The organism is Henriciella litoralis (assembly GCF_002088935.1).
GTDB lineage: Bacteria > Pseudomonadota > Alphaproteobacteria > Caulobacterales > Hyphomonadaceae > Henriciella > Henriciella litoralis.
The window spans coordinates 2,572,649-2,628,563 of record NZ_NCSS01000006.1; the positions used below are offsets into that span (position 1 = coordinate 2,572,649).

The following is a 55,915-nucleotide window of genomic DNA, read 5'->3' on the forward strand; positions in this document are numbered from 1 at the left end:
ATAGGTGGCCTCGCCTGTCTTCAACGTCGCCTCCAGCGCTTCGGCATTCATCCAGGCCAGCATCAGAACCTCGCCACTGGTTTCGTCCTGCGCGATCGCGGCGATCAGCCCATCTGCATTGAATTTCGGGCGCAGCTGGTCGGTCTCATCCTGATCGTGCCCTCTCAGGGGCGTCGCATAAGAAGTCATATTCGGTGTCCTCGTCAGATGATGCCGCGGTCGCGCAAATCGGAAAGCTCGGCAGCAGATTTGCCCAGCGCCTGCAGGATGGCGCCGGTGTGTTCGCCCATGGACGGAGCAGGGCGCGTCGCCCGGCCGGGCGTTTCAGACAGTTTCGGGAAGACCCCCTGCATCGGGACCTCGCCCATCACCGGATGCACCATGCGGATGATCGCCTCGCGCGCCTTGATATGCGCGTCCTCAAGCATCTCCTTGGCCCGGTTCACAGGGCCGCACGGCACGCCGCTCGCCTCGCAGGCTGAGAGAACCTCCGCCATCGTCCGCTCTTGCGTCCAGGCAGCGATCTTCTCGTCCAGCTCCTGCTGATGCTCGCCGCGCGCATCATGGGTCGCGTAGCGCTCGTCAGAGGCCCAGTCGGCGCCGCACATCTCGGCCAGGCGCCGGAAAGGCCCGTCCTGATTGGCACCAATAATCACCATACCATCGCTGCACGGATAGACCCCAGACGGGGCGACTTTCGGCAGGATGGGGCCACTCCGCTCACGCGTGTGCCCGGCCAGCGCATATTCTGGGATGAGGCTTTCCACAAAGGCCATGACCGTTTCATAGATCGCCGCATCCACGATCTGACCCTTACCGCTTTTCTCACGCGAATAGAGCGCCATCATTGTGCCCAGCGCAGCAAACGTTCCAGTCATCGTATCGCCCAGAGACACCCCGGCACGAGAGGGCAGGCGGTCAGGCTCTCCGATCAGATAACGAAGCCCGCCCTTGGCTTCGCCGACACTGGCATAGCCTGCCTTGTGGCTTTCCGGGCCGGTCTGGCCATAGCCTGAGACGCGGGTGATGATCAGGCGCGGATTGATCTTGTGCAGGACCTCCGGCCCGATGCCCCATTTTTCCAGCGTGCCCGGCCTGAAATTCTCAACCAGCACATCGGCGGTATCAATGAGGCGCTTCAGGATGGTCTGGCCTTCCTCGACGCGCAAATTGAGCGTCAGTGAGGATTTGTTGCGGGCGATGATTGGCCAATAAAGACCAATGCCATCTTTCTTGGCGGCGCCCCAGCCCCGTGCCGGGTCCGGATTGCCTGGCGCTTCTACCTTGATGACCTCGGCACCAAAGTCGCCCAGAAGCTGCGCACAAAACGGACCGGCAATCAGCTGGCCGAGCTCGATAACGCGAAGGCCGGACAGCGGCGGGGGAACATAAGTCTCTGGCATACGCTCACTTACGAGGAACGCGGCAGGGGACGCAAGACATGTCAGACTGGATCACTACAAGCTGGACGAACCTTTCAATGGTGCTGCTCAGCGCCGTTTGTATCTATGCGTCCATCATAGCGCTGACGCGGATCTATGGCGTGCGCAGTTTTTCAAAGATGAGCGGGTTCGACTTTGCTGTAACGGTTGCAATCGGCTCGATCGTCGCCTCCGTTTTTATCGCCAAGGATCCGCCGCTGCTGCAGGGCCTCTTCGCCCTCATTGTTCTATACGGTTTGCAAATGGGGCTCGCTTCCCTTCGCCGGCATTTCAAGTCCGTGGAAAACCTCGTCGATAACAAGCCGCGCCTGATCATGTCGGGCGAAACGATCTTTGACGACCAGATGAGGCACGCCCGGATTACGCGCGATGACCTTTACGCAAAGCTGCGCGAAGCAAATGTCACCAGCTTCGATCAGGTCCACGCTGTGATTGCAGAGACGACGGGCGACATTTCGGTTCTGCACGGCGGGCCGTCCGACACGCTTGATCCGGATCTTTTGAAAAATGTGATCGCGGCAGACCGGTTTATCCCTCGCAAAGCGGGTTGACGCCGCTCGCCTGCTCTGGTCCCTGATCGCAGTTCTACACGTTCAGGATTGTACCGCATGACGAGACGCATCGACATTGTTGAAGTTGGCCCCCGCGACGGCCTTCAGAACGACCCGGCCAATCTGTCGACAGACCAGAAGCTTGAATTCATCTCGCGCCTTGAGGCGTGCGGCGTCAAAAGAATGGAGTCAGGCAGCTTTGTTTCACCCAAGGCTGTCCCGAAAATGGCAGATTCGGGTGAGGTCTTTCGCGGCCTCGATCGCAGTCTCAAAACCCGTCACATCGCCCTCGCGCTGAATGAAAAAGGCGTTCGCCGCTCAATCGATGCAGGCGCTGACGAGATCAATTTCGTGCTTGTGGCCGGCGAGGCTTTCGGCAAGCGTAATCAGGGCATGACCCCATCAGAAAGCGGTGACATGCTGATGCAATGCGCGCCGCTGATGCTCGAGGCGGGCATCCCGTTTACCGCAACGATTTCCGTTGCCTTCGGGGACCCGTTTGGCGGCGAGGTCGATCCAGCCGTCGTGGCCAATCTCGCCGCCAGGGCCCAGCGCGCAGGCGCCGGCGAAGTCGCGCTTGGTGACACAATCGGTGTCGCGACACCCTGGCAAGTGAAATCCCTGATCGAGCAGGTCCGCATGGAAGCGCCTGACGTTTTTCTGCGCATGCACTTCCATGACACGCGCGGCGCTGCGCTCGCCAATATTGCCGCTTCCATTGAAGAAGGTGTCGATGTGATCGATGCGAGCTGCGGCGGGATTGGCGGGTGCCCTTTCGCGCCAGCGGCGACCGGCAATGTCGCGACAGAAGACGTGGTCTACATGCTCGAACGGGCCGGTTTCGACACCGGGCTTGATTTGGGCAAGCTGATCGAGACCGCCAAATGGCTCGAAACAGTGCTCGGGCATCCGGTCAGCTCCAGCCTCAGCAAGGCAGGTGGTTTCCCGGCCTAAAGCGGCCCGCGCTACCGCGGCGTCAGACTTGCACCTCTGTCCATCATGACCGCATCCTTTCCGAAACCGCACATCAGCTGAAGGTATCAGGGAGCATGCCATGACCAAGAAATTCGCTGGAAAAATTGTCTGTATAACCGGCGCCGCCAAAGGCATCGGCCGTCAGGCCGCGATCAGCTTCGCCGCAGAAGGCGCGTCTATCGTTGCAACGGACATCGAGACGGATCTCGGCAACTCGCTGGTCGAGGAAATTACCGGGTCCGGCGGCAAGGCGCGCTTCATTGAGCATGACGTGACTTCCGAAGACGCCTGGAAAAGCGTTATGGCCTCAATCGAAGAAACCGAAGGCAGACTGGACGTCCTCATCAACAATGCAGGCATCGGCATGACAGGCCTCGCGCATGAAACCGAGCTATCGGTTTGGCGTAAGATGATGGCGATCAATGTCGACGGTGTCTTCCTCGGCGTGAAGCACGCCCTTCCCATGATGAAAGCAGCCGGCCAGGGCAATATTATCAATGTCTCCTCCATTGCCGGTATCCGCTCGACCGCAAACTTCTCCTGCTATTGCGCCACCAAGGCAGCCGTTCGCAGCTTTACCAAATCGGTCGCGCTGGAATGCGCAGAGGCCAAAGACGGCATTCGCGTCAACTCGATCCATCCGGGCATCATCTCGACAGCGATCTGGGACACGCTAATCGGCACAAGCGAGGCCAAGGACAGCAATATGCCGCGCGACGAGACGCTATCGGGTATGACAGCTGAGGCTGTGCCCATCGGGCGGACAGGCTCCATTCAGGAGATCGTCAACGGCATGCTGTTTCTCGCCTCTGACGAGAGCAGCTATATGACGGGCGCGGAGCTTGTGATCGACGGCGGCGCGACAGCGGGTTGATCTAGACCTCTGGTCGCCAATTGTCCGGCGCGAGTTCAAACCCGGCAAACTCAAACCCCGGCGCCACGAAGCAGCTGACCAGCGTCCATGCACCGAGGCTTTCGGCTGTCTGCCAGTGAGATTTCGGAACGACCAGATGTGGGCTTGGCCCGCGCGAAGGTCCGGCCCCAGCATTTGCGCCGCGGCGCCTTTGCCGTCCGGCGGCGACAAGGTCAGCGATAAAGGCCCGCCTGCATGCCACGCCCAGACCTCGTCAGCATCGACCCGGTGCCAGGCTGAAATCTCGTCGGCTTGCAGAAGATAGTAGATCGTCGTGCAGGCGGCGCGGCCGTCGCCCTCGCTTCGGTACATCTCTACGAAGTGCCCGCCTTCCGGATGCGGCTTCAGGCCGAGCAGGCGAATGATCTCATTCGCGCCCAGATCACCGGAAATCGCTGCCACAGCCTAGAAGCTGTCCTTGCGCGCGCGGATTTCGGCGAATGTCGCCACCGGGTCCCCGGCATGCCCCATGGCAGTCTGCAAAGCCTCATCATCGGCGCGCAGGAATGGATTGGCTTCCAGCTCACGCGCGATCGTCGTTGGAACGGTCCAGTCGCCGCGCTGGCGTTTCATGTCCACTTCCTTGGCATAGGCAGCAAGGGCTGCATTCTCAGGGTCGACCGTCAGCGCGAACCGGGCATTGGCCTGCGTATATTCATGCGCACAATAGATCACCGTCTCAGGCGGCAGACCCTTGAGGCGCGACAGAGACGACCACATCATGTCCGGGTCGCCCTCAAACACGCGCCCGCAACCAAGCGCAAAGAGTGCGTCGCCGACGAAGGCAGTGTCCGACTCCGGGATATGGTAGGCGATATGGCCCAGCGTATGTCCGGGCACATCAAGTATATGCACCGTCCGCTCGCCCAGCTTGATCGTGTCTCCACCAGACAGCGCTTCATCGATACCGGGAATTTTTTCCGCTTCGCCCGCCGGCCCGAAGACCTTGGCACCTGTCGCTTCCTTGATCCTGAGATTGCCTCCGGCATGGTCAGGATGCCAGTGCGTGTTCCAGATAGCATCTATCGTCCAGCCGAGACGTTCAGCTTCCGACAGATACTTGTCGCCATCCGGCGTATCGATTGCAATCGTGGCGCCGCTGTCCGGATCGTGGACGAGAAACCCGTAATTGTCATTCAGGCAGGGAAACTGGTGTATTTCGATCATGACCCCATCTAACACAGACAAAGTAGACTGAGACAAGAGTTTGAATGCGACTGACAGCCCGCGACCTTGAAGACTTCTATGCCAGCCGGCTCGGCGAGACGGCCTGCTACCTATTGTTGAAGCGCGTCAATGATCTCTGGGGCGATTGCGCAGGGCGCACAATTCTCGGCATGGGATATGCCCATCCGCTGCTCGCCGGGCTCTCGGCAAACGCCAAGGCATGCATGGCCGTCACGCCGCATCACGGCAAAGCCTCTTACTGGTCAGCCACCGATCGCGGCGTTTCGACCTGCCTCGCCGAGGAAGACAGGCTGCCCTTCGCCGATAACACTTTCGATCGGGTGATCCTTCTGCATGCCGTGGAAGAGGCCGACAGTCCGCGCCAGGTGTTGCGGGAGGCCTGGCGTGTCCTCGCGCCGGAAGGCCGCGCCCTGATCATGGTCGCAAATCGCAAGGGCCTCTGGTCGCTCGCTGAGAGCAATCCGTTTGGCCATGGCCGTCCGTGGACGCGCCGCCAGCTCATCGCCTGGCTGAACGACCATCTCTTTCAGGTCACCGCCAGCACGACCGCCGTTCATCCGCCGCCGATCAATTTCGGTCCGCTGATGCATATGGCGGATGGCTGGGAGCGGTTCGGCGAGGCGTTAACCCCCGGTCTCGGCGGTGTGGTGCTGGTCGAAGCGGTCAAACGTCTATATGCCCATCCACGGGGCGGCGCCGGTGCGCCGGTGACCGAAAAGGCGCCCGGGCGCAAAGGTGTGGCACAGTTGCCTAGAAATGAGGCAGACCCGGGATGTGCCGAAAATCTGTAATGATGCGTCATTGACCCACCGGGGCACGCACGCTTTGATCTACTTGTTGAACAATGGGAGGCTTTGGGGCCATGAAACTAATCACCGCCATCTTCAAGCCAAGCCGGCTGGATGCCGTCATCGATGCACTTAGCGAAGCCGGTGTTGCCGGCCTGACAGTGTCTGAAGTTCGCGGCTACGGTCGCCAGCAGGGAAAGACGGAAGTGTATCGCGGCGCCGAATACGAAGTCCGCCTCCTGCCGAAGGTAAAAGTCGAAGTTGCCTGCGCAGGCGCCGATATCGATCGCCTTGTCGAAGCGATTATCGCTGCTGCAAATACCGGCACGATCGGCGACGGCAAAATCTTCGTTTCCGGTCTCGATTCGGTCACCCGCATCCGCACCGGCGAAAAGAATGAGCAAGCACTGAGCGGCTAATACTGTCCAGTCTTGTGCTTGTGAGAAAGCCGACCGGGGTCAGGGCCTGGTCGGCTTTTTCATTTCCGGCGAAGGTGTAGAATCACTTCGTCTGCGCCCCAGTTGAGGCGTGACAATCCACTATTGCGAAACGCGCCCACTTTTCCATTTCCGGCAGCGGCCATCGCGACCACGCAGAGGCCGAGCGAATCGGCCAGCTCGATCATGTCGCGCGCCGTGGTCGGGTGCAGCGCTTCGCCTGCATGGCGCCAGCCCGGGCCGGGCATCCGTCCTGATTGCAGGAGTGAGAGGCGTCGCCGCCAAAGTCCGTAATTTCGAAACGAGACGATGACTTCCGGCGCGATACGTGAAAGCTCGCGCAGGACGGCATCCGGCCGTCGCATCTGCTGGATCGCATTCGAAAGAATCGCGACATCGAAGCCGTCATCGGGAAAGACTTCCAGATCGCTATCGGCGTCGCCCTGGATGACTGACAGGCCGCGCGCCAGCGCCAAACCGGCCTGCTTGCTCGACAGTTCCAGCCCTCGCGCTCGCACATTTTTGCGGGCTTGTAGTAGCGCGAGCAGGGCGCCATCGCCGCAGCCAACGTCCAGCACGCGTGCGCCTTCGCCGACACACTTCACGATGGCCTCATGGTCTGAACGCCTGGCCTCGGTCGTCATCAGATGCCCCGCCGTTCCGCACTTGCCGACAGGAAACCGGCGAGCGCATTTTCATAGAGGGGTTCTTCCAGCAGGAAGGCGTCGTGACCCTTGTCTGTCTCGATGTCGAGATAGCTGACTTCCGCGCCCGCTGCGGCCAGGGCGCGCGTAATCTCTCTGTTCGCTTCGGGCGGATAATGCCAGTCAGAAGAAAAAGAGAAGAGGCAGAACCGGACCGTCGTGTCCTTGAACACATCCGCCAGTCGGCCTTCCTGGCGTGAGGCGAGATCGAAATAGTCCATCGCCCGGGTGACGTAGAGATACGAATTGGCGTCAAACCGGTCGACGAAGGAATTGCCCTGATAGCGCAGATAGGATTCGACCTGGAAATCAGCGTCGAAGCTGAAGCTCGCCGTCTCGCGGTTCTGAAGTCCCCGGTCGAATTTCCGCTTCAGGGCGCTTTCAGACACATAGGTGATGTGCGCGGCCATCCGCGCAATCGCGAGACCGCGGCCGGGCCGCCGTCCTTCGGCAAGATAGTTGCCTTCGCACCAGTCCGGGTCCGCCATGATGGCCTGACGTCCGACTTCGTAGAAGGCGATGTTCTGTGCTGAATGGCTGGCGCAGGTCGCGATCGGAACGGATGTAAACACCTGCTCTGGTGCCTGAACCGCCCATTCCAGGGCCTGCATACCGCCCATTGAGCCGCCGATGATGGAGAACAGGCTCTCAACACCGAGGGCGGCGATGAAGGCCCGTTGAGCCCGCACCATGTCGCCAATCGTGATGACCGGAAACCGTGTGCCCCATGGCTTGCCGTCTGGCGCGGTCGAGGCCGGGCCAGTCGTGCCCATGCATCCGCCCAGCACGTTGGTCGCGATAATGTGAAAGCGGTTGGTGTCTATCGGTTTGCCGGGGCCGATCATTCTTGCCCACCAGGCCGGCCGGCCTGTGATCGTATTTTCCGAGCCGGCAAACTGGTCTCCGGTCAGCGCATGGCAAATCAGAATGACGTTAGACCGGTCGGCATTAATCTCGCCCCAGCTTTCATACGCAATCTGCACAGCGTCCAGCTGCTCGCCGCAATCAAGCGGTAGCGGCTCAGGCAGGGTCAGGGAGCGCACCTGCGAAAGGGGTTTGCGGTTCGTATCCGGCATCGCTGCTCAGGTGTCCGTCCGCGCCGTCGAAGTCAAGAAATTTGGCGCGCCAGCGCACGCACATATGGAACATGCAAGCCATGCGAGCATTCATTGAAGGCAAGAAGAATTCTACACGAAAGGGAAAAGAATGCCCTATATTCAAGGCGCAAACGACACCAACATCTTTGTCAAAGACTGGGGTGAAGGTCGCCCGCTTGTCCTGGTGCACGGCTGGCCGCTTAATGCTAACAGCTGGGAATACCAGGCGGTGAAGATTGCCGAAGCGGGCTACCGGGTCGTTGCCTATGACCGGCGCGGTTTTGGCCGCTCGGAACAGCCATGGGACGGCTATGATTACGACACCATGTCAGATGACCTCGCAGCCGTTATCAAACAGCTCGGTCTGAAAGATGCGACGATTGCCGGCTTCTCCATGGGCGGTGGCGAGATCGCCAAATACATGTCGCGCCATGACGGCAAACATGTGAAGCAGGCCGCCCTCATTTCTTCCATCGCACCCTACATGCTGCAGACCGGCGACAATCCCGATGGCGCGCCTGCAAGTGTGTTTGCGGGTATGAAGGAAGGTCTGCGCAAGGACCGTCAGGACTTTCTGAAAAACTTCTTCAATGATTTCTACGGGCAGGGCACCGAGGCTGGCGGCGTCTCAGATGCCGTCCTGCACTGGACCTGGGCCATGGCGATGCTGGCAAGCCCGAAGGCTACGCTCGACTGTGTTGATGCGTTCGGCAAGACCGATCTGCGTCCAGACATGGCGGCCTTTGATGTGCCCACGCTCGTCATTCACGGCACTGGCGACCAGACTGTGCCAATCGATCCGACGGCCCGTGCCGCTGCCAAGCTGATCAAGGACGCAACCCTCAAGGAATATGATGGCGCTCCGCATGGTTTGACGGCAACGCATGCCGATCAGCTGACCAATGATCTGTTGGCCTTCCTCAAAGGCTAGACAAATTCGGCCATTCACGGCCCGGCATTCACATCACTTCCCTTGATTTCTGCGTCATCCTTGGCCACGAGGATCATCGAAACAGGGAGCAAGTGAATGACCGGGCCAAAGCCGCTTTCCAACATTCTCGAAATCACGCCGTATAAGGGAGGGCAAAAGCTCGACCATGGCTGGAAACTATCGTCGAACGAAAACCCGCTCGGCAGCAGTCCCGCCGCGCAGGCAGCGCTGGCTGACATGGCCAAGCAGCTGGAAATTTATCCTGACGGGTCAGCGTTTGAGCTTCGCAAGGCCATCGGTCAGAAATACGGTATCGACCCGGACCGCCTCGTCTGCGGGGCTGGCTCCGATGAAATCTTCCAGCTGCTCGGCCGCGCCTATCTGCAGCCCGGTGACGAAATCCTCCAGTCCGCGCATGGCTTTCTGGTCTATCGCCTCGTGGCGCAGCAATCGGGCGCCAAGTGCATCAGCGCGCCGGAGAAGGATCTGTGCGCCGATGTCGACGCCATGCTTGAGCGCGTGACGGACAAGACCAAGATCGTCTTCCTCGCAAACCCGAACAATCCAACCGGCAGCTACATCCCCTATGATGAGGTCAAACGTCTTCATAAGGGCCTGCGCGAGGATATCCTGCTCGTGCTTGACGGTGCCTACGCCGAGTACGTTCAGGCTAATGATTATTCCGCCGGCATGGAATTGGCGGGCGAAGAGGCCAACGTGCTTGTCACGCGTACCTTCTCGAAAATCCATGGACTGGCCGGGCTGCGGCTTGGATGGGCTTATGGTCCCGAAAGCGTCATCGACGCCATTCACCGCGTGCGTGGACCGTTCAATGTGACGTCCGTCGCGCAGGTCGCTGGCATCGCAGCGCTCAGTGATGATGGGTTTGTGTCCCGCTCGGTTGAGCATAACAATTCAGAGCTCGATCGGATCAAACCGGCCCTCGAAGGCATGGGCTACAAGGTCTATCCGAGCGTCGGCAACTTCCTGCTCATCCAGTTTGAAGACCGTGACGGCAAACGCGCCGATGACGCAGATGCGTTCCTGCGCCAGCGCGGCATCGTCATTCGCGACATGAAAGCCTACGGCCTGCCAGACTGCATGCGCCTGTCAATTGGCACGAAAGAGGCCAATGACGACGTGCTGGACGCTTTCGACGCTTTCGCAAAGGCTGACTAATCATGACCGCGCCGATCTTCGACCAGATTGCGGTGATCGGCATAGGTCTGATCGGCTCATCAATCGCGCTTGCTGCGCGCGAGAGCGGTGCAGCGCGAAAGGTCAGCCTGTTTGATCGCGACGCTGACGTGCGCAAACGCGCTAAAAAGCTCAGGCTGGGCGAGGTGTGCGACACTGCCGAAGCCGCCTGTGACGGTGCCGATTGCGTGATCCTCTGCGTGCCTGTCGGCGCCATCGGAGAGACCACAAAGCAACTTGCGCCTGCGCTGAAAGCGGGGGCAATCCTTACAGATGTCGGCTCGGTGAAAGAAAGCGTGCTGGGTGAGATGCAGGCCCATTGCCCAGACAAGGTCTTCCTGATCCCCGGACACCCGATTGCCGGCACAGAGAAATCAGGCCCGGAAGCCGGTTTCCCGTCGCTGTTTCGTGAGGCCTGGCACATCCTGACGCCTCTGCCGCAGCGCGAGGAAGATTATAATTCTGCCGTCGATCGCCTGGCCGGCTTCTGGGAAATGCTCGGCGCAAAGGTAGAGATCATGGATGCGGGCCGTCATGACCGCGTCCTCGCCATCACCTCTCACCTGCCGCACCTGATCGCCTTCAATATCGTTTCGACGGCCTATGACATGGAAAGCGTCGGCGAGGGGGAAGTCGTAAAATACTCAGCCGGTGGCTTCCGGGACTTTACCCGTATCGCTGCCTCTGACCCGACCATGTGGCGCGATGTCTTTCTGAATAACCGGGCTGCAGTGCTCGAAACGCTGGGCCGTTTTACCGAAGACCTTGCTGCCCTTCAGCGGGCGATCCGCTGGGGCGATGGTGACATGTTGATGAAAGAGTTTGAGCGCGCCCGAGGTATCCGCAAGGCCATTCTCGACGCTGGTCAGGATACGTCCGAGACCAATTTTGGGCGCAATACAAAAGACAAGAACTAGGGTCTGCTGCGATTAAGGGGGTGGGCGAGACCGCGCCGGTCCCCGGCGACACGGCCTCTGACATGCGATGTGCATGCCCCTGCGCACAGTATTCTGCCAGTCTCATCCAAAGAGCAGATCAGCGCGGGTTTACCCTGCACGGCCACCTTTTCAGGTAGGAACAAGGCCGCGCAGACCTATATCTGCCATACGGTGTCTGAACCGCGGCGGAACTTTACCGTTGCCGTGCGTTCATCTTTAATGCGCTTGATAGCGGCCGGTCTTCGGGTAACGCAAAGGGTAGATGAATGGATAAACGACTGAAATTGCTCGTGGCAGGACTTGCTCTTGCTGGCATGACAGCTTGTGCGACGGCGAAACCTTACGGGCCGGCGACGTCCTCAACTGCGCAGGGCTACTTCGTCCAGCCGATCGAAACCAACCGCTATCGCGTCACCTATACCGCGCTTTCGCCCGATGAGGCCCGCCGATACGCGCTGCGCCGCGCGGCTGAAGTCACCCTGCAAAACGGTGGTGACTGGTTTCGCGTCGTCAATGGCTACACCGATGCCAGCGACGCCAATAACGGCCCGCGCTCGTCCGTTTCGATAGGCGGCGGCAGCTCGTCTGGCCGCTATGGATCAGGCGTCGGTGTGGGCGTGGGCATTGGCATTCCAATCGGCGGAAGCTCTGAGAAAACAACCGAGAGCCTTGAGATCATCGTCGGCAATGGTCCGAAGCCTGCTGATCCGAACACCTATTCGGCGCAGTCCGTGCTCGTGAATACGGCTGGGCCCGCCTGATCAGGGCTGGATCTCCTCGCCCTGCCAGTCAAAAATCCGCCCGGTCTTGTCCGGTGACAGCTCATCGATAACGTCGAGCAGCTTTTGCGCAGACCCCTCGGCCGTGAAAAGCTGGCGATCTGGGACATTCGTCTGAAACGGCTCTGACAGATTTGTATCCACCGTGCCGGGATGCAGGGAGACACAGATGCTCTCACCGGATTTGCGCCGCCATTCGATGGCGAAGTTCCGGATCAGCATGTTCAGCGCGGCCTTTGATGCGCGGTAAGCGTGCCATCCGCCGAGCCCATTGTCGCTGATAGAGCCGACCCGGGCCGACATCGCCGCAAATACAGCCCGCTCATCGCGCGCCATCAACGGCAGAAAGTGTTTTGCGACGAGGCCCGGTCCGAACGTGTTGATCCGAAAAACGCGCTCATAGGCATGCATGGACTGGTGCCGCCAGGACTTTTCCGGCTGCAGCGCCTCGCCGTCCGACAGAAGGCCGCTCGCAATAATCAGAAGCTGGATCTTGCCGTTCTCCGAGACACGTTCAGCTGCCTCCGCGATGCTGTTCTCATCTTCAATGTCGATATGGCTGGCAATGACGCCGTCCGGCCAGTCGCCGGTTTCGCGGCGCGACAGGGCATGAATGGTCTGAAACGCCCCTCGGCTGGCGAGCTCCAGTGTGAGGGCTCGGCCAATGCCGCCGGAGGCGCCAATAATCACCGCTTGCATCAAGACATCCCCTGTCAGTCGCCTCACGCGAACAGCTAGACCGATCAGGAGAAATAAAAATGGTGCCCCGGGCCGGACTTGAACCGGCACTCTGTTGCCAGAAACGGATTTTGAATCCGTCGCGTCTACCAATTCCACCACCGGGGCGCCCGAATGGAAAAAAGCTCCTGCCTGATGCGCAAGCGCTCGTCAATCATCTCGACCAGCGCAAAGAAGCGCTTTAGGTGCATGTCCATGACCGAAGAGCTTGCTCCGCATACTTTCCTGCAGTCCGTCGAGGCGATGGCCGATGAAGCGCCTGTTGAGGGCTTCTCGCTTCTTCAGATTATTGACCGGCTGAATGAGCGCGCGTTCGGCGCGGCGCTGTTTATTCTGGCGTTGCCTTGCTGCATTCCGTTTCTCTATGGCGTGCCTCAGATCGTGTCTCTGCCGATGATGGTTCTCTCCGGCCAGATGGTGGCGGGCCGCAAGGAACCGTGGCTGCCGGAAAAGTTCGCTCAGCGGATGATCGACAAGAAGGGTCTGACCCGAACCGCCAAAGGCGGACGCAAATGGTTTGGCTGGCTCGAAAAGATCGCCCGACCGCGCCTGACATTTTTAATGGGAAAGCGCGGGGAGCGTGTCATTGGACTGTTCCTCGTCTTTTTCTGCGCCTCAATCCTCGTGCCGCTGCCCTCGACCAATACGGTGCCCGGCATTGGTGTGGCCATTGTTGCCTTCGGGTTGATGGCGCGCGACGGCATTCTCGTCATCGTCGGATCCATCATTGGCACGGCATGGATCACGACTTTGCTCGCGCTGATATTCCTAGGCGTGCGCACACTCACGGGCGGCTGACGGCAGCGCCTGCGCGCGATGTCGCATTGCGTCTTGCCTTCGGCCTCTCCATTGTCCGCCAGTCCGTCACGGCATCAGGATGATACAGGCGATATGGCTGCACTCTCTCCAATGCTGAAAACATGGCGCTGGCCAGCCATTGCGCTGTTGCTGGCTGCGGCCATGCTCGCGACGGCTCACGCCTTCGAACGCTTTGCCTACCTGCTTCCCTGTCAGCTTTGCCTGCGACAGCGTGAGGTCTACTGGGCTGTTATCGCCATGGCGGCGACGGGGCTTGTCCTCTGGAATATCCGTCAGAACAGGCGGTTCATGGTCGCCTTCAACATTATGCTGGCACTGGTATTTCTGACCGGCGCGGTTGTGGCGGCCTATCATGCGGGCGTTGAGTGGAAATGGTGGCCTGCGCCAACCGGCTGTGTCGAAGGCGCTGTCGACGTGATGAGCCTCAGCCTCGATGGCATCGATGAGCGCACCGCGACCGCCTCTTGCCTTGACGCGCCCTGGCGGATGCTGGGCCTCTCCATGGCAGGCTGGAATGCGATCGTCTCGATTATTCTGAGCGCGATTAGCTTCGCCGCGGCCGCTGTGGCCCTGCCAAAAGTATCTGACTGACAGGCGACCTAGAACAGATAGGTCTGAACCGCCCAGGCGCCGATCAGGCTTGAAATTACGACCAGACTGACACCGAGACGGATTGGCTTGAACCATGCGGGCACCGCGGCCGATCGCCAGTCCCAGGCCAGCTGCAGCGCAAAGGCCAGCGCATAGCCGAGATACCAGTTCGGGCCGGGCTGCAGGATGATCGCCAGGGGCAGCATCGCCCACCCCGCCAATGCCGGCAGCACGGAGATGGCGAGCGGCAAGGGGCTGGACGGCGGCGCTGCAATCGCGGTCCCCCATCGGATGCCACCTAAAAAGCTCAGGATCACCGCTGCATAGGTCTGCAGCCACAAGCCCGCTGTCGAATTTGTCGGCGCTTCCAGTATTGCCATGGCGATGACAAGGCCGATGAAAGGCAGGGCGCCAGCGCCGCTAAGCAGTAAGGCGGTGCGGCGGAAGGAGGGGGATGCGTCAGTCATGACGCAAGATATGGCGCAACGCGCTCAACTGGCAACGGGAACGCTCGAATATGTGAACAGGGACTTACCGGAGCCGAGGCAATTGCAACCTCGTATTCATCCAGCCTAAATCGGAGCTGTTGTATAAGACGGCAATGTCACGACGTCTGATTGCCCTTCTTGTTTCAGCGCTTGCCATCGCATTTGCGTTCGGCGCGCTGACGGCAATCCGCTGGCCAAGCATCATGATGTTTCTTGGGCTTTTCCTTCAGGCGGATCCGGCTTCCGGTCTCGATAATATCAATTGGCGCCAGCTTGGATTTGCCTATGGCGCGCCGTGCTTTCTGGCTGCACTTTGTTTTTATGCCGCCTCGATCTGTGTCGCGCACAGGCGAAAGGGCGGGGTGCTCTGGTACATTATGGCCTGCTGCGCCGCCTGGCCAAGCATGTTCCTCGTTGAGCTTCAGCCCGGCTGGCTTAGCCATCCCAACAGTGGCGAGGGCATTCTGGCGGGGGCTGTGATCATCATCGCTCTGTTGGGGGCCGCAGTCTGGGCCCTTCGCGACCAACCGGCCGCGAGCGAAGAAGCCGAGCAGGACGAGAGCGGCGGCGTCCATCTCACCCGCGAACAATTTGAAGAGCTGATGGCGCGGAGGGACCAGACCCCCGAACTGGTAGAGCCTGCAGCGCCGGTTATCCGGCGCCGGCGTGGTCCTGTGCCTGCAGCCATTGCCCGCCAGCGCGCCCAGTTTGCCATGGAGGGCCGGCGCATGCTCGCCCGCCAGCGCCGCTAGCGCCGCTAGCGCCACAAGGCTGCAATGCGAAGCGCACTGCGCTTGCATTGGGGACCGATACACCGTTGGATGATAGCGGAAGACAGGGGCTGAAACGCTGAGGGAGCGCCTATGCTGATCCGAAGAATGGCCGGAGCTGTCGGCGTCGCGGTTGCGGGCTGGATGTTGTGGCAGACGATCACCCCGATCATGCGCCAGATCTCATTTGGCAGCGATCTGATGACAGAGCTGCTCAACCCGCCCGTGTCGCTTATCCGACTGATTTCCACATCTCTGATGATCCTTGGCGGGCTTCTCGCCATTGGGGCGTTGCGCGGCGGCGCCTGGCTGTTCGGCATTGGCGCGGTGTTGTTTGCGCTCGTCACCGCGCTCATGGCGACAACAGCCGACTATACGCTGTGGAGCGATGAGGCGATCCTTGCCCCCTTCCTTCTGGTGATCTTCGGGGTCTTCGTCTTCGTTCACCGCAAATGAGGCTGAGAGCTCATTGATTTCGACCGGTGAGTGCTTAGGTTCGCTGGCGAAACCAGTATCACTGAAATCAGGGGCAAACTGCCATGTCAGAGACTTACGACGTCGTTATCATCGGAGGCGGGCCGGGCGGCTACAATTGCGCAATCCGCGCGGGCCAGCTTGGCCTCAAGACGGCCATTATCGAAAAGCGCGGCGTGCTCGGCGGCACCTGTCTGAATGTTGGCTGTATCCCGTCCAAAGCTCTGCTGCATGCCTCTGAGCTGTTCGCGGCCGCGAAGAATGATTTTGCCAAGCTCGGCATCAAGGCCGGCAAGGTTGAGCTCGATCTGCCCGCCATGATGGGCCAGAAGGAAGAGGCCGTCGAAGGCCTGACGCAAGGCGTCGAATTCCTGATGAAGAAGAACAAGGTCGACTACATCAAGGGCTTCGGCAAGATCGCCGGGCCTGGCAAGGTTGAGGTCGACGGCGAAGACGGCAAGACGCAGACCCTCGACACCAAGAATATCGTCATCGCGACCGGCTCCCAGCCGACCAGCCTGCCAAACATCGAAATCGATGAAGAGCGCGTTGTTACCAATACCGGCGCCATCGCCCTTAAAGAGGTGCCGAAGAAACTGATCCTGATCGGCGCTGGCGTCATCGGACTGGAGCTTGGCTCTGTCTGGTCGCGGCTTGGGTCTGAAGTGACCGTGGTGGAATATCTCGACCGTATCCTGCCGGGCGCAGACGATGAGATCGCCAAGGAAGCTCAGCGTACCTTCAAGAAGCAGGGCCTCGACTTCCAGCTCGGCATGAAGGTCACTGGCGTTGAGAAGATGTCGGACAAGCTGAAACTCTTTATGGAGCCTGCCAAGGGCGGCGACGAGAAAGTGCTTGAAGCCGACGCGGTTATCGTCGCTGTCGGCCGTGTTCCGTACACGGAAGGTCTCGGCCTTGAAGCAATTGGCGGCAAGACCAATAAGCGCGGCGTCATTGAAACGACGGACCATTTCAAAGTGACTGACGGCGTCTGGGCCGTTGGCGACTGTATCGAAGGCCCGATGCTGGCCCACAAGGCCGAGGATGATGGCGCAGCCGTCGCAGAACTGATCGCCGGCAAGGCGGGCCATGTGGACTATAATCTTGTCCCGAGTGTCGTCTACACCAATCCGGAAATCGCCTGGGTCGGCAAGACAGAAGCCCAGCTGAAAGAAGCCGGCATCGAATACAAGAAGGGCAAGTTTCCCTTCATGGCCAACTCCCGCGCGCGCACCAATCACGAGACGGTTGGCTTCGTGAAGATCCTCGCGGACGCAAAGACAGACCGGATCCTCGGCGCGCACATGATGGGTGTTGGCGTCGGCGAAATGATCCACGAGATCTGTGTCGCTATGGAGTTTGGCGCGGCCTCTGAAGATGTCGCCCGCACCTGCCACGCCCACCCGACCATGTCCGAAGCGGTCCGTCAGGCCGCCATGGGCGTCGAAGGCTGGACGATGCAGATGTAGGCTGGTGCAAGCGTTGCAGGCATTGGTTCATCCTGAGCCTGTCGAAGCCTCATCCTGAGCCTGTCGAAGGACGAAGCAGTTCACATCATACGTCGCGGGGCCCACCCCGCGCACAAAAAAAAGAGCCGGGCAGTTTCCTGCCCGGCTTTTCAATGTCCTGAAAGACGAAGAGCCTATTCGGCTTTTTCTTCTTCGGTCGCTTCAGCTTCTGCCTCGGCAGGTGCTTCTTCTTCAGCCGGAGCGTTTTTCGCTTCTTCAGCGGCCTTTTTGGCTTCTTCTTCAGCTTCCTTGCGAGCAGCTTCTTTTTCAGCCTTCTCTTCGATGCGTTCTTTCGCCTTCGTGCCTGGCTCGCCCTTGTTCGGGTTGTTGCCGTGCTCCCACTCGACGATCGGCTTGCTTTCGCCTTCGACGGTGATGTTGCTCAGGAAGCGAGCGACGCGGTCAGTTGGCTTGGCGCCTTTCTTGACCCATTCGGCAGCTTTCTCGGCGTCGATTTTCACGCGCTCTTCGCTGTCTTTCGGCTGACGCGGGTCATAGGTGCCGATTTTCTCGATGTAACGGCCATCACGTGGCGCGCGGCTGTCAGCGACAACAACCCGGTAGAATGGACGTTTTTTGGACCCGCCGCGGGCGAGTCTGATTTTCAGGGCCATGGTGTATCTCCTTAAGTGTCTTATGGCGTCTTGAATGTATTGCTCGCGGCCCGTGTCTGGCTGACGCCAGAGGCCGCTGCGCCTTCGCCTTGCTCGTAAGGGGCAAGGTTAGAGGCGTATTTCCCTAGTCCGCCAGTCCCTGCGAAGGCAGGGACCCATGATGCAACCTCAGAGGCGGCACGACGGGGAAAGAGGTTTCCATGGACACCTGCCTGCGCAGGTGTCTGCGGATCAAAAGCGGGAAGGATCATCCCTGATCCTCCCGGATTTTCTCGTGGTGACGAATGACTTCGGCCACGATGAAATTGAGGAATTTTTCGGCAAAGGCCGGGTCGAGGCCGCTTTCGGTAGCGAGGCGTTGCAGCCGCTCGATCTGACGCGCTTCGCGGGCCTTGTCTGACGGCGGCAGATCATGCTGCGCCTTCAGAACGCCGACCTGCTGGGTCAGCTTGAAGCGCTCAGCCAGCGTGTGCAGCAGGATCGCATCCATATTGTCGATGCTGGCGCGCAGGCGTTCGAGTTCGGGGAGGGCGTTGGTCATACCGGACCTCCGATCTTCGAGTACCACATGCGCTTCGGCGTGGCCCAAATAAGGAGCGACCCTACCGCCACTGTAGCAAGCCAGCAGGCACTCAAGAGGAACCAGTGGCCCGCGTCGAAATAACTTGGCGGATTAAATACGGCATAGCCGATCATCGCCGTTATCGCTGCCACGAATATCGCTGACAGCGCCTTCAAGGGCATTAAACTCGCGCTCCAAGCACCACAGCCGGGGCATTTGCTCGCATCGTCGGAACGTGCGGTATGGCAGAGTTTGCAATGGTTTGAGACGGTCACTTCTTCTTGTCCCCACCAAGACCCGGCAGACCACCAGGAAGTCCGCCCGGCATGCCGCCGCCGAGGCCGCCCATGCCGCCGGGAAGGCCACCCTTGCCCATCTTGGCAAGATCAGCCGGAGACACGCCAGCGCCGCCGAGCGCGCCCATCATGCCTTTCATCCCGCCGCGCGAGACCTTCTTCATCATGTCGGCCATCTGGCGGTGCATCTTCAGCACCTTGTTGACGTCAGACACATCGACGCCGGCGCCAGCGGCGATCCGCTTGCGGCGCGAAGCGTTGAGCAGGGCTGGTTTGGCGCGCTCTTTCTTCGTCATGGACGAAATGATCGCTTCCTGGCGTTTCAGCACATTGTCATCGAGATTAGCCGACGCCATGGCTTGTTTCGCTTTCTTGGCGCCGGGCAGCATGCCCATAATGCCGCCAAGGCCGCCCATTTTCTGCATTTGTTTGAGCTGGTCGCGAAGATCGTCGAGGTCGAACTCGCCCTTGCGCATCTTCTTGGCCATGCGCTCGGCTTTTTCAGCGTCGAGCTGGTCGCCAGCTTTCTCCACCAGCGAGACAATGTCGCCCTGACCGAGGATACGGCCGGCAACGCGCTTGGCATCAAAGGCATCGAGCCCGTCGAGCTTTTCGCCCGTGCCGAGGAATTTGATCGGCAGGCCCGTGACCGCGCGCATCGAGAGCGCAGCGCCGCCGCGCCCATCGCCATCCATACGCGTCAGCACAAGGCCGGTCAGCGGCAGGCGCTCATGGAAGCGGCGGGCCGTCTCGACAGCATCCTGACCGGTCAGCGCGTCGGCAACGAGGAGGGTTTCCTTCGGCTCAGCGATCTTCGCGATCTCAGCCGCCTCGGCCATCATCTGCTCATCGATCGAGGTGCGGCCTGCGGTATCGAGGAAGACGACGTCATGGCCGCCGAGCTTGGCCGCCTGCAGCGCGCGGCGCGCGATCTCAGCCGGGGACTGGCCCTTCACGATTGGCAGTGAGGTGACGTTCGCGCCCAGCTGGTCTGCCAGAATGGCGAGCTGTTCCATCGCGGCTGGACGGCGAACGTCGAGTGAGGCGAGGAGGACCTTTTTCTTGTCGCGTTCAGACAGACGCTTGGCGATCTTCGCCGTCGTGGTCGTCTTACCAGAGCCCTGAAGGCCAGCCATCATGATGACGGATGGCGGATTGTCGACGCGAAGGCCGGTATCGGCGTTTTCGCCGCCGAGCATTTCTACGAGGCCATCATGGACGATCTTGACGACTTGCTGACCCGGCTTCACCGAGCGGATGACTTCCTCGCCAACCGCGCGTTCCTTGATCTTGGCGATCAGGTCTTTCACGACTGGCAGGGCGACGTCAGCCTCGAGCAGGGCGACGCGGATTTCGCGAAGGGCCGACGTAACGTCCTTCTCCGACAGGGCGCCGCGCCCGGTCAGTCCATCGAATATACCGCCAAGGCGGTCTGTTAGCGCGTCAAACATCGCGTTACTCCTTGCTGTCCTGCCAATATATGACAGGTAGGCGCTCGGTACGTATCGCGCAAAGCATGAGAGCCCCGCTGAGCGAAAATTCGCCGGGCGGGGGCTTCGCCGGGCTCTCGTCCCGGAAAAGTGCGCTTCATGTTTTGCGCGGATTTGAGGCGCGTAAAGCACGCCCAGCCATTTAAATCAAGGCTATTGGGCCGGATGATGCTCATCAATGCGGGCGCTAATGCCCACCATCGCCCTGCGGATCTCATCAGAGACAAGCGAGTAGACGGCAATGTCGGCCCAGGTCCCGTCTGAAAAGGGGGTGTGACTGCGCAGAGTGCCTTCAAAGACCGCCCCAATCTTTTCAATTGACCCAATTGCCCGCTTGTTCCGCGTTGCAATCCACCACTCGACGCGGCGCGCCCGCCACTGGAAGGCCCGTTTCAGCATCAGGAACTGGATGTGGTCGTTCACGGATGTGCCGCGCAGTTCCTTGCGCAGCCATGTATAGCCAATACGCGTGCGGCGGTTCAGCCGGTTGGGGGCCAGGAAGGCGGCGAGGCCCACCAGGCTTTCGGTTTCAATATTAATCGCCGCCAGCCCGAGACCGGTGCCGAGTTCTGCCATTTTGAGCGTGTGATCGAAGTAGGCATCGAAGTTCGTGCCGGTCGCGATGACCGGCATGGACGACCACATATGGTCCACGGCGTCAGTTTTGCTCAGGATGTGGCGATGAGCTTCGGACAGCGGTTCGAGCCGGATAAGACGGGTGGAGAGGCTGGGAGCGCCAAGTTCCATTGTTCTGTGTGACCCCTGTGATGCGTTCTCACAGACCTGGCCAGACAGGCAAAGATCCGAAAACCATCAGAGTTCAGATTACGCCACCAGAAGAAAAATCCAACTACATCACCAAATTTAAAAATTTGAATTCATCACCACACCGCCGCCGATCTTCGCTTTTCTTCGGAAAATACAGAAGATTATGACCAGCCAAGAAGCTGGCGCGAGCCCAAAAGAATCTGAGGCTACGGCCATTGGCTGGCCAAATTTCGATCAGGCGACCTGTTCAGCGGCGAGCACGCAAGCGACCGCGTTGACCACCGAGGCGATGCGGATGGCGGCCTGTATCTGCTCGGACGTGAACCCGGCCTTGCGCAGTTCGGCCTCATGGGCGTCGAGGCACATGCCGCAGCCATTTACAGCCGAGACGGCCATTGAGAAGAGTTCGAAATCGGGTTTCTCGATCCCCGGCGCGCCGATGACATTCATCCGCAGGCGCGCGGGCAGCGTCTTGTACGTCTCGTTCGAAAGCAGGTGGATCGAGCGGTAGTAGACATTATTCATGCCCATGATCGCAGCCGCAGCTTTCGCAGCCTTCGCCGCTTCGGGCGAGAGCCGGGCCTCGGCCTCTGCACGCATGGCGCTGATGATATCCGCAGTGCCAATCGCGTAGGCGCAGGCCAGCATGCAGCCATATTTCTGCTGATCGTTGAGGATCGTCTCATTTGAGAGCGAGCCGATATTCAGCTTCAGATCCTTGGCATAGTCGGGCAGGGCAGATTTCAATGTATCGATAGACATGGACATTCCTTTTCGGAGCATCAGAAAGCCCCACCCGATGCCGCTATGGGCTGCCGGGCAGGGATTTCCTTATCAGTCGCGGCCGGTGCTGTTCGCAACTGGCCGCGCGGGTGCTTACTCGGCTGCGATGTTCAGCACGTCGCCGCCGACGGCGCGGTTGCACGGGCAAAGCTCGTCGGTTTGCAGACCGTCAAGCACGCGCAGCGTGTCCTGAGGGTTACGGCCAACATTGAGATTGTTGACGTAGACGTGCTGGATCACATTGTGTGGATCAACGAGGAACGTCGCGCGATAGGCAACGCCTTCTTCCTGGTTGCGCACGCCGAGGCCGTCGACAAGCGAGCCATTGGTGTCAGCGAATTGCCAGATTGGCAGTTCAGCCAGATCCGGATGGTCGCGGCGCCAGGCCAGCTTTACGAACTCATTGTCCGTCGAGCCGCCGAGCACGACACAGTCGCGGTCCTCGAACTCTTCGCCAAGACGGCCAAATTCGGCGATCTCGGTTGGGCAGACAAAGGTGAAATCCTTCGGGTAGAAGAAGATGGCCTTCCATTTGCCGGCAAAGCTGTCGCGCGTCAGTTCTTCGAATGCGCTTTCGCCGTCCTGTTCGTGTTTCATGAATTTCGGCTTTACGCCGACGACTTTGAAGTCTGGGAGGTGGTCGCCAATTCCTAGCATCTGAGAGGGTCCTTTTTTCGGTTAGGAGCTATGCGTGTTTGCAAAGCTCAATGATGTTGTTCTGCTGGGTCGCATGCTTGGATGCACAAAACAAATTGATAATTAAAATCCCTTTGATAGACTCCCTCTATGCATCTACCGACCCTTAGACAATTGCAGTTCCTGTGTGCGCTCGCTGACGAAAGATCGTTTTCGCGCGCTGCCGATGTCTGCAATGTTACACAGCCCACACTGTCTTCCGCGATCAAGGAAATCGAAACGCTTCTGGGCGTGCAACTGGTCGAACGTGAGGCGCGCGGCGCGTCGCTGACAACAGCGGGACAGGAAGCGGTCAGCCGGGCGCGCAGCATCCTGTCGAGCGCGGCGGACCTTGTGTCTGCGGCCCACCAGGCCGGTGCGCCCCTGTCCGGTCCTTTTCATCTCGGGGCCATCCCGACGCTTGCGCCTTATCTCCTGCCGCGGACGGTCTCGAAGCTTCGCGAAGATCATCCGGACCTGAAACTCTATCTTCGTGAAGATCAGACCGATCGATTGCTCGACGGGTTGCGTAGCCGCACCATTGATGCCGCCCTCATCGCTCTGCCATGGGACACGCGCGGTATCGAAACCGAGATACTGGGCGATGACGAGTTCCTCTTCATCTGTCCGAAAGGCCATCCGCTTTCCAGCGCCAAGCATCTTGTACCTGATGACATCAGCGGGGAGGATGTTTTGCTGCTGGAGGATGGCCACTGTCTGCGCGATCACGCGGTGTCTGTCTGCTCGCTCAACGGGCCACGCAACGGCTCCGACATCGGCGCGACGTCTCTGGCAACCCTCGTCCAGATGGTGGCGGGCGGCCTTGGCGTCTCTCTATTGCCACGGATCGCGGCAGATGCAGGCGTCACGGCGGGCACGGATGTCATGCTCCGTGATTTCGACACACCGGTGATCGGTCGTCAGATCGGCATTGCGTGGCGGTCAGGTTCCCCGCGTGAGGCCGAGGCCAAGCTGATCGGGGCCTGCGTGCGCGAAACGCTGTCGGCGAGACCCTAGGGGTCGCCGGTGAGTGTCCGGTCAATCTCTGCGGTCGTATTGTCCTCGGCGAGATAGACTTCCTCGTCGAATTCACCTTCCCATTTGGCAACGACCGTGGACACGGCGAGATCACCAGTGATGTTTGTCACCGTGCGCATCATGTCGAGAAGGCGGTCAAAGGCGAAGAGCGGCGCCAGGATTACAAACATCTGGTCTGGCGTGGCGCCGACAACAGCGAGCGTCGTCGTTGCGAGAAACAGGCTGACGGATGGAATGCCGGCCGTGCCGATGGACACAAGCGTCGCCATCACGGCCACGGTGAAATACATGCCGATAGAGACATCGATACCAAGCGCCTGCGCGGCGAAAAGGGCAATCAGACCCTGATAGAGCGCGGTGCCGTCCATATTAATCGTCGACCCGAGCGGCAGAACCGACGACGCGACGGGTTTGCCGATGCCGAGATTCTTCTCAGCAACGCTCATCGTGACGGGCAGTGTGGCGCTCGAAGACGAGGTTGAAAACGCCACAAGCTGCGCGTCCGTGATCCCTCTGAAGAACGGTATCACAGGTAGGCGCGCGACGAACTTTATGAGGAAGCCGTGGGTCAAAAGCATGTGCAGGATACAGGCGAGGTAAAGCGCGACCGTCATCAGCATCAGCGATGAGACGACGCTGAACCCCTGATCTGCCATCACCCAGGCCATCAGCGCGGCAACGCCGAAGGGCGCCGTTTCCATAACGATCAGGGTGAGCTTCAGGATCGCTTCAGCGCCGGAATCGAAAACCGCTGCCACAGGCTTTCCAGCTTCGCCGGCCAGGAGAATACCAATCCCGAACATGATGGCGAAGAAGATGATCGGCAGAACATCGCCGTTCGCCATGGACGAAACGATATTGGTCGGCACGATTGAGAGAATGGTGCGCATGATGGACTCGTAGACGCCGACCTGTTCCAGCGCGCCGCCGCCTTCCAGCCGCGCCTGCGTCTGCGCAATCTGTTCAGGGGTCACTGAGGAGAGATCATAGCCTGCGCCAGGCTGAAAGATTGTCCCCATCAGCAGGCCGATTGTCACCGCGACGGCGGTCGTCACCATGTAGATGCCAATTGTGCGGCCACCGAGACTGCCAAGTTTCCTCGGGTCACCAAGCGCCAGCACACCAGAGACCAGCGTCAGGAAGATGAGCGGCACGACCAGCATGCGGATCAGGTTCAGGAAAAGATCGCCGAGCGGCTTGAAGATCGCTGCGATTTCCTTTGACCGGGCGATGCCTGCTTCTTCACCCATCGAAGACATCATGCCGTAGCGAACCGCCGCGCCGATGATGAGGCCGATCACCAGCCCGATCATCACACGCTTCCAAAGATCCATCCGAAACCAGGCTTTCATGCCAGCTACCCCTTTAAAGCCATTCGATGCCTGCAGCGTAGAGTGCGTTTCCCCGAAATCAAACCGGCATATGATAAAGCACCGCGCTTGGACGTTTCACCGCCGCACATTCCAGTCTACAACCTGTTCGCAATGACGTGGATAGATCGACTTTCAACTGGCTGGAAAGCCTGGGTCCTGTTGTTCGCGCTGACCATGTCGGCGGCGGCACCGGGTGTGTTCAACCTGCCGGCGCTGGACCGCGACGAGAGCCGCTTTGCGCAGGCCTCGAAACAATACCTCGAGACCGGCGACTATATCACCATCCGATACCAAGATGAGTATCGCAACAAGAAGCCGGCTGGCATCCACTGGCTGCAGGCAGGGGCAACGGCCGCGTTCGGTGAAGGCGAGCATCTCGATATCTGGACCTATCGCGTGCCGAGCTGGATCGGGGCGGGGCTGTCGGTGCTCGCCTGTTTCTGGCTGGGCATCGCTGCGATCGGGCGGCGGGCGGCCTTTGTCGGCTCGGCGCTGTTCGGCTCGAGCCTGTTGCTGACGTCTGAAGCGCATATTTCAAAGACAGATGGCGTGCTCGTCTTCCTCATCACGCTGGCGATGGGGTGTCTGGTCCGGCTTTACCTTCGCAAGGACAATGACAAGCGCCTCGCCATTGCCTTCTGGATCATTCATGGGGCAGGCTTCCTGATCAAGGGCCCGGTGATCTCGCTGGTCGCGGGCATGGCGATCCTTGTGCTGTGGCTGTGGGATAGGCGCGACGCCAAGTGGCTCAAAAGCCTCGGCTGGTGGCCGGGGCCGCTGATCACGGTGCTGATGGTGCTGCCATGGTTCATCATGATCCAGATCGCGACGCAGGGCACGTATGTTGAAGGCGCGGTCGGCAAGGATCTGAAAGACAAGCTGGTCTCTGCCTCCGAGGGGCATGGCGGTCTGCCGGGTTATCACCTGATGCACCTGCCAGCCTGGTTCTTCCCGGGCATCCTGTTGATGGTGCCGGCCGTTGTGCTGGTCTGGCGCTATCTGCGTCACAAGACTTTGGAGTCGCTTGGCGATGTTGATCGGGACGGGCTCAAATTTCTCGTCGCGTGGTCGCTGACGACGTGGATCTTCTTTGAGCTCTTGCTGACCAAGCTCAGCCATTACATCCTCCCGGCCTATCCGGCCTTCGGGTTGCTCTGCGGCTGGGCGGCGATCCGGATGATCGAGGGTGCGCGCGTGCCGGTCTCGCGTTACGTGTCGGCAGCGCTCTTCTTCATTGGCGGCGCGGCGCTGGTCGCGTTTACCTCACCCTGGGCGATCGAAGCGCTTCAGGTGGACAAGGCGGGCGACTTCAAGACGGTCGCGACGGACACTGTTCTGGCCCAATGGGCGGGGTCTACCGATTACCCAATGTTCCTCTGGTGGATCGGGCTCGGCGCCGTTCTGCTCGGCACGATCGCGATGGCTGTGCGCAAGGTTAGCCTTGCCATAGTGGGCGGCGTTCTGGCCGCCTTTGTGCTCGGCTGGCAGGCGCGGATATTTGTCCTGCCGACGCAGACCTGGGTGCAGGCGACGGAGACGGCAAAGCTCGCCCTCAAAGAGGTTTGCGGCATCCCGCATCAAGATTGCGGCGATGAAGCCGGGCCGGACCGGGTTCTCGCGCTCGGCTTTGCAGAGCCGTCCTATGTGCTGACGCTCGGGACGCAAAACCTGCATCCGCCTGAAACGCCGACCACCTTGCCAGAGGAGGCGAGCGCCTATCCGGTTGTTTATCTCGTCAACCTTGAGAACAAGCGCGCGCAGGTGGATTTCGCTGCCGTGGAAGCCTCTGCCCAAAGCCTTGGCCGGTGCGAGACGCGGTCTGAGCCCTATTACGCGCTCAACTATTCGAACAATGATCCGTCCGCCTTTATCGCGGTGCGCTATGAGGCTGATTGCGGCGCTGGCGCCAACTAGCCGCGGCCGGTCTCATAGCCGCGAATGCGTTCTTCGTCTGACAGGCTCGCCCACCAATCCTTATAGGTGGAGTTCTGCGGCGCCTTGGTCGTCTGATCCGGCGCGCCATCATCCCACCAGACGGGCCCGCGTTCGCCGAGCGCCTCTTTCGCAGCATTGACGGCGCGTTTGGCGGCTTTCAGCTGGCGCTCATTGTTCTGGACTTCCTTCATCTTGCGCCGCGCGGCCATCAGATTTTTGGTCAGCGCTTTGCGGCCCGCCTCGGTCAGACGCGGGTCAGAACAGCGCCAGAGTTTCCCGGCGGCGACGAAATAGCGCCCATCGGGCGTATGAGGATATTCCTTGAGAGACATGGGCTGCGAAGTGGCGCGCAAGCCGCGATCCGTCAAGCCGCGCCTGCATCGGAAGGGGTGTGGGATTGACGCAACACGTGTTGAAAACGTGCCACAGAGGGCGGAACGGGGCGGCGGGTTTTCGAGTTGGTCTGACATACGCGCTGGGATGAGCGCGAGGTAAAAGGTTGGGCGCTGCCGGATGAGGCGCCCAGCCTTTTTTCTTTTGAATTCAGCGCATGCCAAGTGCGCCCGCGCCAGGACCGTCGCGGACAATCATCGCATTTCGGGCTGGAATGGAGAGCGTTGAGAGGCAGGCAGAAAGCTCATCCGGCAAATCCTTTCGCCGCGCACCGGGCGGCCAGCCGGGCCTCAGTGGCGAGAGGCAGATCAGCCGCGAAGAGACACGCTTTGATGTGGAGAGCCGCCGGGCGCGCAGGCGCGCAAGTCGGCGGGCGAGGCGTTCGGGGTTTTCGACGGCAGCGGCAAGACCCGCGATGCGCAAGGCGATCGGGCTGCCGGCCTTGTCGCTTTGGCGCGTGGAGCCGGGATAAGGTTTCGACAGATCAAGAATACGCGGGCCGGGGCCGAAAGCTGGGCGTGCGCCATTTAGCGCGCCGTTCAGGCCGGGGCGGGCTTCGAAGAGGGTGAAGCTCGATTTTTTGATGGAGGTGGCCGTGTTTTCTGAAGCGGGCTTTTTGGCTGTCGCGGCGTCCGTCGCTGCGGCCTCCCCGGCAAGCTCAATCTCTGCCGCTGCGAGCGCGATGACGCGGCGCATCAGCGCCTCGGCCGGGCAAAGCAGGCGCAGGATCAGACAGCGCAACGATTTTGGCAGCGGTGCACCGTTCGGCAACAGCGCGCGAAGCTGCTGAACCAGCGCGGCCAGCAGCACAAGGGCGCGGGTTCGCATGTCGTTCAGGTGGGGCTCGGCGCTGTGTGTCATCCTGCGGGGGAGGATAGGTGTGGGGCTTCGGTGTGGGATGGATTTTTGTTTTGGGGGTGTTTGGGCACACGGGAGGTTGTTGATTTTTCGAACGTTCGCGCCCTCATCCCCGGCCCTTCTCCCGCAATCGGGAGAAGGGGGCGACAGTCGCAACGTCAAGGGATAAACCTTCCCCTCTCCCGGCTGCGGGAGAGGGGGTAGGGGTGAGGGCTGAAAGCTCCGCCTCAAGCACCCTCCTCAAATTTTCACGCTATGCCTTCAACCGCTCAATTTCCGCCCGCACGGCGGTGATCAGATGATCGGGGCTCATCGCGGTCTCAGCCGAAAGCCGAAGAATACGCCAGCCAGCTGCTTCCAGCCGGGCATCGCGTTCCATGTCATTAAGGCGAACATCCTCGCGCTCATGGATGCTGCCATCTATCTCGATGACGAGACGGATCTGTCGGATCGCGAAGTCGACGGTGAGGCCTTCTATGGCCACCTGCCTGCGGACGGCAAACCCTTCCTCGCGTAGCTGACGCAGCGTTTCCCAGGCCTTGCGCTCTGGGAGATTGGCTTGCCTACGCAGGCTCCGTGCGCGTTGTGTGGAGGGATGGTCGGTCATGTGAGCAACTATCGCTCTGGTTGGGGTGGGGCGCAACATTGCGTCTTTCGCCCCCTTCTCCCGATTGCGGGAGAAGGGTTGGGGATGAGGGCTGGAAGGTTTGTGCCGCACGAGAGTTCAGTGGGTTTCTGCGACCGCAGCGCCCTCACCCTGCCCCGTTTTCGGGGCGAAAGCTCCACTGGAGCTTTCGCTGATCCCTCGAACCCCGAATCCGGGAGAGGGGAAGGTTTAGCCCCAAGCCTTGCGCTTATCGCCCCCCTTCTCCCGATTGCGGGAGAAGGGCCGGGGATGAGGGCTGGAAGATTCATGCCACACGAGGGTTCAGTGGATATCTGCTACCTTAGCGCCCTCACCCCTACCCCCTCTCCCGCAGCCGGGAGAGGGGAAGGTCTTATATTTCGCGGGTGTGCACATGTTCCATCTGTTTCAGGCCCTCAAGGCTTCGTAGCCGGTCGCGAAGCGATCATTCGATCCAGTGGATCGAATGAAGGCGGAGAAGGCCACGGTAGTGGCTGCGGCAGAGCCGTGCCTGCGGCAGCCTTGACCGCCTGCAACAGATCGAAAAGGGCTGGCTATGGCCGAATGGCTCGGTGTGCCATTCGGCGTCTTTGCACTCAAATGGTGCCGGGGCCTTGCTGACACGCAACTTTGAATACCTTCCAGATTTCCAACGTCCGATCATTCCCGCGCAGGTGGGAATCTCGTGCGGATGTGTGGTGCTTATGCGGCCTGAGATCCCCGCCTTCGCGGGGATGATCGGTGTCTGGGGCGGGTGTGAGTTGTTTGGTTTGTTTTGAGGTGTTCAGGGCGAGTTGGCGTCTCTGGGTTCAATTGGTGCCGGGGCCTTGCCGACACGCTGCTTTGAGGACCCTACCAGATTTCCAACGTCCGATCATTCCCGCGCAGGCGGGAATCTGGTGCGGATATGTTGTGTTTTTGTGGCCTGAGATCCCCGCCTTCGCGGGGAAGATCGGTGTTTGGGGCGGGTGTGGGGTGTATGATTTGTTTTGAGGTTTTCAGGGCGAGTTGGCGTCTTTGGGCTCAACTAGTGCTGGGGCCTTGCCGACACGCTGCTTTGAAACCCCTTCCAGACTTCCAACGTCCGATCATTCCCGCGCAGGCGGGAATCTCGTGCGGATATATCGTGCTTTTTCGGCCTGAGATCCCCGCCTGCGCGGGGAAGATCGGTGTTTGGATGTTTGATTTGTTTCAGGGTGTCAAAAGTAACACCCGCGGACAACCAGCGCCCAAAACAATCAAATTTATATAAAAGCCCATTAGAGATGTATATAATTAAGGGCGAATTAGCTGAGTGTTACTATGACTTGCAAATTCGTTTGCTATCGCGCGTACGCAGCAATCTAAAACGGCGGAACGTCCTCTGCTATACGTTTCAAAGCGGAAGTCGCGAGTTCCACAGTTGCCAAAAGACGACTTTTTGTCGGTATGCCTCTCTCAAGCAAATCAATGATCAGCTTTTCAAGGGAGAGAACGGTTTCGTGTAATTGTATACCCCGAATGGCTCCGGTCTCTGGGTCAAGACTTTGGCGAATATTGCTTGCGATACTTGGTAAATCCCCTTCCACAAGTGACGCGCATCTATTCACGATTACATGACGCGGATACTGATCAAATAAGTTTTCATTATTTAGGAGAGAGGACAGTATCTTTTGGTTGTCTGTGTAAAACGCACCGTTACTTTCGCGGACGCCCGCATGAATTTCATCTAAAATGGACATGACATCATCCATGTCATGTAAAGAAGACCGATTCTCAGAGCTTTGAATTTCACTTAGTATCTGAGCAACTTCCGACCTTAGTTTTGTGACCTGTTGCTCCACAGTCGACTGATCTGCCGGCGGGCGATATAGGTCAATTGCTATTGAAACTGGTGAATCCGCGCTATTCAAATCAACAGTTTTAATAAATGCCGCAATTTCATTGACGGCCCTATTTGCTTCTTCAACATCAAAACCGTATCGAATTGTTCGAGTTGCTGCGACATCGAAAGGCAATTCGTCGCCTTTTCTAATTATTTGAATAAATGGCTTTTTGGCTGCGTGCCGAAGTGCGAGTTCATAGAAAACGTTAGGGTTGCGACCGGACAAGTCGGCGACGAGCAAGTCGCATTCCAGCACTTTCTCAATAATTTGAGTTGTGATGATACCGGTTTTTTCGATCTTATCGGCGCGAACCACCGTGTAACCAGCCGCTTCGAGAGGCGGAGTAATAATATAGCTTAGCGCACGATCAGCATTTCGGCGTGTTTCAGAGTCTTCTTCCCCAATTGGGGAGATAACGAAGCATTCCGGCATTATCAGTCCTCCCTACACATCCACCTCAGCTTCCAGCGCATTGTCCTGGATGAACTCGCGCCTTGGCTCCACGACGTCGCCCATGAGGCGGGTGAACATTTCGTCGGCTTCGTCGGCGTGGTGGACTTTGACCTGGAGGAGGGTGCGGGCGTTGGAGTCGAGCGTGGTTTCCCAGAGCTGGTCGGCGTTCATTTCGCCGAGGCCCTTATAGCGCTGGATCTTCAGGCCCTTGCGGCCTGAGGCGAGGACGGCCTCGAAGAGGTCGATGGGGCCGTGGACCACGGTTTCGCCGGACTTGTCGTTCCGTAGGACGGCAGGTTCGGTATAAAGCGCGCGAATTTGCGTCGCGTGATTGTTGAGGCGGATCGCGTCCTGGCTGGCGAGGAGGGTGCGGTCCAGCACGGCTTTTTCTTCAACCGAACGCACTTCACGGCGCAGGATCAGGCTGCCATCTTCGAAGCTGCCTTCCCATGTGTCTTCGCCTTCTTCGGCGATGCGGTTGAGGCGTTCGGCAGTCTTGGTGGCGTTGGTCTCGTCCGCGTCTGGGGCGAGCGCGCCAGCGATGGCGGCCTGTTCGACGATGTGGCCAGGGGCGCGCAGCGACAGGCGCCAGAGGGCGGTCTTGAAGCTTGCGGCCTGACGGACGTTCTCTCGGAGGTCCTCGGCGGCAATCTGGGTGCCGTCGCCGAGGATGAGCGCCTCGCCGGTCGTGCCTTCCTCAATGAGGTAATTGTCCATCTCGATATCGTCTTTGAGATAGCGTTCGGACCGTCCGCGGCTGACCTTGTAAAGCGGCGGCTGGGCGATGTAGAGGAAGCCGCGCTCGATCACTTCCGGCATCTGCCGGTAGAAGAAGGTGAGCAGCAGGGTGCGGATGTGCGCGCCGTCAACGTCGGCGTCAGTCATGATTATGATCTTGTGGTAGCGCAGCTTGTTGATGTCGAACTCATCGCGGCCAATGCCGGCGCCGAGCGCCATGATCAGCGTGCCGACCTGGTCTGAGGAGAGCATCTTGTCGAAGCGCGCGCGCTCAACGTTCAGGATTTTACCGCGGAGCGGCAGGATCGCCTGGTTCGACCGGTCGCGGCCCTGTTTGGCAGAACCACCGGCGGAGTCACCCTCGACGATGAAGATTTCGGATTTCGCCGGGTCTTTCTCCTGACAGTCGGCGAGCTTGCCGGGCAGGGAGGTGATGTCGAGCGCGGTCTTGCGGCGGGTAAGGTCACGCGCCTTGCGGGCGGCCTCACGGGCAGCGGCGGCTTCGACGATCTTCATCATGATCATCTGAGCTTCCTTCGGATGCTCTTCGAACCATTCAGAGAGTTTCTCGCCCATCAGGCTTTCGACCACGGGGCGGACCTCGGAGGAGACGAGCTTGTCTTTCGTCTGCGAGGAGAATTTCGGGTCTGGCACCTTGACCGAAAGGACGCAGGTGAGGCCTTCGCGGGCGTCATCGCCGGAGATGTCGACTTTCTCTTTCTTGGCGATGCCAGTCTCGGCAGCGTATTTGTTGATGATCCGGGTCAGCGCGCCGCGGAAGCCGGCAAGGTGGGTGCCGCCATCGCGCTGGGGGATGTTGTTGGTGAAGCAGAGCACCTGCTCGTGATAGGTGTCGTTCCACTCCATCGCGACCTCGACCGTGATTCCGTCTTTTTCGCCAATGGCGTAGATCGGCTCAGGGATGAGGGCGGTCTTCTGGCGGTCGACATGCTCGACGAAGGCTTTCACGCCGCCATCATATTCCAGCACGGTTTCATAGGTCTCAGGGCCGCGCTCATCGCGGAAGACGATGCGCACGCCGGAATTGAGGAAGGCGAGCTCCCGCAGACGGTGTTCGAGCGTCTTGCGGTCATATTCGGTCATGGTGAAGGTCGAGGAAGCGACCATGAAGCGCACGGCGGTGCCGGTCAGCGGCTTGCCATTCTCGCGCATCGGGGAGACGCCGCGCTGAACCAGTGGGGCCTCGACGCGGCCACCATCGATGAAGCGCACGAAGTGTTCGTGGCCGGCGCGGTGAATGGTGAGCTCCAGCCAGTCAGAGAGGGCGTTGACGACGGAGACGCCAACCCCGTGCAGGCCGCCGGAGACCTTGTAGGAGTTCTGGTCGAACTTCCCGCCGGCATGCAGCTGGGTCATGATGACCTCGGCGGCGGAGACGCCTTCGCCCTTGTGCATTTCGACCGGGATGCCGCGGCCATTGTCGGTAATCTCGGCAGAGCCATCGGCGTGCAGCGTGACGGTCACTTCATCGGCATGGCCGGCCAGCGCCTCGTCAATCGCATTATCGACGACTTCGTAGATCATGTGGTGCAGACCCGAGCCGTCATCGGTGTCGCCGATATACATGCCGGGGCGTTTGCGGACCGCTTCGAGGCCTTTCAGGACCTTGATGGAGTCAGCGCCATATTCCGGCATCTCGTCTGTCGTATCGGCCATGATTTCCCCGTTACTTTTTGATTCGTGTAATCGCCTGAAAAATATACAGGATACGGACCGGAAAGGGAAATCCGGGCGGGGATTGGACGGGTTTATTAGTCCATTGAAAACAGGGGCTTGCGGCGCGTCGGGGCGGCGTGTGTAAAAAGTTCGCCAATCAGTCCGCAGATAAAGGGAAAAGAGCGCTTTTCCATACCCCCTGAGGGTGTTGCCCGATTGTGGGCGGCGCCAGTAAACCAGAGGCCAGACTGGCTCTGAGAGGGAAGGAGAATGACGTTGAAACGGACTTTGATTGCGAGCGCGGCCTGCCTCGCCGCGGCGCTGCCTGTGGCGGCTGAGGAGGCCTATCGCTGGCCGATCTGCGATGAGCTCGCCCCGTTGATCGCGGCAGGCGATGAGGAAACGCCGTTCATGAGCCTGTCGGAACAGACGCGGGCGGGCCAGTCCATGGGGACACAGCCGGGGCGGGCCTCGCTTGGCATGGAGCCGTCGCACAAATGCCGGGTCTATATCGCGGGAGATCCAGAGGGCTATGTCGGCGGCGGACCGTGGAATTATTTCTCCTGCCAGCCTTATTGGACATCCGGCGATGACGTCGTTGCGCCATCCGCCATGGTCGCTGAGCGCCAGCGCATTGCCGGGATGCTGGGCACTTGCCCGCAGCTTGCCGACTGGCGCTATACCGCGCCGGAGAACCCGGATGGTCCGCGCGCCGATGAGATGTGGACGAAAGAGGGCAGCGACACGCAGATTGTGGTGGCATCCGAGCGGCAGGGCTCACGCCAGGAAGTGACCTTCTATGTGCGCGCGCCGAACCCGTCCTATACGCCGCCAAAGCCGGTGGAGTAGGGCGCGGGCGTTTGAGGGGCTTTGATGTCTCCGGGCACGCCCTCGTCCTTCGACTTCGCTCAGGATGAGGGCGATTGAGAGGTTGCGGCAGGGCGCTCATTCTGAGCGGCGTCGAAGGACGAGCGCCGGGACGGTGCGCCTATTCGTCCGCGAAGACCGGCTTGCGTTTCTGGGCGAAGGCGGCGGCGGCTTCGGCGAATTCTGGTGATTTCAGCTGTTCGGCGAAGACCTTTCCTTCGGCGGTCATGCGGGCTTCGACGGCGTCGCGATTGCCGCGAATGAGGGCTTTTGACTTGACGATGGCAGACGGCGCGGACGCGGCGATTTTGGCGGCGATGCCAGTGGCGGTGGCGAGAATGTCGGCGGTGGGCACGACGCGCGAGACCAGACCGCAGGCGAGCGCTTCGCTGGCCGAGAGGACACGGCCGGCGAGCAGGATTTCATTCGCCATCGAATTGCCGACCGTGGCAGGCAGCAGCAGCGAGGAGCCGGCTTCCGGAACCAGGCCAAGCTGGGTGAAGGGCGCGCGGAAGTCTGCGGTTTCGGCGGCGCAGGCGATGTCGCAATGCAATAGCATGGTGAGGCCGACACCGATGGCCGGACCGTTGACGGCCGCGATGAGCGGCTTTTCAGCGTCGCGGATCGCTTCGAGGAAGCGCTGAACCGGCGCTTTGCCGCCTTTACGGGCGATGTCGCTAGCGAAATCGGTGAGGTCATTGCCCGCCGTGAAGAGATCGCCCTCGCCGGTAATGATGATGGCGCGGATGGCCTTGTTAGTGTTGGCGTCATTGATCGCGTCGGCCATCGCGCCATACATCGCCTGGGTGAGGGCGTTCTTGCGCTCTGGGCGGTTGATCGTGATGGTCAGGATACGGTCTGCAAGCTGGGTCTTGATATGGTCAGTCATGGCGGGCTTTCGCTAATATGGTTAAGTTTGCAATTATACACGCTCTACGCGAATCAGTCAGTCTCGGCAACCGGTGGGTTTGCGGGTTTTCGTGCGAGAATCTGGACGGGAATGATCTGGCCCGACCGCCATGCCGCCAGCAGATTGGAGGTTTTCTCTGCGGCGTCAGCGCCCATCAGCAGCGAGGTCGCGAGCGGGCTGTTGGCGCCGGTGCCGCCTGACGTCATTCGGTCAAAGAAACGCTCTGCGAGATCCTGGCGCGGCGTAACACCATCGATGATGAGGCCGGCCGTTTCCATCGCGGCTTCATAGTCGTCGGGCGAGGCCACATAGCTGTGCGATGCATCACTTGCCCAGGGCAGGGGAAAGGTCAGCGGTGTCGTCTCATCCTCGCCGCGCATGATGTCATAGACGAGCAGGCCGGCGCCCGGTTTCAGGATGCGGGTCAGCTCGGCAAAGAGCTCACGCTTCTCCGCGATATTCATGCCAACATGAAACATCCAGGCCGCATCGAACCTGCCATCGTCCAAGCCTGTATCGAGGGCAGAGCGGCGCTCCAGCGTGACCCGTGCGCTGAGATTGAGCCAGGCCGATAGCGATTTTCCGGTTTCGATGAAAACGGGGGTCAGGTCGATGCCGGTCACATCGCAGCCATAAGTGGCGGCTGCGTAGCGCGCCGTGCCGCCTGTGCCGCAACCAATGTCGAGTGCTTCGTGGCCCTCGCCCAGCCTTAGCAAGGGCAGGAGAGCTTCGGTCGCTGCGCGGCCGCCAATGTGGAATTCCTCGATTGGTGCAAGATCGGTGTGAGTGACGGTCTCCGGGCTAAGGTCGAGCGCGCCCATCGCTTTTTCGATCTGCGATTGCAGAAGGGGATTATTATAGTGATCGCGCAGCTGTTCCTGCATATCTCTCCCCACCCGTTGCAATTTATTGATTGAAAGCAGATCGATAGTCCTAGGCTGACCGGGCTGCAGGCTCAAGTCACAAGCCGGGTGAGCCTGTCGACCTGAATTTGGGAATTGGATTGACTTGCCGCCCTGAACTGCGGACCTTCCAGAGCCATGGACACGATGAACCGGCTGCTGGGGCGCCAACGCAAGCAGATCAAGGAGCGGGCGCGCCTGTCACGCTACATTCTGGTAATCGCGATCATCGCGACGATTGGCTGCTTTGCGACATTCATCTCCACCTTGTCGGGGAAATATCCTCTACCCGTGGGAAGCGGCTTCTTTGCCAGCAATCCTGAACGGATGTTGGGCGCGACGAATTTCTGCATGATGACGGCGGTGGGCGCGGCCTTGCGCATGTGGCGGTTCAGGCAGATGCGGATCAAGCTGATGATCGCCGAAGCCTTTATTCGCGAGGACGACCAGACGACCGCAATGAAACTGTTGCTGGAGCCCCTGTTCGGGGACGAAATCTGGAAACGTGAAGCTGAGCCGGGCTGAGATGGCAGAGCGAGGCATTGGGGAATTGAGGGTGAAACCTGAATGACGGACACAAGACCAGACCAGCGCGTGACATCCGCGGACCTTCTGGCCGAGCTGCGCGAAGAGCAGCAGAGCTTCCGCTTTCTGATGACCGCGCTTGCCGGAATTATCGGCATGGCCGCCGTCATCGTGGCGGGCAGCGTGATCTATTTCTACATGGAGCTTGGCGGGCTGAAGGCGAAATACGCCGAACAGACCCGCCTGAATGAGATGAACCTTCGCATCGTGGCCGGTGAAGCCGGGCGCCAGCGCGAATCCACGCAGGCCGCCCTCGTTGCTATTCGCGAGGAAAATGACGCCGCGCGAAAACAGGCAGAACTGGCGCGGGATATCCAGCGTGCGGAAGCCACCCGTCAGGTCTCTGGTTACAGGGAAAATGCGGTCGAACTGGCCCAGCAGCATTTTCTGGGTGTGCCGCTGAATGAAGTCACCGCGCAGGTCGTCGCGGTGGTGCTGCGCGCGGATGGCGCGCGCGAGGACATGCTGAGCCAGGGCGAACGTCTGCAATTGCAGGCGGCGTTAAATGACTGGAGCGGCGACAATGCCGACACGGTTGAGGGGGCGATGACATCCCTGCTGGAGAATGGTGAAACACTGGCGGTTCAGGCGCGCGGCGCGGCCGGGCTGGCGGCGCTGGAGTATCGCGCGGCGAATGCCAGCTCGCTTGGCTGGAACCGGGGCTGCTCGACGGTTGTCGACTATGTGAACCAGGCGGAAGCGCGCGGACTCGATGCGCCCATGCTGCTCCTCTGGAAGGGCCAGTGCCTTCGCAAGCGCGGCGATGCCTTGCTGGCCTATGAAGCCTTCAGCCGGGCGGCGACGATGCTCGAAGGCGGCGACTTTGAGGAGACGCTGCTGCATGCGCAGCTCGCCCATCACGGGGTCGGGACGACGCTGGTCGCATTGGTGGCGAGTGAGCAACTGCCGGCCGGGCGCGACTCTGAGGCCGCCTTGCAGGAAGCTTTGGCTGAGCTGCGGGAAGCCGCGCGTATCCGGGGCGCGCGCGGCTCAACCCCGGTGGGCGTTGCCTATACGGAAGAGAATATCGGCTTCATTCATATCCTCGACAAGGACTGGCAGACGGCTCTGGACCATACCGGCCGGATCGATGAGATTCTGCCGCTGGCCTGGAATCTCACCGTGCGCAATATCGCAGCAATGGAGAATGAGGCGGCGCTGCGGGCGGCCAAGGGCTCGCGCGAGGCGATCGAGGAGATGCAGGAAATCCAGTCGGACACCCAACTCGTGCTGGGTCTGATGAGCTGCAATCAGATCGACCGGCCAGAGCTGAAGCGGCTTTTGCCGGCAAAATATTCAGCGCGGATCGACCTGCTGTCCCGGCATTGCGATATTGATTCAGGCGGGGCGCTTTAGGGGCGGCTCCGGAGCCTGACCGTCAATCGGCTTCAGGTACGTAGATGATGCGGGTCGGGAGGGCGGTTACCGAATAGGTATAGGTGTCTTCCGAGAGCTCGGTGTTCGATTCCCCGCCAAATGTCTTCGGCACAATCCGGTTGAGGATCATGTTGCCAAAGCCTGAGCCTGTCGCGCTTTCGGGCCGGTTCTCGCTGAGGCTTTCGCGCCAGATGAATTTGACCTCGTCATTCTCGTGTGACCAGCTGACGTGGGCCTTGCCGCCGCTGGTGCCAAGCGCGCCGTGCTTGATGGAATTGGTCGCAAGCTCATTGACCATCAGAGACAGGGCAAAGGCGGCTCGCGGCGTAATATCGAAATCGCCATCGGTCTGGACCGTCGCCGCTCTATGGTCTGGCCCGGCGGAAAACGGCTCAAGTGTGCCGACCGTCAGCTGACGAATGGACACCGACTGACCGGAATTGGCTGATATCAGCGACTGGGTGATGCCGAGCGCGCTGATCTTGTCGCGCAGGCGCCGAACGAACTCGTCGTGGTCGACATCAGACTTGTCGAGCAATGAGATGAGCGAGGACACGTGGGCATACATATTGCCCATGCGATGCTCCAGCTCGCGCACGACAACGGCGAGATCTTCCACTTCGCGTCTTTGCGCATGGGCTTCGATTTCGGCCATCACGCTGGCGGCGAGGTCCTCGAGGATCTGGCAGTCGGCGTCGTCAAATGTTTCGCGCGGTTTGGTGTCGATCACGCAAAGCGTGCCGAGCGCGTGGCCGTCCTTGGTGATCAGCGGGGCGCCAGCATAGAAGCGAATGAAGGGGTCACCGGTGACGAGGGGATTGTCTGCGAAACGCGGATCCTTCGCCGCGTCGAGCACGATCATCACTTCATTGGCGCGAATGGCGTAGTCGCAGAAGGCGATATCGCGCTGCGTTTCAGTGCCATCGAAATTGTAGCAGGATTTGAACCACTGGCGGTCGGTATCGATCAGCGAAACAAGCGCGGTTTCGACTTCAAGCGAGTTGGCCGCCAGACGGGTTAACCGGTCAAAGCGGGGATCAGGCTCTGAATCAAGAAGATTGGTTGCATAGAGGGCCGCCAGTCTCGCGCTTTCTTTCATCGGAACATTCGACCCTTTTGGCACTCGTTAAACAAGTGTTCCCGTTTTATCTCTCAATGATGACGTGCGTCAAACTGTACGCAAAAGCAAGGCTGAAGCTGTATCTGATTGTAAAGGCGGGGTTTTAGCCCCGCGATCAGGCAGTGGGGGTGTCAAGGGCGCCATCGGAAACGGCAAATCGCTGTGCGCGTTCCCCGAAGGCCTCAAACAGGAATTTTTCGGTGCCGGTCAGCCAGGCCTGTCCGCCAAGGTCGCACAATTCATCGAAGAGGGCGGCGCGGCGGTCTGCATCGAGATGCGCGGCGGCTTCGTCGAGCAGGAGGATGGGGGCCGGGCCTTCGCCGGACAGGGTGAGGGCTTTCGCCGAGGCCAGGATCAGCCCGATCAGGAGCGCTTTTTGCTGGCCGGTGGAGGCGTCGCCCGCAGGCATGCCTGTGGGACGGTGAATAACGGCGAGGTCTGTGCGGTGTGGGCCGTTGAGCGCGCGGCCTGCGGCCATGTCGCGCCGGCGCCCGGAGCGATAGGCTTCGAGCAGGTTTTCGAAGATGGACTTGAAGTCCTCCCCGGCGGCGGCGGCCTGCTCGGACGCGCCGTCCAGGGTGAGGTCGCCTTTCGGGAAATAGCCGTCCGGGCGGGCATCAACGGCAGATTGCAGGCTCTCAAGGACGGTGGCGCGATTGATTGCCAGCTCTGCGCCAGCTTCGGCCATGCGGGTCTCGATAGCGTCGGCCCAGGCCGGGTCAACGTGTCCGCGCTCCAGCAGCGTATTGCGCTCACGCATGGCGCGCTCATAGCGGGCGGCGGCGGGGCCGTGCGAGGGAATGTGCGCCATGACCTGCCGGTCAAAGAAGCGGCGCCGGTCAGAGGCGCCGCCGCGAAAGACGCTGTCCATGGCAGGCGTCAGCCAGACGATGCGAACAAGCTCGGCAAGGTCTGAGGCTTGCGCGGGCGCTCCATCGATGCGGACGATGCGTTTGGAGGAGGCGCCATCTGTCTCAAGGCCGACGCCGATCTTGCGGTCATCGAGCGTGGCAGACACCGTCCAGCCGGTCTCGGCATTGTGGCGGGTGAGCTCTGCCAGCGTGGCTGAGCGCAGGCCCCGGCCGGGGCCGAGCTGCGAGACCGCTTCCAGAAGGTTGGTCTTGCCCGCGCCATTTGCGCCATAGAGGCAGACATGGCGGCCATCGAGATCGAGCGAAACGGTCTCGTAATTGCGGAAATTCTTGAGGCGCAGGCGGGTGAGGGCGGTCATCGCCCGGACTTACACCCGAAGCGGCATCAGGACGTAGCGGGCCGCTGGATCACCCGGATCGAGGATCAGGGCGGGGGAGGCTGGATCGTTGAGCATGAATTCAGCGTCTTCAGCGACAATCTGCGCGGTCACATCGAGCAGGTATTTGGCGTTGAAGCCGATTTCCATGGCGTCGGCGCTGTAGTCGCACTCAATTTCCTCATGGCCCTGACCGGTCTCGGCGGAATTGACCGCCAGGACGACCTTGCCTTCGCTGAGCGAGAGCTTCACCGAGCGCGAGCGCTCTGCCGAGACGGTGGAGACGCGGTCGACGGCGGCTTCGAAGGCCTTGTTGTCGATGACGAGGCGCTTGTCATTGCCCTTTGGAATGACGCGCTGATAGTCCGGAAATGAGCCGTCGATGAGCTTTGAAGTCAGTACGGCGCGGCCGGCGCGGAACACGATCTTGGTTTCCGAGACACCGATGGAAACGTCGCCATCGGCCTGGTCGATCAGGCGGCGCACTTCCGCAACGGCTTTGCGCGGGACGATCACGCCGTCCAGGTTTTCAGCGCCGGCCGGGCCGTCGCAATCTGCGAGCGCGAGGCGGTGGCCGTCAGTGGCGACCGCGCGCAGCACCTTGCCGTTCTCGCCATCGGCGGTGTGGAGATAGACGCCGTTGAGATAATAACGGGTCTCTTCGGTGGAGATGGCAAACCGCGTCTTGTCGATCAGACGGCGCAGATCTGCAGCCTCAACATCGAACTGGATCGCGCTGTCATCGCCGGTCATGGTCTGGAAGTCGCTGGCCGGAAGGGTCGGCAGCGCAAATTGGGAGCGCCCGGAACGGATCGACAGGCGGCGGTTTTCCGGATTGAGTTCAAGCTCGACATCCGCGCCGGATGGCAGCTTGCGAACGACGTCGAACAGGGTGCCGGCAGGCGCAGTGATGGCGCCTTCGCTGGACACTTGCGCATCGGCGCTGTCGACGGCCTCGATGTCGAGATCGGTTGCGACAAAGGTGACCTGGCTGCCCTTGGCCTCAATGAGAACGTTCGACAGGATCGGGATCGTGTTACGCCGCTCGACCACGTTCTGGACGTGTGAGAGCGCGTTCAGCAGGTCACTTCGTTCAATCGTCAGCTTCATTGGTCAGTCCATCTGTGCAGCGGTCTTCGGTGCCGCTTCCTTTTGTGCCCGGTCATTGGGGGTCTTTAGTCGAATCGACCCGCCTCCGGAAAGGAAGCGGGCCGAGTACCCTTGTCAAAATCAGCCAAATTGCAAGCCCCTGCCAGTCAAACACTGCGCAGAACTGTCAGAATTTAGCTATTTCCTTCTGCCTGAATGTCGAACACCGCTTCGCGGACCCGTTCGACGTCGCGGACCATGTCCGCATCGGTCTGCATCTGCTTCTTCACCTTGCGCCATCCGTGAAGGACGGTGGTGTGGTCCTTCTTGTTGAAGGTACGGGCGATCTGGGGCAGCGACTTGTCAGTCATTTCCCGGCAGAGATACATCGCAATCTGGCGTGGGACGCAGATTTCGCGGGATTTGTTGGCGCTCTCAATCTCGGTCTTGGTGAGGTTGAAGACGCGCATGGTTGCCCGCTTGATATTGTCCAGCGTTGGCGCCTGGTACTCGCCCTGCTGACGGCGCAGAACCGTCTGCAGCATCTGCATGGTTGGCGCGGTCTGGCCATATCCGGTCTCGGTCTGCAGGCTGTGCAGGACACCGCAAAGCTCACGGCCAGGGCCTCGCACCGTCGACACGATCCGTTCAACCATCTCATCGTCGAGGATGAAATTTGGCTGATCCTCGCGGGCGAGCGCGGCATGCAGGCGAACGATCTCGCGGCGCATTTCCTGATCCGGCAGACCAACTTCGACCGCTGCGGCCCCGAGCAGTTCACCGCGCATACGGGCGGAGAAGCCTTTCAGGTCACCTGGCGCCTCGTCGGCGGTCAGCAGAACGCGTCCACCTTCCTTTGTCACCGAGCGCAAATTCGCAAAGAAGGCTTCATCGGTCTTCTTCTTGCCGGCGATCCACTGAAGATCGTCGATGAGAAGAAGATCATTGCCGCGCAGCTGCGAGTTGAGATTGCGGGTATCGCCTTCACGTGCGCCGTCGACATAGGCGGTCATGAATTCTTCCGCCGTCATATAGGTGACGCGGCGCCCGTCATTGAGGCGGGCAACAGCCGCTTCGATGGAGAGCAGGATATGGGTCTTGCCCGTGCCTTGACGACCATAGATCAGCGCGACATCAGCGCGGACATTGGCGTTCTCGACAATCATTTCGGCCAGACGCACAGCGGTGCGGTTGGTATCGCCGACGACGAGCGTCTCGAATGTCATTGTGCCCGGCTTTTTGGCCGCTTCAGCTTCGGCAACGTCCGCGGCTTCAGCTTCGGCTTCGGCCTTGCGGGTTTCCGCAACCGCCTTGCGTTCGGCGGCCCATGGATTGCCGACCAAATCGCGCGTGTCGGCCGGAATATCTGTCCAGCACGTGATCTTTATGGCGCGGCGATTGGGATCAGCCTTTTGCCATGCCTTGCGTAGCATTGGGCGGTGATGGTTGTTGATGCGATCGCTTGCAAGCTTGTCGCGTGCCGCGATCAGGACCGTGCCATTGTCGTCTGCGACAAACCGCAGGTCCGAAATCCATTTATCGTAGTCATCAGCCGACGCGTGTTTTCGTGCGTCGTTCAGAACAGTGTGCCAGAGCTCGACCCCGCGATGCTCTTCGTTTTCCCGGACGTTTTTCGTGTCATCCTTATTTGTGCCCTGTCTGCCAGATTCTTCTTGCAGCCCCATAGGATCTACCCCTTTTTTTGTATATGTTGGTCCTATCTCTACACGTCGACAGCAGGCATAATCCGGGCGTCCGGGCCTTTGAGGTCCGCTAAGAAATATACGCCGTAGAGAGATTACTTCCCGTCGATGAAGTTAACTAAACACACCCCTTCCGAGGCTGTCCAGAAAGCTTTTTTTGAATCTGCGTGAGAAAGCAAGTTGACACATTTGTGTCTCGAAAAAAGTCGAAAAGATTCAGCGGAATGAATGGCTTTAAAAATATCAGTTGCGAATCACAGAGCTTTGAAAACAGGTAAAGTGTTTCGCAAATGTTCTGTCAACTTGAGGGGGCCTAACAAGCTGTGAAATTCACCACTTTTTTAACAAGTTTCGGTATTGAAAACTGTTTGCGCGAGGCATGAAAAAGGCCCGCATGGCGTACCAAGCGGGCCTTGCAAAATTGCAATAATTAGAACGTTAAGAGCGGGGTCTAGCCCATCGCCTTTACGCGCGCGCTGAGGCGCGAAATCTTGCGGGAAGATGTGTTCTTGTGAAGCACACCTTTGCCAGCAGCCCGCATGATTTCAGGCTGGGCCGTCTTGAGCGCTTCAGCAGCAGCCGACTTGTCGCCAGAAGCGATAGCTTCCTCGACCTTGCGGATATAGCTGCGCATGCGCGAACGGCGTGCAGTGTTAACTTCGGTACGGGCCGCGATCTTGCGGACCATTTTCTTGGCTGAGCGTGTATTCGCCATCAATAACTCCTGAGTGTCCAGTCGGACGCAAGCGGCGGACATACCCAAATGGCCCCGCGGCGTCAACTGGAATGGGCGGCGGAATATGCATAAACCGCTGCCAGATGTTGGGTGGGGCCCCGCTAGCGGTTGTTGAAGTGCGGCTCGCGCTTCTCGACAAAGGCGGCCATGCCTTCCTTCTGATCTTCGGTTGCGAAGAGAGAATGGAAAAGACGGCGTTCGAACATGACGCCCTGGCTGAGCGTCGTCTCATAGGCGGCATTGACCATTTCCTTGGTCAACATGGTCGCGGCGCGCGGCAGCGAGGCGATCTTCTTGGCCGCGGTGCGTGCTTCTTCAAGAAGGTCATCCGTTGGGACAACGCGGGAAACCAGTCCGCAGCGCTCGGCTTCGGCGGCGTCCATCATGCGGCCTGTGAGACACATCTCCATGGCCTTGGATTTGCCAGCAAAACGCGTGAGGCGCTGGGTGCCACCAGCACCGGGCGAGACGCCGATGGTGATTTCCGGCTGGCCGAACTTGGCGTTCTCTGCGGCGAGGATAAAGTCACACATCATGGCGAGTTCACAGCCACCGCCGAGGGCGTAGCCGGAGACAGCCGCGATGACCGGTTTGCGCATGCGCGATGCGCGCTCCCAGTTGCGGGTGATGAAGTCTGCATAATAGGCGTCGAGATAGGATTGCTCGCGCATTTCCTTGATGTCGGCGCCGGCCGCAAAGGCCTTGCGCGATCCTGTCAGGACAATGCAGCCAATGGAGGCGTCATTGTCGAAGCGGTCCAGCGCTTCGGTGAGCTCATCCATAAGGGCGTTATTGAACGCGTTGAGCGCGTCGGGACGATTGAGTGTGATGATTGCGACCGCGTCATCGACTTCAGTCAGAAGCGTTTCATATGCCATCGATTACCTCGTCTGGTGTCCTAGCTTGCGTTGATGTCAGCCCGTCTTTGAAGCCGCACCTTATCTCCACGCCCATAGGCCATTCCCAATGCACCGTCACCCCTTGGTGTCAGGCCTTGGTCTATGGCCGACATGCTCTGACCGCCCTAGTATCAGTGTTGAGAGCCTCTCGTGGCGCACTGAAAATCTGATGGAGACATATGCATGACGACCTCGAAAGCGGCGGTATTCGACCTGAAAGTGATTGTTCTTGGCGGTGCGGTTTCATGTCTGGCGCTCTGCCTGCCCGCAACGGCGCAGGAGGCCCCGGCAAGCCCCGGAGACAATGCAGATTTCCATGAGATTGTCAGCGAAGTGTCGGCGGACCGGATCGAGGCTGATATTCGCAAGCTGGTCAGCTTTGGTACGCGGCACACCCTGTCTGAAACCGAGAGCGATACGCGCGGCATCGGCGCCGCGCGGCGCTGGATCTATGATGAGTTCGAGGCGATCTCGGCCGCGTGCGGCGGGTGTCTTGAGGTCATGTATGTCAGCGACACGATCTCTGGTGAGGACCGTATCCCGGAGCCGACAGAGGTGGTCAGCGTGATCGCGATCCAGCGCGGCACAATCGATCCGGATCGGATGGTGATGATGAGCGGCGATATCGACAGCCGCGTCACTGACCCGCTGGACGGCACATCTGACAGCCCGGGCGCGAATGATAATGCGAGCGGCGTGGCCGGAACGATTGAGGCGGCGCGTGTCCTCTCGAAGCGGGAGTTTGCTGGGTCGATCGTCTATGCGGCGCTTTCCGGTGAAGAGCAGGGCCTCTTCGGCGGCAAGATCGTCGCCCAGCATGCGCTCGATAATGGCTGGAAGCTGCGCGCCGTGCTGAACAATGACATGATCGGCAATATTGAAGGCATCAACGGCGTCATCAACAATACGACGGCCCGCATCTTCTCAGAAGGTACGCGCCCGCTGGAAACCGATGCCGAAGAGATCGAACGGCGCTTTGCCGGCGGCGAGGTCGATAGCCCGTCGCGCAATCTGGCCCGGTATATTGACCGGATGGCCGACCTCTATGTGCCCAATCTCGATACGATGCTGGTCTATCGGCTCGACCGGTTCCGGCGCGGCGGCCATCATCGCCCGTTCAATGAGGTCGGGTTTCCGGGTGTGCGCATCATGGAGACCAATGAGCATTATGACCGCCAGCATCAGGATCTGCGCACCGAGGATGGCCGCGAATATGGCGATGTCATCGAGGGCGTGAATTTTGAGTATGCGGCGAAGCTGACCGCGCTGAATGCAGTGTCGCTGGCGGGCATGGCTGAAGCGCCGCCCTTTCCGCGCGATGTGATGATTGAGGGGGCAGTTTCACCCGACACGACGGTGACGTGGACGCTGCCTGAGGGCGCGAACACCGGCAATCTGGCTGGCTTCCGCATCTATTGGCGCGAGACGGCTGAGCCGCAGTGGCAGTGGAGCCGCTATGTTGGCGATGTGCGCGAGTACACGCTGGAGAATGTGGTGATCGACAATTATTATTTCGGCGTCGCGAGCGTGTCTGATAGCGGTGCGGAAACGCCGGTCGTCTTTCCGGGCAGCATGGGCAGCTTTACGTCGATGGATGAATAGCCGCCCGCGCGCCTAGTTCGTGAAGCAGACCTGATTTGAGCCATACTTGGTATCGCCTGCGGCATAGCAGCGGGTCGTCGGTGCGTTCGTCCAGAGGAAGTTCTTCTGCGCTGGCGGCGCCCATCGATCGCGCGATTGCTGCGTGCGTTGCTCATTGATCCGTCGCTGGCGTTCTGCGGCGGCGCGATCTGCTGACTGCCTCGCCCTGTATTGCTGGACCTTTGGCCAGACATAGTCCGGCGTGAAGGCACAGACGGCTGAGGTTGCGACCTGACGCTCGGGCGATTTCTCGGCAAGATACAGAAGACGGCGGAACGCGGCCTCGGCGCTGTCGGCCGACATGTTGTCGCCGTTCGTGCCGAACACATAATCCTTGACGTCTTGGCACCGGTTAGAGGCGTTGACGAGGTCGTAGCGCTCCATCCACGCTTCGGCGAAATCGGTCCAGGCGGCGTGGTCGTTTCCGAATGTCGGGCGCGTGCGACGCCGCAGGGCCGTGTAGGGGTCGGGCGCGGGCTGGAAAGATTCGAGGGGCTGCTTCATCACCCAGTCGCTCAGCGCCTGAGGCATGACGGGACATTCTTCATTGTTGAGGTTGGCTTTCTCATAGTCGAGCGCCCAGCCGATCCCCTCATCAGGCACGCGTCCTGCGGGCACGTAGTCGGCGTTGATGCCGTTGTAGACATAGCCGTAGGCGATCTCGCAGCCATTGAGGCCGGCAAATTTTGCGTCGCGGGCGGCTTGTCTCTCATTGGCGAGCTTGGACTGGTAGTAATTATAGACCGTCTTCTCGCCGGATTTCGGATAGAAGGTGCAGTTGTAGCTTTCAAAGAAGGTCATGCCATACATGATGGCCCAATCGGCCTGACGCAAAAGGGCCGGATCGGCGCTCTGGTTGAGCTTTGTCGCATCGATCTTCAGGCCTTGGCCATTGGTCTTGATGCTCATCTCGTTCGCCAGGTTGGTGCAGGCCTCCTGGTCGAACTCGCTGACATAGAAATCATCTTCGAGATTGATGTAGACATTATCGTCGCCAAAGCAGGTGCCGATATTCTGGCCCGCATATTTGATGGCGGCCGGCGGAGGCGGGCCTGCCTCGAAATAGCTATAGAGCGCGCCGCCGGGTTGAAGCGCTGCGGCGCCATTCGGGCCGCGCAGTGTCGCGGCCATCGCCGCGTCCCGCGGGATGCCGCAATCGAGCACAAAATCCGGGTCAAAACAGTCTGCGAATGGAAGGACCGCCTCTGGATTGGCTGACGCGAAGGGTGCTGCGCCATGGATGTACCAGGTCAGGATGATGCCGGATCGGGTGAAGAAATAGGGGTCCTGCAGCAGGGCTTGCGGCTCATTGCCCATCGCGGTGGGGGCAATGCAGTTTTTGTAGCTGTTCCACGTTTGGGCCTCAGCATTTGCTGCTGTTAGAAAAGTGAGGCTGAAGAGTGCGGTCAAAAAGGTTCGGAGCATAGCCGGGCCGTCCAGTTTTTTTGTTTTATCCCAAGGGCCAGAACATCGGGATGACGAACATAGCGACGACGAAGAACATAAGGTTCAGCGGTATGCCGATACGCGCGAAATCCGAGAATTTGTAACCGCCGGCTGAGTAGACGAGGGTATTTGTCTGGTAGCCAATGGGGGTGGCGAAGCTGGCGCTGGCGGCAAACATCACGGCGACGACGAAAGCGCGCGGGTCGATCCCGAGGCTGGTGGCGAGGCCGATGGCGATCGGTGTCATCAGGATGGCGGTGGCATTGTTGCTGACAAACTCAGTCAGGACAGATGTCATCAGATAGACGGCCGCAAGGGCGGCCAGCGGGCCAAATACACTGACGGGGGCTGCAATGGCGTTGACCATGACGGCGGCCGCGCCGGAATTCTCCAGAGCCATGCCGAGCGTGAGCATGCCAAAGATCAGCATGAGAATATCCCACTGAATCGATTTGTAGGCTTCCTGATGATCGAGGCAGCCGAGGGCGATAACGGCGACAGCGGCAATGAGCGAGAGGCCCGCAATTGGCATGACGCCGAGTGCGGCGAGGACCATGACGAGCAGGACAGCCGTCACGGCAATCGGCGCCTTGTCGCGTCGGATGGGCTGTTCGGACGTCTGGGTGAGGTTGTTCAACATGCCATCGTCGAACATCTGACGCATGCCGCCGGGCGGGCCGTCGAGCAGCACGGTGTCGCCGACATCGAAGCGGATGCCGCGGCTGCCGAGGCTGATATTTTCCCCGCGGCGATGGATGGCGATGGCGTAGACGCCATAGAGGCGCACAAGGCCAGCGCCGACGATCGGGCGGCCAACAAGTCTTGATTCCGGGCCGACGACGCCCTCCATCAGCACTGTCTCTGTTGTCTGTACGGGCTCGAACGCGTGTTTGTCGGAATCTGACCCTGAGCCGATGGCAAGATTGCCGGCATCGCGAAGCGACAGCATTTCAGAGACCGGTGAGCGCAGAACCATGCGGTCCCCGGCCTCAAGCGTCAGATCCGAGAGTTCATCGCGGCGTGACCGGTTCTCACGCATGACGTCGATAACCGTGAAGCCTTTCTCGGCGGAGAACCCGGTTTCCTTGATCGTCTTGCCAATCAGGACAGAGCCGACGGGCACGAGCACCTGCGCAACGAAGCGGCGGTTCTTGTTGGTCGGCAGAAGGTCTGCCAACGACTCGCGGACCGGCAGCAGCCAGCGCCCCGCAATCGCCATATAGCACGTGCCGGCAAGCGCCATGATGAGGCCCGCGCCGGTAATCTCGAAGATGCCGAATGGCGCGAGGCCTGCTTTCTGGGCGACGCCGTCCACGAGAAGATTGGTTGAGGTACCGATCAGGGTCGTCATGCCGCCGAAGATGGACGCGAAGGATAGCGGGATAAGCAGCTTGGACGGGGATGTGCCGACCGTCTGTGCCAGGCGGATCGCGACCGGGATCAGGATGACGACGATCGGCGTGTTGTTCATGAAGGCCGACATCACAATGACGATGGCCATGAGCGCCGCGACGGCGACAAGCGGCGTCCAGCTTTTGGCGAGGCGGATAATGACATTGCCAGCGGCGCCGATGACGCCGGTGCGCTCAAGCGCGGCGGAGAGAACGAACATGGCGCCAATCGTGATCGGCGCTGAGTTGGAGAAAACGCTAAGCGCTTCGGGAACGCTCAGAATGCCCGTGACCAGCAAGGCCGCCATGGCGAGCAAGGCGACGACATCGGTAGGTAGTTTTTCGCGAACGAAGCTGAAAAAGACACCGACGACAATGGCGAAGACGAGCGCGATCTGAACGTTTGCCGGCAATACAATGTCTAGCATAAGCGTGCGTTGGGTCCCCTCGTAACGCTACATAAAGGCTATGTCCGGGCGCGGAATACAATAGGCATTATTGCATTTTTTAAAGAGAAACCTCGGCATTCACGCATAGCTCGAGGCTTCAGCTCTCGTCCGGGGCCTTCAAGCGATAGATGAGGTCGAGCGCTTCGCGCGGAGTGAGGCTGTCTGGATCAATCGATGCGAGCAGCTGAACGGCTGGATGCTGAGGGCTCTCAGCTGGCGCGTCTTCGGCGACGGCTGCGAATAGCGGCAGAGCATCGACCGCGTCGGGTTTGGATTCCAGCTTCTTCAAGACCTGCTCTGCGCGGCGCACGGCACGCGCCGGAAGGCCGGCCAGCCGCGCGACCTGAACGCCATAGGAGCGATCAGCCGGGCCGGACTGAACATCGTGCAGGAAGACCAGCTCATCTTTCCACTCCTTGGCGCGCAGCGAGAGGTTGGCCGCTTCAGGCAAGTCTTCGGCGAGGCCTGTCAGCTCATGGTAATGCGTGGCGAAGAGGGCGCGGCAGCCATTTACATTGTGAAGGTGTTCCACCGCGGCCCAGGCAATGGCGAGGCCGTCATAAGTGGAGGTGCCGCGGCCAACTTCATCGAGGATGACAAAGCTGTGCTCGGTTGCCTGGCTGAGAATGGCGGCGGTCTCGACCATCTCAACCATAAAGGTGGAGCGTCCGCGCGAGAGGTCATCAGAGGCCCCGACGCGGGAGAATACCCGGTCAGCGAGGCCAAGCACAAGCCGCTTGGCGGGCACGAAGAACCCGGCCTGCGCGAGGATCACGGCGAGACAGGCCTGACGCAGATAGGTGGATTTACCGGCCATGTTGGGGCCGGTGACGAGCGCGAGACGCGGGCCGGCCGCGCCGCTGGCATCCAGTGTCAGATTATTGGCTGTGAAGCCTTCGCCTTGAGATTTGAGCGCGGCTTCAACGACGGGATGGCGGAGGCCCTCTGCTTCAAAGACCGGCGTGTCGACAATGTCAGGCCGCACCGCGCCAGTTTCATCGGCCCAGTGGGCGCCAGCGCTCGCCACATCGATTTCGGCAAGCGCGCCAGCGGCGGCGCAGATGCCGTCCGAAGCGGTCTCGACCTGCATGCAAAGACCGTCGAACAGCTCAAGCTCACGGGTGCGGGCCGCTTCTTCGGCGCGCGAGATACGGCCCGCCAGTTCCGACAGTTCGCTGGTCGAAAAGCGGATATTCGATGCGAGGGTCTGGCGGTGAATGAAGGTTTCGGCATGTGGCGGCTTTAGCAGGGCGTCGCCATGACGGGCCGGGACGTCGATAAAATAGCCAAGGACATTGTTGAATTTGATCTTCAGCGCGCTGATGCCCGTCTCGTCGGCATAGCGGGCCTGTAGTCCGGCAATGATCTTGCGGCTGTCACGGCGCAGCGTCTGGGCTTCGTCCAGCGCTTCGTCCCAGCCGGGGGCGATGAAGCCGCCATCGCGTGTGAGGGTGGGGAGATCTTCGGCCAGTGCGGTTGTCAGATCCTGCGCCAGTGCGGCCAAGGCTGGTTGGCGGGCCGGGTCCAGCGCGGCGATGGCGTCTGCGAGGAGGCGAGGCAGGCCGGTTTCGTTTGCGCCCAGTGCCGCGGCGAGCGCGTGGCCTTCTGTGATGGCGACGGCAATGGCTTTCAGGTCTCGCGGGCCGCCGCGTCCAAGGCGGATACGGGTGCGGGCGCGCTCAAGGTCCGGCACGGCCTTCAGGCGGGCGCGAATGTCCTGGCGGAGGCCGTCTTCGGACAGGAAGAAGGCAACCGCGTCATGGCGCGTGCCAATCGGGGCTGCGTCCGTTTCCGGGCGCGAAAGACGGTCCGACAGGAGGCGCGCGCCGGGCGCGGTCAGCGTGCGATCAATGGTGGCGAGCAGGGTGCCCGCGCGCCCACCATTGATGGCAGTGTCGATTTCGAGGCTGGCGCGGGTCGCCGGGTCAATGGACAGCGTTGACGTGCCTGCGCCGCGGCGGGGCGTGTCGAGGCGTATTGCCGCGCCAGCCTGTGTGAGGCTCAGATAATCGAGCAGTAGACCCGAGGCGGCGAGCTCGGCTTTTGTGAAGCTGCCAAAGGCATCGAGGGCGGCGACCTTGAAGGCCGATTTGAGGGCGGCTTCTCCGGATTTGGCCGACGCCGCACGGGCCGGGCGACGGGTCACGGGCGCACGCAAGCCTTCAAGCGCGCGGCGCACCAATGGGCGGGCTTCGTCTTCCTCGGTGACCAGAAGCTCACTGACCGGCAAGGCGGCGAGACGTTCTGGAAGGTTTTCGGCGGGCAAGGCGCTGATCTCCAGCGCGCCGGTTGAAACATCACATGTCGCGATGGCCGCATCAGCGCCGCCCGCAGCAAAGGCGATGGCCGTCAGTGCCTGTCCGCGGCGCGCCGGCAAAATCGTGTCTTCTGTAATGGTTCCGGGCGTGACGATACGAACGACGTCCCGGTTTACAATGGATTTGGAGCCGCGTTTTTTCGCTTCGGCCGGGCTCTCTGTCTGCTCGCAGACGGCGACGCGCTGACCTGATTTGATGAGGCGGGCGAGATAGGCTTCGGCCGCATGATAGGGCACGCCGGCCATCGGGATCGGCTTGCCCTCATGCTCGCCGCGCGAGGTCAGCGTAATGTCGAGGATCTCGGCCGCTTTTACCGCATCATCGAAAAACAGCTCGTAGAAATCGCCCATGCGGAAGAAGAGCAAGGCATCGCTGTGGCCCGACTTTATGTCGAGATACTGCGCCATAAAGGGCGTTGGAGCCTTCTTTGCGGGCGGCTGACTGGAGTGTGTATCTGGCATGGACCTAAGCTTAACGGATTCGCAAGGGAGGGCTGCAATGGAAATAAGCAGGTCTGGGCGGGTTGTCGCCCCCGTCGCAGAGGCTTAGACCTTTGCGAAATTCGCATTGGAAACACTGAAGGCTTTTTAGAGATGACGTCAAAGCGTCCGACATTTACCGACAAGGAAGCGCTCGACTTCCACAGCCAACCGCAACCCGGAAAGCTGTCGATCGCGCCCACGAAGCCCATGGCGACGCAGCGGGATCTGTCGCTAGCCTACAGTCCGGGTGTCGCGGTGCCTGTGAAGGCGATCGCGGAAAACAAGGACCTTGCTTTCGAGTACACCTCGAAGGGCAATATGGTCGCCGTGATTTCCAATGGCACGGCCATTCTGGGCCTGGGTGATCTTGGGGCGATGGCCTCCAAGCCCGTCATGGAAGGCAAGTCGGTGCTGTTCAAGCGCTTTGCCGACGTCGACTCCATCGATGTCGAAGTGACGACGACCGACACAGAAGAGTTCATCACAACGGTCCGCAATATTGGCGAGACCTGGGGCGGCATCAACCTCGAGGACATTGCGTCCCCTGAGTGTTTCATCATCGAGAGCCGTCTTCGCGAAGAGCTGGACGTTCCGGTCTTCCACGATGACCAGCATGGCACGGCGATTATCGCTGCCGCCGGCCTCATCAATGCGTGTCACATTACCGGACGTGAGCTGAAAGACGTGAAAGTCGCCGTTTCAGGCGCTGGCGCGGCAGGGCTCTCCTGCGCGGGTCTTATCCGTCATCTGGGCGTGCGCCCGGAAAACATCCTGATGTGCGACTCCCGCGGGGTCGTTTATGAAGGCCGCACCGAGAAGATGGACCAGTTCAAGTCTGCCTTCGCTGTGAAGACCGAAAAACGCACCCTGACCGAAGCGATGGAGGGCGCGGACGTCTTGCTCGGCCTGTCGATTGCGGGGGCGGTGACCAAGGAAATGATTGCGGGCATGGCGAAAGACCCGATTATTTTCGCGATGGCCAATCCGGACCCGGAAATTACGCCGGAAGAGATCAAGCAGGTGCGCGATGACGCGATTATCGCAACCGGCCGGTCCGATTATCCCAACCAGGTCAACAATGTTCTGGGCTTCCCATACATCTTCCGCGGTGCGCTGGACGTTCGGGCGCGCAGCATCAATGAAGAGATGAAGGTTGCCGCGGCGCAGGCGCTCGCGGAGCTCGCGCGCGAGGATGTGCCCGACGAAGTGGCCGCAGCCTATCACGGCTCGCGTCCGCAATTTGGCCGGGAATATATCATCCCGACGCCGTTCGACCCGCGTCTCATCAGCTTCATTCCGCCATTCGTCGCGCAGGCCGCGATGGACACCGGCGTGGCACGTACGCCGATCGAGGACATGGACGAGTATCGCCGCAAGCTGGCGCGCCGTCTGGACCCGACCGCCTCCTTCCTGCAGGGCGTGCAAGCCGCTGTTCGCGAGAAGAAGCCGCGTATCGTGTTTGCAGAGGGCGAGGAGCCATCCGTCGTGCGGGCGGCCTATTCGTTCAAGAACCAGGGCCTCGGCGAGCCGATCCTCATCGGCCGCGAGAACGAGGTGAACCGGTCCATGCAGCAGATGGGTGTGCCGGAAGGCTCGCTCGAAATCATCAATGCGCGCCTGTCCGACCGTAATCCGGAATATACCGATTATCTCTATGACCGTCTGAAGCGTCAGGGCTATCTGCGCCGCGACGTGCAGCGTCTGGTCAATCAGGACCGGAACATCTTCGGTTCGTGCATGCTGAAGTTTGGCGATGCCGACGGCATGGTGACTGGCGTGACGCGGAACTATGATGTCGCGCTGAAAGATGTGCAGCTCGTCCTCGACCCGATCCCGCAAAAGCAGGTGATCGGCATGTCCATGGTGATCAACCAGGGCAAGACGGTCTTCATCGCCGATACCAGCATTACAGAGCTGCCGGTCGCTGAAGACCTGGTCGGGATTGCCTGTGAAGCGGCAAGCTCTGTTTCGAGCCTCGGCTTTATCCCTCGCGTGGCTTTCGTGTCCTATTCGACCTTCGGCAATCCGATGGGCGAGCGTGCGGAAAAGGTGCGTGAAGCGGTCGCGATGCTCGATGCGCGCGATGATATCAAGTTCGAGTATGAAGGCGATATCTCCGTCGATACGGCGATGAACCCGAACCACAAGATGATCTATCCGTTCTCGCGCCTCACCGGCCCGGCGAACGTGCTTGTGATGCCAGCGATCCACTCAGCGGCGATTGCGACCCGGTTGCTCACCTCAATGAGCCGCGCGACCGTGATCGGGCCGATCCTGCTCGGCTTCGAGAAGCCGGTGCAGATCGCTTCGCTGGGGGCGACCGTGTCGGATATCACCAATCTGGCGACGTTCGCGGCGTTCGATATCGACCAGCTCGGCCACATCAAACCGGCGACCGATTAAGTCAGCCCGCCTACAACTCTAGTTCTTGGAAACCGCCGGTCCCTCTGGGGCTGGCGGTTTTTCGTCTGGCAGATCATCATCGCCGTCGATACGGATGCCGCGCGCCCGGTCCGGGCCGTACTTCATGACAAAGACAATGAGGGCAATCGGCGGCAAGGTGTAGAGCGCGGTGACGGTGAAAAAGCCTGCCCAGCCGATCGATTCAGACAGTGGGCCTGATGTCGTCGTCGCGACAAGCTTGCAGAAGAAGGAATAGGCCGAGCTGAGCAGGGCATACTGCGTCGCGGCAAACTTCCGGTCGGCCAGAGATGACATGTAAGCGATGAATACAGAGCCAACGAAGCCTGCGGCCAGATTGTCGGCAACGATGACGCCCATCAAAGCCCAGACGCTGGGCGTAATGACTTCAGCGCCAGGTGGCGGTGCCACGCCTTCGGAGACCGCGCGGGCGACGATATCAAGGTCTGGGCCTGCCATGATCGCCAGCGCGGCGAAGGCGCCATTGGTCAGCAATGTCACGATACCGCCCGCAATCAGCGCGGGCATGAGGCTATAGCGTACGGCTGCGAAGCCACCGACAAATCCACCAACGATAATCGGCCAAGGCCCGAGAATGCCCTGGATCCAGCCGACTGTCTCACGCGTGTAGCCAAGATCGACATAGAAGGGGCTCGCCATGACGCCCATTGTGAAATCGCTGATCCGGTAAAGGGTCACGATGCCGGCCACGGGGAAAATCCAGATCCCGAATTTGCGAACAAGCTGCCAGAAAGGTTCGATGACGGCGTCGCGCATCTTTCCGGCGAAGGATTTGCCTTCTTCGACAAGGCGCTCGGTGCGTGCCGGTTCGGACACGAAGATGATGACGATGGCGCCA

General features: G+C 60.3%; 52 protein-coding genes, 1 tRNA gene and 1 pseudogene (2 of these 54 cut by a window edge). 21 read left to right on the forward strand and 33 right to left on the reverse strand.

Annotation, left to right across the window (positions count from 1 at the left end; translation table 11 throughout):
* Together hisI and B8783_RS16230 are read right to left on the reverse strand one after the other, a co-directional pair.
* Nucleotides 1-189, reverse strand: the start of a protein-coding gene (gene hisI, locus B8783_RS16225; RefSeq protein ID WP_084421107.1) for a phosphoribosyl-AMP cyclohydrolase. The gene continues 213 nt to the left of window position 1, outside the view; the window shows 189 of its 402 coding nt (coding positions 1-189); it begins with the start codon at nt 187-189; its stop codon lies beyond the left edge, outside the window.
* A 14-nt stretch (nt 190-203) separates the two neighbouring features.
* Nucleotides 204-1,403: a CaiB/BaiF CoA transferase family protein gene (locus B8783_RS16230; RefSeq protein WP_084421108.1), complete on the reverse strand. Its 1,200-nt coding sequence runs from the start codon at nt 1,401-1,403 to the stop codon at nt 204-206.
* 38 nt (nt 1,404-1,441) lie between these two features.
* Between B8783_RS16230 and B8783_RS16235 the strand changes: the two genes are divergently transcribed.
* The 3 genes from B8783_RS16235 (at nt 1,442) to B8783_RS16245 (ending at nt 3,842) form a co-directional block, all read left to right on the forward strand.
* Nucleotides 1,442-1,993 (forward strand): DUF421 domain-containing protein, encoded by a 552-nt coding sequence (locus B8783_RS16235; RefSeq protein ID WP_084421109.1) that lies wholly within the window; start codon nt 1,442-1,444, stop codon nt 1,991-1,993.
* Between the two features lie 57 nt (nt 1,994-2,050).
* On the forward strand, nt 2,051-2,947 hold the full coding sequence (locus B8783_RS16240; RefSeq protein WP_084421110.1) for a hydroxymethylglutaryl-CoA lyase: 897 nt from the start codon (nt 2,051-2,053) through the stop codon (nt 2,945-2,947).
* Between the two features lie 100 nt (nt 2,948-3,047).
* Entirely contained in the window at nt 3,048-3,842 is a 795-nt protein-coding gene (locus B8783_RS16245) for an SDR family NAD(P)-dependent oxidoreductase (RefSeq protein WP_084421111.1), read from the forward strand.
* Between the two features lies 1 nt (nt 3,843).
* Here B8783_RS16245 and B8783_RS18880 read toward each other — a convergent pair.
* Both B8783_RS18880 and gloB read right to left on the reverse strand, forming a co-directional pair.
* Nucleotides 3,844-4,274: pseudogene (locus B8783_RS18880) on the reverse strand (cupin domain-containing protein).
* A 12-nt stretch (nt 4,275-4,286) separates the two neighbouring features.
* Nucleotides 4,287-5,048 (reverse strand): hydroxyacylglutathione hydrolase, encoded by a 762-nt coding sequence (gloB, locus tag B8783_RS16255; protein WP_084421112.1) that lies wholly within the window; start codon nt 5,046-5,048, stop codon nt 4,287-4,289.
* Nucleotides 5,049-5,092: 44 nt separating this feature from the next.
* On the opposite strand from gloB, the gene B8783_RS16260 reads away from it, so the two are divergent.
* Nucleotides 5,093-5,860, forward strand: a complete 768-nt coding sequence (locus tag B8783_RS16260) for a class I SAM-dependent methyltransferase (protein WP_084421113.1) — start codon at nt 5,093-5,095, stop codon at nt 5,858-5,860.
* A gap of 71 nt (nt 5,861-5,931) precedes the next feature.
* Nucleotides 5,932-6,276: a P-II family nitrogen regulator gene (locus B8783_RS16265; RefSeq protein WP_084421114.1), complete on the forward strand. Its 345-nt coding sequence runs from the start codon at nt 5,932-5,934 to the stop codon at nt 6,274-6,276.
* Between the two features lie 59 nt (nt 6,277-6,335).
* On the opposite strand, the gene B8783_RS16270 is transcribed toward B8783_RS16265, so the two are convergent.
* Together B8783_RS16270 and metX are read right to left on the reverse strand one after the other, a co-directional pair.
* Nucleotides 6,336-6,938 carry a methionine biosynthesis protein MetW gene (locus B8783_RS16270; protein ID WP_084421123.1) on the reverse strand — a complete coding sequence of 201 codons (603 nt, stop codon included), beginning with the start codon at nt 6,936-6,938 and terminating at the stop codon, nt 6,336-6,338.
* On the reverse strand, nt 6,938-8,074 hold the full coding sequence (metX, locus tag B8783_RS16275; RefSeq protein WP_084421132.1) for a homoserine O-acetyltransferase MetX: 1,137 nt from the start codon (nt 8,072-8,074) through the stop codon (nt 6,938-6,940). Before metX ends, B8783_RS16270 begins: the two co-directional genes overlap by 1 nt.
* 130 nt (nt 8,075-8,204) lie before the next feature.
* Between metX and B8783_RS16280 the strand changes: the two genes are divergently transcribed.
* The 4 genes from B8783_RS16280 (at nt 8,205) to B8783_RS16295 (ending at nt 11,922) form a co-directional block, all read left to right on the forward strand.
* Complete coding sequence (locus B8783_RS16280) at nt 8,205-9,026, forward strand: alpha/beta fold hydrolase (RefSeq protein WP_084421134.1); 822 nt, start codon at nt 8,205-8,207, stop codon at nt 9,024-9,026.
* 96 nt (nt 9,027-9,122) lie between these two features.
* Nucleotides 9,123-10,205, forward strand: coding sequence for a histidinol-phosphate transaminase (gene hisC, locus B8783_RS16285; protein ID WP_084421138.1), 1,083 nt, complete (start codon nt 9,123-9,125; stop codon nt 10,203-10,205).
* A 2-nt stretch (nt 10,206-10,207) separates the two neighbouring features.
* Nucleotides 10,208-11,140, forward strand: coding sequence for a prephenate/arogenate dehydrogenase family protein (locus B8783_RS16290; protein ID WP_084421139.1), 933 nt, complete (start codon nt 10,208-10,210; stop codon nt 11,138-11,140).
* A gap of 287 nt (nt 11,141-11,427) precedes the next feature.
* Nucleotides 11,428-11,922: a CC0125/CC1285 family lipoprotein gene (locus B8783_RS16295; protein WP_084421140.1), complete on the forward strand. Its 495-nt coding sequence runs from the start codon at nt 11,428-11,430 to the stop codon at nt 11,920-11,922.
* Here the strand turns inward: B8783_RS16295 and B8783_RS16300 are convergent, their stop codons facing one another.
* Both B8783_RS16300 and B8783_RS16305 read right to left on the reverse strand, forming a co-directional pair.
* Nucleotides 11,923-12,639 carry an SDR family NAD(P)-dependent oxidoreductase gene (locus B8783_RS16300; RefSeq protein ID WP_084421141.1) on the reverse strand — a complete coding sequence of 239 codons (717 nt, stop codon included), beginning with the start codon at nt 12,637-12,639 and terminating at the stop codon, nt 11,923-11,925.
* A 60-nt stretch (nt 12,640-12,699) separates the two neighbouring features.
* Nucleotides 12,700-12,786, reverse strand: a tRNA-Leu gene (locus B8783_RS16305).
* A gap of 87 nt (nt 12,787-12,873) precedes the next feature.
* On the opposite strand from B8783_RS16305, the gene B8783_RS16310 reads away from it, so the two are divergent.
* Both B8783_RS16310 and B8783_RS16315 read left to right on the forward strand, forming a co-directional pair.
* Nucleotides 12,874-13,476, forward strand: coding sequence for an exopolysaccharide biosynthesis protein (locus B8783_RS16310; protein WP_084421149.1), 603 nt, complete (start codon nt 12,874-12,876; stop codon nt 13,474-13,476).
* A gap of 93 nt (nt 13,477-13,569) precedes the next feature.
* On the forward strand, nt 13,570-14,088 hold the full coding sequence (locus tag B8783_RS16315) for a disulfide bond formation protein B (RefSeq protein ID WP_084421157.1): 519 nt from the start codon (nt 13,570-13,572) through the stop codon (nt 14,086-14,088).
* A gap of 8 nt (nt 14,089-14,096) precedes the next feature.
* Here B8783_RS16315 and B8783_RS16320 read toward each other — a convergent pair whose 3' ends face one another.
* Nucleotides 14,097-14,555 carry a DUF3429 domain-containing protein gene (locus B8783_RS16320; RefSeq protein WP_084421159.1) on the reverse strand — a complete coding sequence of 153 codons (459 nt, stop codon included), beginning with the start codon at nt 14,553-14,555 and terminating at the stop codon, nt 14,097-14,099.
* A gap of 134 nt (nt 14,556-14,689) precedes the next feature.
* Between B8783_RS16320 and B8783_RS16325 the strand changes: the two genes are divergently transcribed.
* The 3 genes from B8783_RS16325 (at nt 14,690) to lpdA (ending at nt 17,289) form a co-directional block, all read left to right on the forward strand.
* Nucleotides 14,690-15,328, forward strand: a complete 639-nt coding sequence (locus tag B8783_RS16325) for a hypothetical protein (protein ID WP_084421161.1) — start codon at nt 14,690-14,692, stop codon at nt 15,326-15,328.
* Between the two features lie 111 nt (nt 15,329-15,439).
* Nucleotides 15,440-15,802: a hypothetical protein gene (locus B8783_RS16330; protein WP_084421163.1), complete on the forward strand. Its 363-nt coding sequence runs from the start codon at nt 15,440-15,442 to the stop codon at nt 15,800-15,802.
* 83 nt (nt 15,803-15,885) lie between these two features.
* A complete protein-coding gene (gene lpdA, locus B8783_RS16335; RefSeq protein WP_084421165.1) occupies nt 15,886-17,289 on the forward strand; it encodes a dihydrolipoyl dehydrogenase in 1,404 nt (467 codons plus the stop codon).
* A gap of 173 nt (nt 17,290-17,462) precedes the next feature.
* Here the strand turns inward: lpdA and rpsP are convergent, their stop codons facing one another.
* From rpsP to B8783_RS16375, 6 genes are all read right to left on the reverse strand, one after another.
* The gene (rpsP, locus tag B8783_RS18750) at nt 17,463-17,942 is read right to left on the reverse strand and encodes a 30S ribosomal protein S16 (protein ID WP_084421167.1); all 480 of its coding nucleotides are present in this window, start codon (nt 17,940-17,942) and stop codon (nt 17,463-17,465) included.
* Between the two features lie 247 nt (nt 17,943-18,189).
* Nucleotides 18,190-18,483, reverse strand: coding sequence for a chorismate mutase (locus tag B8783_RS16350; RefSeq protein WP_084421171.1), 294 nt, complete (start codon nt 18,481-18,483; stop codon nt 18,190-18,192).
* Nucleotides 18,484-18,775: 292 nt separating this feature from the next.
* Nucleotides 18,776-20,251 carry a signal recognition particle protein gene (ffh, locus tag B8783_RS16360; RefSeq protein WP_084421175.1) on the reverse strand — a complete coding sequence of 492 codons (1,476 nt, stop codon included), beginning with the start codon at nt 20,249-20,251 and terminating at the stop codon, nt 18,776-18,778.
* 192 nt (nt 20,252-20,443) lie between these two features.
* Nucleotides 20,444-21,037, reverse strand: coding sequence for a GNAT family N-acetyltransferase (locus tag B8783_RS16365; protein ID WP_084421177.1), 594 nt, complete (start codon nt 21,035-21,037; stop codon nt 20,444-20,446).
* Nucleotides 21,038-21,292: 255 nt separating this feature from the next.
* Nucleotides 21,293-21,820: a carboxymuconolactone decarboxylase family protein gene (locus tag B8783_RS16370; RefSeq protein WP_084422155.1), complete on the reverse strand. Its 528-nt coding sequence runs from the start codon at nt 21,818-21,820 to the stop codon at nt 21,293-21,295.
* 114 nt (nt 21,821-21,934) lie between these two features.
* Entirely contained in the window at nt 21,935-22,498 is a 564-nt protein-coding gene (locus B8783_RS16375) for a peroxiredoxin (RefSeq protein WP_084421179.1), read from the reverse strand.
* A 129-nt stretch (nt 22,499-22,627) separates the two neighbouring features.
* Between B8783_RS16375 and B8783_RS16380 the strand changes: the two genes are divergently transcribed.
* Nucleotides 22,628-23,533 carry a hydrogen peroxide-inducible genes activator gene (locus B8783_RS16380; RefSeq protein ID WP_084421180.1) on the forward strand — a complete coding sequence of 302 codons (906 nt, stop codon included), beginning with the start codon at nt 22,628-22,630 and terminating at the stop codon, nt 23,531-23,533.
* On the opposite strand, the gene B8783_RS16385 is transcribed toward B8783_RS16380, so the two are convergent.
* The gene (locus tag B8783_RS16385; protein ID WP_084421181.1) at nt 23,530-24,906 is read right to left on the reverse strand and encodes a dicarboxylate/amino acid:cation symporter; all 1,377 of its coding nucleotides are present in this window, start codon (nt 24,904-24,906) and stop codon (nt 23,530-23,532) included. The two genes, B8783_RS16380 and B8783_RS16385, sit on opposite strands and share 4 nt — an antisense overlap.
* 87 nt (nt 24,907-24,993) lie before the next feature.
* On the opposite strand from B8783_RS16385, the gene B8783_RS16390 reads away from it, so the two are divergent.
* Nucleotides 24,994-26,841 carry an ArnT family glycosyltransferase gene (locus B8783_RS16390; RefSeq protein WP_233355833.1) on the forward strand — a complete coding sequence of 616 codons (1,848 nt, stop codon included), beginning with the start codon at nt 24,994-24,996 and terminating at the stop codon, nt 26,839-26,841.
* Here B8783_RS16390 and B8783_RS16395 read toward each other — a convergent pair.
* The 5 genes from B8783_RS16395 to gyrB form a co-directional block, all read right to left on the reverse strand.
* Entirely contained in the window at nt 26,838-27,215 is a 378-nt protein-coding gene (locus tag B8783_RS16395; protein WP_233355834.1) for a hypothetical protein, read from the reverse strand. The genes B8783_RS16390 and B8783_RS16395 overlap by 4 nt on opposite strands.
* A 190-nt stretch (nt 27,216-27,405) precedes the next feature.
* The gene (locus B8783_RS16400) at nt 27,406-28,116 is read right to left on the reverse strand and encodes a hypothetical protein (RefSeq protein ID WP_139792399.1); all 711 of its coding nucleotides are present in this window, start codon (nt 28,114-28,116) and stop codon (nt 27,406-27,408) included.
* A gap of 250 nt (nt 28,117-28,366) precedes the next feature.
* The gene (locus B8783_RS16405; RefSeq protein WP_169711828.1) at nt 28,367-28,720 is read right to left on the reverse strand and encodes an endonuclease domain-containing protein; all 354 of its coding nucleotides are present in this window, start codon (nt 28,718-28,720) and stop codon (nt 28,367-28,369) included.
* Nucleotides 28,721-30,081: 1,361 nt separating this feature from the next.
* Complete coding sequence (locus B8783_RS16415) at nt 30,082-31,035, reverse strand: hypothetical protein (protein WP_084421185.1); 954 nt, start codon at nt 31,033-31,035, stop codon at nt 30,082-30,084.
* A gap of 12 nt (nt 31,036-31,047) precedes the next feature.
* Nucleotides 31,048-33,471, reverse strand: coding sequence for a DNA topoisomerase (ATP-hydrolyzing) subunit B (gene gyrB, locus B8783_RS16420; RefSeq protein ID WP_084421186.1), 2,424 nt, complete (start codon nt 33,469-33,471; stop codon nt 31,048-31,050).
* Nucleotides 33,472-33,747: 276 nt separating this feature from the next.
* Between gyrB and B8783_RS16425 the strand changes: the two genes are divergently transcribed.
* Nucleotides 33,748-34,320, forward strand: coding sequence for a hypothetical protein (locus tag B8783_RS16425; RefSeq protein WP_139792400.1), 573 nt, complete (start codon nt 33,748-33,750; stop codon nt 34,318-34,320).
* A 139-nt stretch (nt 34,321-34,459) separates the two neighbouring features.
* On the opposite strand, the gene B8783_RS16430 is transcribed toward B8783_RS16425, so the two are convergent.
* Complete coding sequence (locus tag B8783_RS16430; protein WP_084421188.1) at nt 34,460-35,227, reverse strand: enoyl-CoA hydratase; 768 nt, start codon at nt 35,225-35,227, stop codon at nt 34,460-34,462.
* Between the two features lie 53 nt (nt 35,228-35,280).
* Complete coding sequence (locus B8783_RS16435; protein ID WP_084421189.1) at nt 35,281-36,132, reverse strand: class I SAM-dependent methyltransferase; 852 nt, start codon at nt 36,130-36,132, stop codon at nt 35,281-35,283.
* A gap of 156 nt (nt 36,133-36,288) precedes the next feature.
* Between B8783_RS16435 and B8783_RS16440 the strand changes: the two genes are divergently transcribed.
* Both B8783_RS16440 and B8783_RS16445 read left to right on the forward strand, forming a co-directional pair.
* The gene (locus B8783_RS16440; protein WP_084421190.1) at nt 36,289-36,675 is read left to right on the forward strand and encodes a hypothetical protein; all 387 of its coding nucleotides are present in this window, start codon (nt 36,289-36,291) and stop codon (nt 36,673-36,675) included.
* 42 nt (nt 36,676-36,717) lie between these two features.
* On the forward strand, nt 36,718-38,091 hold the full coding sequence (locus tag B8783_RS16445; RefSeq protein ID WP_084421191.1) for a hypothetical protein: 1,374 nt from the start codon (nt 36,718-36,720) through the stop codon (nt 38,089-38,091).
* Between the two features lie 22 nt (nt 38,092-38,113).
* Here B8783_RS16445 and B8783_RS16450 read toward each other — a convergent pair whose 3' ends face one another.
* From B8783_RS16450 to B8783_RS16475, 6 genes are all read right to left on the reverse strand, one after another.
* The gene (locus B8783_RS16450; protein ID WP_139792401.1) at nt 38,114-39,211 is read right to left on the reverse strand and encodes a sensor histidine kinase; all 1,098 of its coding nucleotides are present in this window, start codon (nt 39,209-39,211) and stop codon (nt 38,114-38,116) included.
* Between the two features lie 136 nt (nt 39,212-39,347).
* Nucleotides 39,348-40,463, reverse strand: a complete 1,116-nt coding sequence (gene recF / locus B8783_RS16455) for a DNA replication/repair protein RecF (RefSeq protein WP_084421195.1) — start codon at nt 40,461-40,463, stop codon at nt 39,348-39,350.
* Between the two features lie 9 nt (nt 40,464-40,472).
* The gene (gene dnaN / locus B8783_RS16460; protein WP_084421197.1) at nt 40,473-41,591 is read right to left on the reverse strand and encodes a DNA polymerase III subunit beta; all 1,119 of its coding nucleotides are present in this window, start codon (nt 41,589-41,591) and stop codon (nt 40,473-40,475) included.
* A gap of 173 nt (nt 41,592-41,764) precedes the next feature.
* Nucleotides 41,765-43,255, reverse strand: a complete 1,491-nt coding sequence (locus B8783_RS16465; RefSeq protein WP_084421199.1) for a DnaA ATPase domain-containing protein — start codon at nt 43,253-43,255, stop codon at nt 41,765-41,767.
* 469 nt (nt 43,256-43,724) lie between these two features.
* Nucleotides 43,725-43,988 carry a 30S ribosomal protein S20 gene (rpsT, locus tag B8783_RS16470; RefSeq protein WP_084421201.1) on the reverse strand — a complete coding sequence of 88 codons (264 nt, stop codon included), beginning with the start codon at nt 43,986-43,988 and terminating at the stop codon, nt 43,725-43,727.
* Nucleotides 43,989-44,110: 122 nt separating this feature from the next.
* Nucleotides 44,111-44,887, reverse strand: coding sequence for an enoyl-CoA hydratase (locus B8783_RS16475; protein WP_084421203.1), 777 nt, complete (start codon nt 44,885-44,887; stop codon nt 44,111-44,113).
* 204 nt (nt 44,888-45,091) lie between these two features.
* On the opposite strand from B8783_RS16475, the gene B8783_RS16480 reads away from it, so the two are divergent.
* Nucleotides 45,092-46,510: a M28 family metallopeptidase gene (locus B8783_RS16480; protein ID WP_084421205.1), complete on the forward strand. Its 1,419-nt coding sequence runs from the start codon at nt 45,092-45,094 to the stop codon at nt 46,508-46,510.
* A gap of 12 nt (nt 46,511-46,522) precedes the next feature.
* On the opposite strand, the gene B8783_RS16485 is transcribed toward B8783_RS16480, so the two are convergent.
* The 3 genes from B8783_RS16485 to mutS all read right to left on the reverse strand — a co-directional run bounded on the left by B8783_RS16485 (nt 46,523) and on the right by mutS (nt 52,614).
* Entirely contained in the window at nt 46,523-47,974 is a 1,452-nt protein-coding gene (locus B8783_RS16485) for a hypothetical protein (RefSeq protein WP_139792402.1), read from the reverse strand.
* A gap of 25 nt (nt 47,975-47,999) precedes the next feature.
* Nucleotides 48,000-49,814 (reverse strand): SLC13 family permease, encoded by a 1,815-nt coding sequence (locus B8783_RS16490; RefSeq protein WP_084421209.1) that lies wholly within the window; start codon nt 49,812-49,814, stop codon nt 48,000-48,002.
* A gap of 118 nt (nt 49,815-49,932) precedes the next feature.
* Nucleotides 49,933-52,614, reverse strand: coding sequence for a DNA mismatch repair protein MutS (mutS, locus tag B8783_RS16495; protein WP_169711829.1), 2,682 nt, complete (start codon nt 52,612-52,614; stop codon nt 49,933-49,935).
* Nucleotides 52,615-52,746: 132 nt separating this feature from the next.
* On the opposite strand from mutS, the gene B8783_RS16500 reads away from it, so the two are divergent.
* Nucleotides 52,747-55,038, forward strand: a complete 2,292-nt coding sequence (locus tag B8783_RS16500; protein ID WP_084421213.1) for an NADP-dependent malic enzyme — start codon at nt 52,747-52,749, stop codon at nt 55,036-55,038.
* Nucleotides 55,039-55,056: 18 nt separating this feature from the next.
* Here B8783_RS16500 and B8783_RS16505 read toward each other — a convergent pair whose 3' ends face one another.
* On the reverse strand, nt 55,057-55,915 hold the 3' portion of the coding sequence (locus tag B8783_RS16505; protein ID WP_084421215.1) for an AmpG family muropeptide MFS transporter. Its footprint extends 602 nt past the window's final position; the window shows 859 of its 1,461 coding nt (coding positions 603-1,461); its start codon lies beyond the right edge, outside the window; the stop codon is at nt 55,057-55,059.

What these genes read in the sequence shown, in the direction of transcription:
- B8783_RS16230 (WP_084421108.1), bottom strand. Translation starts at nt 1,403, where the DNA reads ATGCCAGAGACTTATGTTCCCCCGCCGCTGTCCGGCCTTCGCGTTATC.
- B8783_RS16235 (WP_084421109.1), top strand. Translation starts at nt 1,442, where the DNA reads ATGTCAGACTGGATCACTACAAGCTGGACGAACCTTTCAATGGTGCTG.
- B8783_RS16240 (WP_084421110.1), top strand. Translation starts at nt 2,051, where the DNA reads ATGACGAGACGCATCGACATTGTTGAAGTTGGCCCCCGCGACGGCCTT.
- B8783_RS16245 (WP_084421111.1), top strand. Translation starts at nt 3,048, where the DNA reads ATGACCAAGAAATTCGCTGGAAAAATTGTCTGTATAACCGGCGCCGCC.
- gloB (WP_084421112.1), bottom strand. Translation starts at nt 5,048, where the DNA reads ATGATCGAAATACACCAGTTTCCCTGCCTGAATGACAATTACGGGTTT.
- B8783_RS16260 (WP_084421113.1), top strand. Translation starts at nt 5,093, where the DNA reads ATGCGACTGACAGCCCGCGACCTTGAAGACTTCTATGCCAGCCGGCTC.
- B8783_RS16265 (WP_084421114.1), top strand. Translation starts at nt 5,932, where the DNA reads ATGAAACTAATCACCGCCATCTTCAAGCCAAGCCGGCTGGATGCCGTC.
- B8783_RS16270 (WP_084421123.1), bottom strand. Translation starts at nt 6,938, where the DNA reads ATGACGACCGAGGCCAGGCGTTCAGACCATGAGGCCATCGTGAAGTGT.
- metX (WP_084421132.1), bottom strand. Translation starts at nt 8,074, where the DNA reads ATGCCGGATACGAACCGCAAACCCCTTTCGCAGGTGCGCTCCCTGACC.
- B8783_RS16280 (WP_084421134.1), top strand. Translation starts at nt 8,205, where the DNA reads ATGCCCTATATTCAAGGCGCAAACGACACCAACATCTTTGTCAAAGAC.
- hisC (WP_084421138.1), top strand. Translation starts at nt 9,123, where the DNA reads ATGACCGGGCCAAAGCCGCTTTCCAACATTCTCGAAATCACGCCGTAT.
- B8783_RS16290 (WP_084421139.1), top strand. Translation starts at nt 10,208, where the DNA reads ATGACCGCGCCGATCTTCGACCAGATTGCGGTGATCGGCATAGGTCTG.
- B8783_RS16295 (WP_084421140.1), top strand. Translation starts at nt 11,428, where the DNA reads ATGGATAAACGACTGAAATTGCTCGTGGCAGGACTTGCTCTTGCTGGC.
- B8783_RS16300 (WP_084421141.1), bottom strand. Translation starts at nt 12,639, where the DNA reads ATGCAAGCGGTGATTATTGGCGCCTCCGGCGGCATTGGCCGAGCCCTC.
- B8783_RS16310 (WP_084421149.1), top strand. Translation starts at nt 12,874, where the DNA reads ATGACCGAAGAGCTTGCTCCGCATACTTTCCTGCAGTCCGTCGAGGCG.
- B8783_RS16315 (WP_084421157.1), top strand. Translation starts at nt 13,570, where the DNA reads ATGGCTGCACTCTCTCCAATGCTGAAAACATGGCGCTGGCCAGCCATT.
- B8783_RS16320 (WP_084421159.1), bottom strand. Translation starts at nt 14,555, where the DNA reads ATGACTGACGCATCCCCCTCCTTCCGCCGCACCGCCTTACTGCTTAGC.
- B8783_RS16325 (WP_084421161.1), top strand. Translation starts at nt 14,690, where the DNA reads ATGTCACGACGTCTGATTGCCCTTCTTGTTTCAGCGCTTGCCATCGCA.
- B8783_RS16330 (WP_084421163.1), top strand. Translation starts at nt 15,440, where the DNA reads ATGCTGATCCGAAGAATGGCCGGAGCTGTCGGCGTCGCGGTTGCGGGC.
- lpdA (WP_084421165.1), top strand. Translation starts at nt 15,886, where the DNA reads ATGTCAGAGACTTACGACGTCGTTATCATCGGAGGCGGGCCGGGCGGC.
- rpsP (WP_084421167.1), bottom strand. Translation starts at nt 17,942, where the DNA reads ATGGCCCTGAAAATCAGACTCGCCCGCGGCGGGTCCAAAAAACGTCCA.
- B8783_RS16350 (WP_084421171.1), bottom strand. Translation starts at nt 18,483, where the DNA reads ATGACCAACGCCCTCCCCGAACTCGAACGCCTGCGCGCCAGCATCGAC.
- ffh (WP_084421175.1), bottom strand. Translation starts at nt 20,251, where the DNA reads ATGTTTGACGCGCTAACAGACCGCCTTGGCGGTATATTCGATGGACTG.
- B8783_RS16365 (WP_084421177.1), bottom strand. Translation starts at nt 21,037, where the DNA reads ATGGAACTTGGCGCTCCCAGCCTCTCCACCCGTCTTATCCGGCTCGAA.
- B8783_RS16370 (WP_084422155.1), bottom strand. Translation starts at nt 21,820, where the DNA reads ATGTCTATCGATACATTGAAATCTGCCCTGCCCGACTATGCCAAGGAT.
- B8783_RS16375 (WP_084421179.1), bottom strand. Translation starts at nt 22,498, where the DNA reads ATGCTAGGAATTGGCGACCACCTCCCAGACTTCAAAGTCGTCGGCGTA.
- B8783_RS16380 (WP_084421180.1), top strand. Translation starts at nt 22,628, where the DNA reads ATGCATCTACCGACCCTTAGACAATTGCAGTTCCTGTGTGCGCTCGCT.
- B8783_RS16385 (WP_084421181.1), bottom strand. Translation starts at nt 24,906, where the DNA reads ATGAAAGCCTGGTTTCGGATGGATCTTTGGAAGCGTGTGATGATCGGG.
- B8783_RS16400 (WP_139792399.1), bottom strand. Translation starts at nt 28,116, where the DNA reads ATGACACACAGCGCCGAGCCCCACCTGAACGACATGCGAACCCGCGCC.
- B8783_RS16405 (WP_169711828.1), bottom strand. Translation starts at nt 28,720, where the DNA reads ATGACCGACCATCCCTCCACACAACGCGCACGGAGCCTGCGTAGGCAA.
- B8783_RS16415 (WP_084421185.1), bottom strand. Translation starts at nt 31,035, where the DNA reads ATGCCGGAATGCTTCGTTATCTCCCCAATTGGGGAAGAAGACTCTGAA.
- gyrB (WP_084421186.1), bottom strand. Translation starts at nt 33,471, where the DNA reads ATGGCCGATACGACAGACGAGATGCCGGAATATGGCGCTGACTCCATC.
- B8783_RS16430 (WP_084421188.1), bottom strand. Translation starts at nt 35,227, where the DNA reads ATGACTGACCATATCAAGACCCAGCTTGCAGACCGTATCCTGACCATC.
- B8783_RS16435 (WP_084421189.1), bottom strand. Translation starts at nt 36,132, where the DNA reads ATGCAGGAACAGCTGCGCGATCACTATAATAATCCCCTTCTGCAATCG.
- B8783_RS16440 (WP_084421190.1), top strand. Translation starts at nt 36,289, where the DNA reads ATGGACACGATGAACCGGCTGCTGGGGCGCCAACGCAAGCAGATCAAG.
- B8783_RS16445 (WP_084421191.1), top strand. Translation starts at nt 36,718, where the DNA reads ATGACGGACACAAGACCAGACCAGCGCGTGACATCCGCGGACCTTCTG.
- B8783_RS16450 (WP_139792401.1), bottom strand. Translation starts at nt 39,211, where the DNA reads ATGAAAGAAAGCGCGAGACTGGCGGCCCTCTATGCAACCAATCTTCTT.
- recF (WP_084421195.1), bottom strand. Translation starts at nt 40,463, where the DNA reads ATGACCGCCCTCACCCGCCTGCGCCTCAAGAATTTCCGCAATTACGAG.
- dnaN (WP_084421197.1), bottom strand. Translation starts at nt 41,591, where the DNA reads ATGAAGCTGACGATTGAACGAAGTGACCTGCTGAACGCGCTCTCACAC.
- B8783_RS16465 (WP_084421199.1), bottom strand. Translation starts at nt 43,255, where the DNA reads ATGGGGCTGCAAGAAGAATCTGGCAGACAGGGCACAAATAAGGATGAC.
- rpsT (WP_084421201.1), bottom strand. Translation starts at nt 43,988, where the DNA reads ATGGCGAATACACGCTCAGCCAAGAAAATGGTCCGCAAGATCGCGGCC.
- B8783_RS16475 (WP_084421203.1), bottom strand. Translation starts at nt 44,887, where the DNA reads ATGGCATATGAAACGCTTCTGACTGAAGTCGATGACGCGGTCGCAATC.
- B8783_RS16480 (WP_084421205.1), top strand. Translation starts at nt 45,092, where the DNA reads ATGACGACCTCGAAAGCGGCGGTATTCGACCTGAAAGTGATTGTTCTT.
- B8783_RS16485 (WP_139792402.1), bottom strand. Translation starts at nt 47,974, where the DNA reads ATGCTCCGAACCTTTTTGACCGCACTCTTCAGCCTCACTTTTCTAACA.
- B8783_RS16490 (WP_084421209.1), bottom strand. Translation starts at nt 49,814, where the DNA reads ATGCTAGACATTGTATTGCCGGCAAACGTTCAGATCGCGCTCGTCTTC.
- mutS (WP_169711829.1), bottom strand. Translation starts at nt 52,614, where the DNA reads ATGCCAGATACACACTCCAGTCAGCCGCCCGCAAAGAAGGCTCCAACG.
- B8783_RS16500 (WP_084421213.1), top strand. Translation starts at nt 52,747, where the DNA reads ATGACGTCAAAGCGTCCGACATTTACCGACAAGGAAGCGCTCGACTTC.